The organism is Adhaeribacter terreus (assembly GCF_042657365.1).
Classification (GTDB): domain Bacteria; phylum Bacteroidota; class Bacteroidia; order Cytophagales; family Hymenobacteraceae; genus Adhaeribacter_A; species Adhaeribacter_A terreus.
Window position 1 is genome coordinate 1 of sequence record NZ_JBHSKT010000002.1, and the last position, 57,671, is coordinate 57,671.

A 57,671-nucleotide genomic window follows, 5' to 3' on the forward strand; every position below is an offset into this window, starting at 1 on the left:
TTCACCTCTTCCCATTCCGAACAGAGAAGTTAAGCCCCGTAGCGCCAATGGTACTGCTGTCAAAGGCGGGAGAGTAGGTAGCCGCCAACCCCATTTAACTAAACCCCAGCTTAGTAATAAGTTGGGGCTTTTGCGTTGTATTGGCCTGAAGGAAATCGGAATTGAAATTGCTTGTTTCAAACCTATAGCTTCGCTTTGTGAATAGGAAAAGTGTTTTAGATTGGGATTCAAACCCGATTTAGCAAACTTTAAAAATTAGGCCTTTTCAACTTGCATCCATATCCATCTTTTATCTGCTCCCATCTTTAATTATTCAAGCCTATTCAGCAATACAAGTTTGTGGAGCTTAAATACTGAATGGCTATTTTAAGAAAACTTGAATGCTTTTAGTTTAATTGTAATATAATTTGCAGCACTTTTTACGTCATTTTACATACCGTTTTACCAGCAGATAATTTATTGCTTAATAATTTTATCAGCTAAATACCAGAATATTAGATTCGGAGTTTATTATTTAACTTCCTTTGCCTAATTTCACCGAAAGTTTTCTTGAATGGTATTACAAGCTCCTTATTTTCTTTTTGGCCTGTTTGCAATTGCTATTCCGGTTATAATTCATTTAGTGCAGCTGCGGAAACCGCAACGAGTGCTATTCACAAATGTCGCTTTCATTCGCCAGGTTGAAAATATTACTTCCAATCAACGCAAGCTGAAACATTGGCTCATCTTACTCAGCCGCATTTTATTCCTCATTTTTATGGTACTGGTATTTTGCCAGCCATTCATTCCTGCAGCTGATAGTGCAGTTAGTAAATCGCAAAAAATAAATGCTTACCTCGATAATTCGGGGAGTATGCAGAATGAAGCAGAGGCTGGGGGAATAAGCCTTATGGATAAGGCTATTGATGAAATGAGCAAAATCAGTGAGAATTTTCCTGATCAGACCGGTATTTCTTTACTCGATAATGCTTTTAAGACCGGTAGCTGGCGGAATCTGAATAAAAAAAATGTAACGAATGCGCTTCACGAAATATCTTTTTCACCTGCTCAGAGAAAAGCAGATGTAATTTTCTCACGTTTAGTAGGGAATAGTTTACAGAATAATAGCATTACTTTCTGGTTCTCTGATTTTCAAAGATCTACTTTCGATCAGACTTTTTTTAGTAAAATTGATACCGTTTCGGAAATAAATCTGGTTAAGTTGACGCCTGCTGCGGTTAATAATATTTTTATTGACAGTGTAGCGCTGGAAGATGAACTTGTACGAGTTAATGAAAATAATCGTTTACTGGTAAAAGTTGCTAACAGAGGAACAGATCAGAAAAGTAATATCAGTTTAAAGCTTTTTATTGGTAACCTGCAAGCGGCAACTACTTCGGTAACGGTGGAAGCGAATAGTTCTGCGAATGCGCAGCTTGACTTTCGTTTAACGCAGGGTGGAATGCAGCAAGCCCGGCTTGAAGTGGAAGATCAGCCTGTTACTTTCGATAATAAATACTATTTCACACTGAATCCAACGGAGGCTATCCGGATCCTGGACATTAGTAATGCAGCACTCACAAATACCAGCCGGCTCTTTTCTAATGAACCTATCTTCAAATATCAACAGGTAAGTTCAGGATTGGTTAATAGCCGCAATATTGCGCAGGCCGATATTGTGTTGCTGAATGAGATTGATAATTTGGATGCTGCACTTCTCGATAATCTGAATAAGTACGTGAAAGAGGGGGGGAATCTAATGATTATTCCTAATGGTGAGAAGAAGGGAATTTCTTTTTCAAAGCTTTTCAGCAGTTTGGGTTTACCGGTAATCGTTTCCAACGATACTGCTATTGCTCAGTTAGCGCTTCCTGATATTAAGAATCCATTTTTCCGGAATATCTTTTCATCCCTTGATAAGCGTTTGCAAATGCCACGGGCTCCAAAAATGCTAACCTGGCCGCGTTCGGATGATGATCTGCTCGTATTTAAAAACGGGAGCAATTTTCTTTCGCAGTTCAGTTCCGGAAAAGGAAAAGTATATGTTTTTGCGGCGCCATTAACTTCAGAAACGAATGAATTCAGCCGGAATGCTTTGTTTGTGCCTGTAATGTATAAAATGGCGCTTTCGAGTCATGATTCTGAACAGCAATTGGCTTATAATTTCAGCCAGCGTATTTTTTCGTTGCCGGTTAAAGCCTTGGATGTGCGCAAGAATGTTTTCAGTCTGGAAAAAGACAGTCTCAAATTTATTCCGGAGCAGCAGTTACGCAATGGTAAAATGTATTTTACCGTTCCTGCCGAAATGCAGGAAGCCGGTTTTTATGACTTAAAGCATAGCGATTCTACAGTTGCAATGCTGGCCTTTAATTACCCGAAAAGCGAATCTTATTTAGATACTTATTCCGCCGAAGAATTACGGCAACTTATACCGAATAAAAATGTGAAGATTTTTGAAGCCGGCAGCAATGCAAGTTTCAGTGACCAATTTATTCGTGATACGCAGGGCACTTCGCTTTGGCAATATTGCCTTTTGCTGAGCTTATTTTTTCTTTTAGTTGAAATTCTATTAATCAGGTTCCTATAAATGGATATTCTTTTTAAAAACGTAAAAGTTTACGCTCCCAATTCTCCTTTTCATTTACAAACGCTGTCGCTGCATATTCAGCAGGGCAAAATTTCGACTATTGGAACCGAAAACGAGCAAGCAGAAAGCGTGATCGAAGCAGATGGGCTTTGGGTTTCGGCGGGTTGGTTCGATATGCACGCAGAAATTACGGACCCGGGTTTTGAGCACAAAGAAGATACCGTTTCGGCAGCGAATGCGGCTGCAGCGGGCGGTTTCACAGAAATGCTTTGTTTTGCCAATACCGAACCTTTGCTGCAAACTAAAAATGCATTGCAATCTTTAAAACAGCAAACCAAAAACTTGCCGGTAACTTTCCATGCGGTAGGTGGCGCCACCATGAATGGAGAAGGAAAAGACCTGACGGAAATTCTGGATATGCAAATGCATGGCGCGGTTGCTTTTTCGGATGGTAATATAGGCATTCAGCAGGCCGAAGTAGTTTTAAAGGCGCTGCAATATTTACAGATCTCAGATGGTTTGTTGATTAACCGCGCGGAACACGTGAAGCTTAACGACCGGGGGCAGATGCACGAAGGCATTGTGAGTACGCGTTTAGGTTTGAAAGGCATGCCGGCTTTGGCCGAAGAGTTACAACTGACACGCGATCTGGAATTACTGGCTTTTAATGGCGGCAAACTGCATATACCGTTTATTTCTTCAGCAAGATCGGTTGAAAAGATACGCGAAGCGAAAGCAAAAGGCCTGAATGTAACGTGTGGCGTGGCTACGTATCAGCTGGCTTTTACCGACGAAGACATTGTTCCTTTCGATACGAATTACAAAGTGAACCCGCCGTTGCGCAGCGCTGCCGATAGAAAAGCATTGGTGGAAGGTTTGCTCGATGGTACGATCGATGTATTGGTTTCGGGGCATAAGCCGGAAGATGTGGAGAACAAGAAACTGGAATTTGACCATGCTGCTTTTGGCATGATAAACCTGGAAACGGCTTTTGCGGTAGTACGAACTTATGCCAAAGAATTGCCCCTGGAAGTTATTCTGGAAAAAATGATCGTGAACCCGAGACGCATTCTGAACCTGCCACAACCGGAAATAAAAGAAAATGTTGATGCGAACCTGACCTTTTTCCAGCCGGATGTTTCTTGGGTTTATGCCGAAAATACTGTGCGATCAAAATCGAAGAACAGTCCGTTTATTGGCATGGAGCTTACCGGAAAAGTTTTCGGAACGGTACATAATGGCCAATTTGTGCGAAACGAAGCCTACCATGGTTGAATTTCTCGGAAACTGTTTTATCTTGCTTATCCATTAGTATATAAATTTTAAGATGCTCGACCAGGCTATTGTCCGGACTGGAATTAAATTTGGTGTTTCCTGCGCTTTGGCCGGCTTTCTGGTGGTATTGGCGCTCTATTTTGCGGGACTTAATCCATATGGCCAACTCATTATCTGGGGCTGGATCTTTATTCCGGTGGCCATTTTCTGGGGGCTGAATTATTTTAAAAAATTCAACGATCAGCAATTAAGCTTTGTAAAAGCCCTGAAAGTGGGTTGGTCTATTGCTTTTTATACTGCGCTTTGCTCAGCCATGCTGCTTTATGTGTTTTCTATTGTAGCCGGTTTCGAACCTATTCAGCGCCATATTACCGAAATGAAAATGCTGATGGATGCTTCACGCGAAGCAGCGATGCAAACGAAGGTGATGACCAAAGATGCGTTTGACCAGACGTATGCGCAACTCGATAAAACCACGCCTTATATGCTGGCTGTTGACGATTTTATTAAAAAATTCTTCGTTGGCTTTTTATCGGCAATTGTAGGCGCGGTATTTTTCCGGAAATAAAAACAGTATCTTAAACAACCCTAAAACTATGAACGAACAGAAAACAGTTACTACCTCGGGCACGGCCGTACGCTATGGCCTTATTGTTGGTCTTGTATGCGTGATTTACAGCCTTATTCTTTCTCTTGCTGATTTAAGCATGAACCGTTGGCTTAGCTCCATTTCTTACCTGTTTATTATTGTGGGTATGGTTATGGCGTTCAAATATTTTAAACAGCATAATGGCGGTTTTATGAGCTATGGCCAGGGGTTGGGAATTGGTACACTCATGTCGCTGATAGCCGGGATCATTACCAGCGTTTTCATGTACATCTACGTGAAATTCATTGATAATACCATTATGGAAAAAGCCATGGAAATGCAGCGCGTTGAAATGGAGAAGCGTGGTATGAGCGACGCCGATATTGATCAGGCAATGGAAATGGCCTCTAAATTTTCCGGTCCGGAAATGGTGCTGATCGGTGGAACATTCGGCTTTTTGTTCATCGGTTTTATTATTGCGTTAATTGTTTCGGCCATTATGAAACATACGCGCCCCGAATTTGAATAATTTTAATGAATAAGCCTCAATTTGATATTTCGGTTGTGATTCCGCTTTTAAACGAAGCGGAATCGTTACCGGAACTTACCGCCTGGATTGCACGCGTGATGCAGGCAAACAATTTTACGTATGAAGTGCTCCTGATAGATGATGGCAGCACCGATAACTCCTGGAAGATCATTCAGGAATTAAGCGCGCAGAATGCAGCCATAAAAGGATTGCGGTTCAACCGGAATTACGGCAAATCTGCGGCACTAAACGTTGGTTTTAAAGAAACCCAGGGTGAAGTGGTTATTACCATGGATGCTGACCTGCAGGACAGCCCCGACGAAATTCCGGAATTGTATCGCCTGATAAAAGAGGAACAATACGACCTGGTTTCGGGCTGGAAAAAGAAACGGTTCGATCCGCTCAGCAAAACCATTCCAACCAAATTATTCAATGGTGCCACCCGCAAACTTTCCGGCATACAGCTGCACGATTTTAACTGCGGCCTGAAAGCTTACGACCAGCGCGTGGTAAAAAGCATAGATGTTTACGGCGAAATGCACCGTTATATTCCGGTAATTGCCAAATGGAACGGCTTTGGCAAGATCGGGGAGAAAGTTGTGCAGCACCAGGAACGCAAATATGGCACTACCAAATTCGGTCTGGAGCGTTTTATTTATGGCTTCCTCGATCTGATGTCGATCACGTTCGTATCGCGGTTCAAGAAGCGGCCTATGCACTTTTTCGGAACTATGGGCACTGTGTCTTTTATGATCGGTTTCCTGATAACGGTAGGGTTGATAACGGAAAAAGTGATCCGGGCATTTAATAACCAACGCGGCCGTGATGTAGTAGATCAGCCATTATTTTTCCTGGCTTTGGTGGCGGTAATTATTGGCGTGCAGTTATTTTTAGCCGGCTTTTTAGCCGAGATGATCTCCCTTTCCGGTTCCCGCAAAAACGAATACCTGATCCGCGACCGCATTGGCATAAACGGTATCTGAAATGAGTAAAAAAGTCGTGATGATCGGACCGGCGTACCCTTTGCGTGGTGGCCTGGCAACGTTTAACGAGCGTCTGGCGCGCGCCTTTATTACAGCCGGCGACGAAGCTGAAATTGTAACGTTCAGTCTGCAATATCCCGATTTTTTATTTCCCGGCCAGACCCAATTCTCATCAGATCCCGCGCCGAAAGATCTTAAAATTGAAGCTCTGGTTAATTCGGTAAATCCCTTGAACTGGCTAAAAACCGGGCTTCATATAAAAAAGCAGAAACCCGATATTGTCATTTTCCGGTTCTGGCTGCCTTTTATGGGGCCGGCTTTAGGAACCATTGCCCGCATCATTTCCGGCAACAAACACACCAAGATCCTGGCTATTACCGATAACGTAATTCCGCACGAAAAGCGCCCCGGCGACTGGATCTTTACAAAGTATTTCCTGAGTGCCTGCCATGGTTTTATTACGTTGAGCCGTTCGGTGCTGGAAGATCTGAAAGAATTTGTGCCCCAGAAACCGGCGGTTTACCACCCGCATCCGCTCTACGATAATTTCGGTGAAAGCCAGCCCAAAACGGTAGCTAAAACGGCCCTAAAACTCGATCCCGAAACCAATTATCTGTTATTCTTCGGTTTTATCCGGGCATATAAAGGCTTGGATCTGCTGCTGGAAGCGTTTGCCGACGAACGGTTGGTGAAACTAAAAAATGTAAAGCTGATTATTGCCGGCGAATATTATGAAGATGCGGAACCGTATGAAAAACTGATCAAAAAGTACGATCTGGAAAACCGCATCGTTCGTGCTACAGATTTTATTCCGAACAGCCAGGTTGCTACTTATTTCAATGCCGCCGATCTGATTGTGCAGCCTTACAAAAATGCCACGCAAAGCGGCGTTTCGCAGATCGCCTATCACTTCGACAAACCGATGCTGGTTACGGATGTGGGCGGCTTAGCCGAATTGATTCCGGACGGAAAAGTAGGGTACGTAACGCAACCAAACCCAAAAGCGATTGCGGATGCTATTTTCGATTTCTACACTTCAGGGAAAGAAGCTTATTTTATTGAGCAGGTGAAATTCTATAAACAGCAGTTTTCGTGGCAGGCTATGATTGAAGCTATTGAAGAAGTAGCGGAAAAGATACCACGCTAGCTTCAATTTCCTGGCAATAGATTCCACAAAACGCTATGCTTTCAGGCCAAAAAACTCCGGAAAAGGAATTAATTGCAGGATTTACGGGCGGCTTGTAGTACCTTTGTAGCGCCATGAAAAACAACACTTTACCGCGCAGCGCCAAACCGGTAGCCATCTGGCTGTTAGTAGGCGTCGCCATGATAATCGTACAAATTATTCTGGGTGGTATTACCCGCCTTACCGGTTCCGGACTTTCTATTACCGAGTGGAAACCGATTTTAGGAGCCATTCCACCCATCGGCGACCAGGCCTGGCAAATTGCTTTTGAAAAGTACCAGGAAATTGCCCAATTCAAGAAACTCAATTCGCATTTTACCCTTCCCGATTTTAAATTCATATATTTCTGGGAGTGGTTTCACCGTCTTTGGGGACGTTTACTGGGTGTAGTTTTCTTCATTCCATTCCTTATTTTCTGGAAACAGGGCCGCTTTAAAAAAGACATGGTAACTCCGCTCATTGTGTTGTTTGTGCTTGGCGGCTTACAGGGTCTTATCGGCTGGGTCATGGTAATGAGCGGCCTCAACGACGAAAACCTGTATGTGAGTCATTTCCGGCTGGCCATCCATTTTATTGCGGCCATGATTCTGCTGGTTTATACGTTCTGGTTTGCCCTGAAATTACTGGTGCCGGAAAAAGCATTGGTTATAGATGCTTCGCTGAAAAAGTTTGCCTGGGTAATTATTGCTTTGCTTACCGTGCAGTTGGTTTACGGGGCGTTCATGGCAGGTTTAAAAGCCGGCGCCTTCGCCCCAACCTGGCCAAGCATTAACGGGCAAATGATTCCGGAAAACATGACTACTTTAGGCGAACGCCAATGGTCTTTCTTTGCCGCTTTAGGAAATCACCCCATTGCCATTCATTTTGTGCACCGGAATATGGCTTATTTGCTCACAGTTTTAATAATTCTCTGGAGCCTGAAAGCTATTCAGAATACGGGAAGCACCTTATTCAATAAGATCAGATTACTGCCGCTGGCGCTCGTACTGGTGCAGGTTTTTCTGGGCATTTTCTCGGTATTAACAAGCCTGAAAGCGGTAAAACAAGGTTTCGGTATTTTTGAATGGAACGCGCAATTGCACCAGATTGTGGCCATGCTATTGCTGCTTTCGCTGGTGGCAGTAGTTTATGTGTTGCGCAACAAAAAAACGGTATCTGTTCCGGACGAAAAACTCAAAAAAGAAGCGGTTCTTACTGCGTGACAGTTAGCTGAAATTCCTTGTAGCGTAGGGTTTAAAACGTACGCTATTTTTTAAGTCCCGACTTTTTTACCCGAAAACGCTACCGTTTCTGCCCTGAAAACCCATGAAAATTAAACTGATAGCCATTGGCAAAACCGACGAAAAATTTCTGGAAGAAGGCATAGATAAATATCTGAAACGCCTGAAACATTACCATAGCTTTGAGTTCAGCATTATTCCGGATATTAAACAAGGCGGGAAATTTACGGCCGAAAACCTGAAAGATGCCGAAGGAAAACTCATTCTGCAGAAAATTCAGGAAGGCGATTTTGTAATTCTGCTCGATGAAAAAGGGAAAGAATTTACTTCCGGGGAGTATGCTAATTTCCTGCAGAAAAAGCTGAACAGCGTAACTACCAACCTGGTTTTTGTTATTGGCGGAGCGTTCGGTTTTTCGCCGGCAGTTTATGAACGGGCCAACGATAAAATGGCGCTTTCTAAAATGACCTTTTCGCACCAAATGGTCCGATTGTTTTTCATCGAGCAGCTTTACCGCGGTTTTACCATTTTGCGCGGCGAAAAATATCACCACGATTAAGTACGTATTTTTGCATCAATTAGTGCTTTTCATGCGCCTTTTTAGCATCCTGGTGCGTTTTATGAATGGTGCCCGCCGGGTGGTTGGCCGGGGCGTAAATGCTGTATAATTTCAGGTCGGTTTTTCCGGTGTTTTTAACGTTGTGGTAGTAGCCCGCCGGAATTAAAATGGCCCAATCGTCGGAAACAGTTTTATTGAAGCTCAGATCCTGCTTGGTTTTTCCCATCAGTATCTGCGCCTGGCCCTGTTCAATTCTTAAAAACTGATCTACCGCAGGGTGCATTTCCAGGTCAATTTCTTCGCCGGGTTTTACATTCATGAGCACCATTTGTAAATGCGCCCCGGTCCATTTTACGTGACGGAAACTGGTGTTTTCCATGGTGGCTTTTTCAATATCCAGCACGAAGGGTTTTTTGCCCATGTCATCGTTCTTGGGTTTATCTTTTAACTTACTTCCGTTTTTGGCTTGCAGATTTTTGTTGTTTAAGTTTGGCAGCATGAAAATGAAAATTGTAGTAATAAGAATTGCTATTTGGAAAACGGATATTTTTTTCATGATTTAGCAGGTTTAAGTTAAAGCTCTGACGATAAATTTTTGCATAAACCATTTATAGCTATGCTGTTATATAACCCGGCAAGCCGGGTTTTGTTTGGTAAATAAAAAAGGCCGGAAGATCACTTCCGGCCTTTTCAGGTATTTTTTTTATAGTAAAAACGCTATCGTTTTAAGAGTAAAAACTCAAGCTATACCGCTCGCTGAATTTAGCGCCACGAAATATTGCCACGGCCGCCGCTAATGCGATAACCTTGCTGATCGCGGGGCCAGATAGCAGCTTCGTTGGTGAGTACAATCGGCTGGGCAGCTTCGGAAGGAACAATGGCAATGGCGGTATAATAGGTTATTTCGAAAGTTTTGTAACTCCACACGGCAATGTATTTCCCATCCGGCGACCAGGTTGGGTAACTTTCTTCGTTATCGTTATCGGAGGCGGTTAGTTGTTTTAAGTTGGTACCGTCGATATTCATTGTCCAGACGTGCTTGTTGATGATGAACGCTATGCGCTTGCCATCGGGGCTGGCAGCCGGGTGAATGGGGACAGGGTTTGCGAGCGTTGGATCAATATTAGTTAAGGTTCCGGTATTGCCGGTAATGGTAGCAATATACAAACCGGATTTAGGGTTTGGCGTACTGGAAACGTATCCATCTGAAGAGAAAACGCCGGCGCCAACCAAACGACCGTCCGGCAACCAAGTGGCATTATAAAAATCCGGAATGCCGGCCACATAATTTCCCTGCAGATCGATAATTACAGTACCATCTTTTACCGGATAATCCGAGGGGTCGAACACTTTGCGGTGCGTAAAGGCAATTTTAGTACCATCCGGAGAGAGCTGCGGCGCATAAATGGCTGTTGTTTCTTTCGCATCGTAAATTACGGTTTTTTGTACGCCGCTGGCCGTGGTCATTTCCAGCCGCTCAAATACGCCGCCAACGTGTAGGATATTCCCATTAGGCATCCGATATGGCATCCGGCCTTCAAATAACTCAGGATCGGCTTTGGTGGAAAAATTATATTCGCGGATAGAAGAAGACCAATCGTGAGTCAATTTGCCGGTCCAGGTATTGGTGAGTACGGGTTCCGGCTGAACAACGGTGTCATCGTCATCACTGCCGCAGCCCGAAAAAAGCAAGGAGCTACCAGCCACCAGTAAAGGTAAAAGAAAGCGGTTTTTAAATGTCAGTTTCATAGTCAATGATTGGCTTAAAGCGTTAGACCTTAATGTTTTGTAAGCAATTTAAAAGGTTTTAGCAATAATTGTTATAAAAGATGAGGAATTGAAAAACAAAAGTGATGTCTGGTTCTGCACTCTTGTTTTTTTGCACCAGAAATTAAGGGTTTTATACACCTGAAATTCTCAAAAACTTTAAAGGCATATAATAATATTGGTGAATGGAAATTGTGTTTAAAGCATGTGGTTGATTGTCAGTGTTTTGAATGATTGTTATTGGGCGGGAATTTAAGTTAAGAATTACCTGATACTTAATAAGTTGGTTACTTTTACACTAGAACAAAATATAAAAGCCTATGTATAAAAGAATTCTACCCGCTGCATTTTCCTTTTTGCTATTGTCAGGAATGGCAAAAGCACAGGATATTAATTTTGAAAAAGTGAATTTCGAATATGTGCGTTTGCCCTTGCAGCCACTGCCGAAAGAACTGAAAACGTATTCTGGTAATGTTGTGCTGGTTTATAAAGATGAAGTAGAAGCCAATAAAGCTGCCCGCCAACAGGAAGTAGCCGATATTAAAGCCAAAGCCGCCGCCGACCAGGATGAGTACAAAAAGAAATCATTCGGCGAAAAAGCTTTTAACAAAATTGTGCTGGAAGAAGGTAAACCAAAAGGGCCGTATATTGGCAAAGATCCTTACCTTCCTAAAATGCACGATGCAGGGATTTTAGCTAACTCTTACATTCAGATTCCGGGTTTTACAAAACAAGATGCCAACGCCGATATCCAAGCTTCTGTGTTGCTGAACGGTTTTGCTATGTCAGATATGTCTGAAAAGACCAAGCAATCTTCCGTTAAAATTAATGGCGTAGAAACTTCTTCAACCAAATATTTTTACGAAGTTTCCTATAAACACCCGATCACGTTGCGTGTGCAGGATAAAACCGGCCGTATTCTGCATGAATCGCCAATCGAATCGCTGAACGAAACGATCACCGCTAATACCGGCGAGTTTAAATCGAAAGAAGCACTGGAAAAATACTGGAGCGAAAACCAGAATACTTTCCTGCGTGGCCTCGACGAATCTTTAATTACCCGCAATATGAATATTGTGAAGGATGAGCTGGCCAGCCGCTATGGTTTTGCCAAAATGCCAAGAGCAACTTCCGTGATCAACATTAAAGACAAAAAAGTTTCTTACGACGACTTCAACCAGGCTTTCGAAAAAGCTACCACTGCTTACAGCAAACTTGCCCTTCTGGATAAACAAGCTGAAGCCGCTACCGAGCTGGAAAAAGCCGTAGAATTATGGAACAATGCGCTGAAAGAATCTGACCTGAAAAATAAGAAAGCCCGGGTAGATGCTAAAGTTACGGCCGCAACGCACCTTAACTGCGCCGAAGCGTATATGTGGCTGAACAATTATGAAGAAGCTGAAAAACACATTAACAAAATTAAAGTGCTTGATATCAGCAAATACGAATCGCTGGCCAAAGAACTGAACACGGTAATTGTAGAGCAGAAAAGCCGCTACAATAATAACAAAATGTAAGTATTTACATTGTTGGAATAAAAAAGGGAAAGACTTCAGTCTTTCCCTTTTTTATTTATCTGACTTTTTCAGCCCCAAACCCTAGCGTTTTTCGAATAGGATTCCGGTGTAGTTATAAGGTGAAATAGCGCGCAGTTCGGTTTTTACTTCCTCACTTACGTTTAGCGTTTCAATAAATTCCTGAATGGTTTTTTCGGATATCTTTTCGTTTTTGCGGGTTAGGGCTTTCAGCGCTTCGTAAGGCTGCGGGTAACCTTCGCGGCGCAATACGGTCTGAATGCCTTCGGCTACAACGGCCCAGTTATCTTCCAGGTGCGCTTTCAACGCATTTTCGTTCAGCTGCAATTTGCCAATTCCTTTTTCCAGCGATTTCAGAGCAATTAAAGTGTGCGCCAAAGGCAAGCCTAAATTCCGAAGTACGGTAGAATCGGTAAGATCGCGTTGCAAACGGGAAATTGGGAGTTTAGCAGCGAAAAATTCTAATAAAGCATTGGCAACGCCTAAATTTCCTTCCGCATTTTCAAAATCGATCGGGTTTACTTTGTGCGGCATGGCCGAAGAACCAATTTCGCCAGCTTTAATTTTCTGCCCGAAATAACCCATGGAAATGTATTGCCAAACGTCGCGCGAAAAATCTACCAGAATGGTATTGAGGCGTTTTAAATTATCGCAGTAAGCAGCCAGGTCGTCGTAAGGTTCAATCTGGGTGGTTACGCGCGTGCGGTTCAGACCCAACGTTTCGTTCACAAATTTCGTAGCAAAATCCAGCCAGTCTGTTTTTGGGTAGGCAATAAAATGTGCATTAAAATTACCGGTGGCGCCGCCGAATTTAGCCGAAAACGGTATGTTTTTAAGCGTAGAAAGTTGACGTTGCAAACGGTCGGCAAAAACCATGATCTCTTTGCCCAGGCGGGTAGGAGAGGCCGGTTGGCCGTGCGTGTGCGCCAGCATCGGGATATTGGCCCAGGTTTGCGACAGCTCCGAAAGTGTATTGGCAATGCTTTCGAAAGCCGGAAATAAAACTTTTTCGGTAGCTTCTTTAAGTGAAAGCGGAATTGCGGTGTTATTAATATCCTGCGAAGTAAGGCCGAAGTGGATAAATTCTGCGAACTGGCTCCAGTTATTTTCGTCGAAACGCTTTTTCAGGAAATATTCTACGGCTTTTACGTCGTGGTTAGTAGTGGCTTCCAGCGTTTTAATTTCCTCTGCGTCGGCTTCCGAGAAATTGGTATAGATATCGCGTAAAAAACTGAATTTATCTTTCGGGAAATCAGCGAGTTGCGGTAACGGTATTTCGCATAAGCAAATAAAATATTCTACCTCTACCAGTACGCGGTAGCGGATCAAACCAAATTCGGAAAAGTACGCGGCTAAGTCGGCGGTTTGTTTGCGGTAGCGGCCATCGGCCGGCGAAATGGCAGTGAGGGAATTAAGATTCATAAATATGCGTTAAAGGCCAAAGATACTGCGAAACTGCGTAACTTTTAAAAGAGAATTATTACTAACTTTACAGGCTTTTTTGTACCTATTTTTAAGTAGTTTATGAACAAATTTTACGGCGGTCTGCTGGCTGCTTTTTTCGGCTTTTCTGGTTTACAGGCCCAGACTTTGCAAACCAATAAAACGCAGCTGGCTTTTGGTAACGCTACCGAAATTGCTCCGGCAACACAGCAAATTACCATTTCAAATCCGCTTAATTATGCGGTAAACGTAAAAAATATCCGTTTTTTCAATATTTATGGCGAACCGGCTTTTGCGGTAAGCAATACTTTTCCGATCAATATTCCGGCCGGCAGTTCACAAACGTTAACGGTTACTTTTTCGCCGCTGCACAACATTGCGCACAACACCGAAATGGTGATCGAAACCGATTCGCACGGCGGCGACCTTTCCGTTGACTTAATCGGCCAGGGCAAATATTCGAAGATCTACTACAATAATTCCGAAAACAAGAGCGAAGAACAACTGAAAGTAGCTTTAAAAGGCATTACTTCCAGTCCATATACGTCGTTCAGTTATAATGCCGCCCGCGATAAAATGTTCATGGAATACGATAACTGGAAAGTGAACGGACGCGGAGCAACTGTAAATACGCTGGAATGCATTTACACAGGCCGTAAAATTACCGGTTATACCAGCCGTTCGCAGGCGCAAAACGCACCTATGAATTTTAATACCGAGCATACGTTTCCGCAAGGTTATTTCAATGAAGCTTCGCCGATGGTTTCGGATATGCACCACTTATTCCCTTCCGATAACCCGGCTAATGGCAGCAGAAGCAACTACCGTTTTGGTGTAGCCACGCAGCCTTACCGCAACGATAATATCAATACTCCTTCGCATTTAGGCGCTAATAATTATTACGAACCCCGCGATGCGCAAAAAGGCGCTACCGCCCGGGCCATGCTTTACTTTGTAATTCGCTACCAGGATTACCAGAGCTTTTTTGCGCCGCAGGAAGCCATCTTAAAAACCTGGAACCACGATTTTGCGCCTACAGCCGTAGATGTGAAACGCAACGACGATATTCAGGTGTTGCAAAAGAACAGAAACCCGTTCGTAGATTATCCGCAACTGGCAGCCCGTATTACTAATTTCGTTACCAATTCGGTAGCACCGGATTCTTATGAAATGTACCATACGCCGATCATTAACTATGGTACCATTCCGGCCAATACTACTTTTACCTACAATTTTGTATTGGTAAATAACGGTAACCAAACTATGAATTTCAGCAATGCTATGCTTTCCAAGCCAGCCATTCTGAGTTTTGCGACCGGAACCAATACCACTTTCAGCATTGCACCCGGCGAAGCCCAGATCATGAAAGTGAACCTGAAACTGGCAACTACCGATTCCATTTCCGAGATCCTAACCTTTCAAACCAATATCCCGAACAACACTACGCTGAATGTTCCGATCTACGCGAATAAAAAAGTAACGCCAATGCCTTTGGGCGCGGGTGAAGAAATTGCCAAAGCGCAATTTAACCTGTATCCGAACCCGGTAAACGAGAAGCTGATCGTAGCGCGCGGCAACCAGTTCGGTAAAAATATATATGCTATGGAAATTGTAGATGCGCTGGGTAAAACCGTGAAGCACATTACGGCCACCGGCGATATTACTACCGTGAACGTAGCCGATCTGAAACGCGGCGTTTATTTTCTGCGCATAAATTCCGGTGCAGAAACGCAGGTTAAGAAGTTTATCAAGCTTTAAGACTTTTAGGGCGGTTTTTCCTACCGTTTTAAACGATTTAAACCTTCGGCGCGTCTTTTAGTAAAAGAGAAGCGTTGAAGGTTTCGTTTTTTCTATATTTGTACGATAAACCCTGAAGAGTGCCAGATTACAATAAACAACTGCTTATCCGGCGAAGCCTGCAAGTGCTGGCCGGCCTTTTTATTTTAATTGCCATTGCGTTTGCCGTGCTTTTTATGTACCGCCAACGCCTGCTTAGATATGCCGTAGAAACCGTGCAGGATAAAGTGGAAGCTAAATATCCGGCAAAACTCTTTATCGGCAAAGCGGCTTTCGAAGACCTGAATACGGTGCGGATGGAAAAGATCGCGTTTGTGCCCAACCAGGGAGATACGTTGCTGCGTACGCAGGAAGTTTTTGCCGAGATCAGTTTGCGGACGCTTTTTAAAGGCCGGGTTATTTTTAACGAGCTCAGCATTGAAAATGCCTATTTAACGGCCGTGAAAAACCCGGATGGCAGCAATAATTATTCGTTCTTGCTGGGGAAGAAGAAAGAAGAACCGGTAGATACCACTAAAAGCCGCAACTACGGCATCTTGCTTAACAACCTGATCGAAAAAGCCTTTGAAAGCGTGCCGGACCAGGTAAGCTTTAAGAATCTGAACGTAAGTTATGCTTCGGAGCATCGGAATATAAACATGAAAATGCCTTCGCTGCAGATAAAAGACGGCGAAATTAAGACGGCGCTTAGTGTAAAAACCGATTCGCTGGTGAATAATCTGCAGGTGCACGGCACCATAAATCCGGGTAAATATTTCATTTCGGCACGGCTTTATGCCTTAGATACAGGTGGAATAAAACTGCCTTATGTAAAACAGAAATTTGGCGGCACCGTGGCTTTCGATACGCTGGCGGTGAGTTTAACGAGCAAGGATTTCTCGAAGAATATGCTTACCGTGCGCGGCGATGCCAGCATTACCAGTCTGAAAGTGAACCACCCGCGCATTTCCGATTCGGATGTGAAAGTGAAAAGCGGTTCGGTGCATTACGTGGTTTCTTTAGGGCCCGATTATTATGCCGTTGATAGTTTAACCGAAGTGCGCGTAAATAAAATAAAAGCGTATCCGGTAATTCAGCTGCGCACCAAACCTACCCGCGATCTGATCGTGCGGTTGCGCACCGACGTTACCCCGGCTACCGATTTCTTTTCGAGTCTGCCAACCGGCGTGTTCGAAAGTGTGGAAGACATGGAAGGGACCGGCGGGCTTTCCTACAAATTAAAATCGCACATCAACTTTGCTGACCTGAAACATTTAACTTTCGATTCTGACCTGGAAGGCCACGATTTCAAGATCACCAAATACGGCAGCGAAGATCTTTCCCGCATCAACAAACCATTTGTTTATACGGCTTATGAATACGGCAAACCGGTCCGGAATATTCTGGTTGGCCCAGGTAATCCGTATTTTGCGCCTTACAATACCATTTCCCGCTACATCAAATATGCCATCATGACTTCGGAAGACGCGGCTTTTTTCAAGCATAAAGGGTTTCATGAAGAGGCGTTCCGGCAGAGTATTGCAACCAATATTAAAGCGAAGAAATTTGTCCGCGGCGGCAGTACCATTTCTATGCAGCTGGTAAAAAACGTGTTCCTGACGCGGAAGAAAACCATTGCCCGGAAAGCTGAAGAAGCATTAATTGTGTGGCTGATCGAGAACAATAACCTGGTTTCCAAAACCCGGATGTACGAGGTTTACCTGAACATTATTGAATGGGGACCGAATGTGTACGGTATTAAAGATGCGTCGCGGTTCTTCTACGGCAAACAGCCTTCGGAACTTACATTGGGCGAAAGTATCTTCCTGGCCAGCATTATTCCGAAACCCAAAGCGTATAAAAATTCCTTCGATGCGCACGGTAATTTAAAGCCTCGCGTTGCCTGGTATTTCAAGCTGATCTCGGGTATAATGCTGCGTCGCGGCCAGATAAGCCAGGAAGAATATGATGCGTTGCAGCCGCGTGTAGAGCTTTACGGTCGCGCCCGCGATTTGATCGTTACCGCGCCGGATACTGCTGCCACCGATTCGCTGCAATTATCGCCGATCGATATTTTGGATTAAATAACGGAACTGTCCAAAAACCGCCTTTGATATTTTATCAAAGGCGGTTTTTTGTTTAAAAGTGTAGCGTTTTTCGTCATCTCGACGATAGGAGAGATCTCTTCGGGTTAGTAGTTTGGTTTACTATTGAGTTTTTGTGCCTGGAAGGATACCGTTTTTCTGTCATCCTGAGCACAATTGAGCGCGGGAGCGCGAAGATTGCGAGCGTAGCTCTGAAGGACCTCATCGGCGGGTAGTAGTTTTTCAACTAAAAAGGATACCGTTTTTGAAATACCTTTTCTGTTAAACATCTGACTTTTAACTTTCATCGGCAATTTATTCCCTCAAGCCGGGTGGCTTCGTTTCTGCATTCGCGGCTGCACCCTTTCCTTTGCTTGCGCAATTTTGCTAAAGCAAAAGTCGGAAAGTGCGGAGGCCGCTCTCACAGAAACTGGTATAATTTCCCTTCGTAATCAGCTTCTTTTTAGTTTAGTTTTCTTGATAGCGTGATTTTCGCGCGACGTTGCGCTGGCGAAATGCGTGAAATAGTAGTAAAGTAAAGCTCCCTCCTTGATAAGGAGGGGTTGGGGGTGGTTGATCTTCATTGCCATCTACTTTAACTGACGGTTTAAATCAATAAATACCACTTCAAACAGTTGTCCTTAAAATCCTGATCCAAAACACTATGGTTTCAGGCTGAAAAAGTGATGTTAATCCTGCTTTATCGGTAATTCTTCATCATCTTTTTTCGGGAACAGCAGGGAAGCAACAACCGAAAGTAGTAAAATGCCGCCTACAATGCCAAGTGCCACGCGCATATCAAAATGATAAATATCTGAAAGAACCAGTTTGGTACCGATGAAAACCAGGATCAGCGCAAGGCCATAGTGCAGGTAGTGGAAAAGCTGCATGACGCCGGATAAAGCAAAATACAGGGCCCGTAAACCAAGTAATGCAAAAACGTTGGAGGTATAAACTATAAATGTATCGCGGGAAATGGCTAAAATTGCCGGTATGGAATCCATTGCGAATACCAGGTCAGTCGTTTCTACCATGATCAGCACAATGAAAAGCGGCGTGGCAAAGATCATGCGTTCGCGTTTTACGAAGAATTTTCCGCCTACCAGTTCGTTGGTAACCGGCATAAAACGGCTGATAAATTTTACTACCGGGTTGGCTTTCGGGTTTACTTCGGGCTCGTTGGAAGTAGTAGCCATTTTTATACCGGTGAAGATCAGGAAGGCACCTAACAGGTAAATTATGAAATGGAATTTAGCCAGTAAAGCCACACCTACCACAATAAAGAAGGCACGTAAAACCAAAGCCCCGATAATGCCCCAGAACAGGATCTTATGCTGGTAGATCTGAGGGATTTTAAAGTAGTTGAACAGCACGATGAACACAAACAGGTTATCGACACTCAGCGATTTTTCAATGAGGTAGGCCGTCAGGAATTCCAGGGCCGGATCGGTGCCCATGTAGTAGTAAATCAGGCCGTTAAAGATCAGCGCCAGCGCGATCCAGAAAGCACTGAAACCGAGCGCCTCCTTGATCTTTACCACATGCGCATCGCGGTGAAATACGAACAGGTCCAGGGCCAGCATACCCAGAACGAACAAGTTAAAATAGATCCAGAAGGATATGTCTATTGCCATGATTTTTGAATAAACGCGGTAGCACTTTCAAAGCAGTTTGCTTTTAAATGCCCGAAAATTAGCTCTTACGAACCAGAAGCATCAGCGGTTAAAATGCCGGAAGAAACTATCTACCTTCATTCGGATCACGCCGTAAAATGCTTCCTGAATAATTCCCTTGCTCATTTTCGATTCGCCTTTCGTACGATCAGTAAAAATAATGGGTACTTCTTTTATCTTGAAGCCGTATTTATAAGCCAGGAATTTCATTTCGATCTGGAACGCATACCCAATAAATTTGATTTCGTCGAGCGGAATGGTTTCCAGAACTTTGCGGGTGTAGCATTTAAAACCGGCGGTAGCATCCTGAATGGGCATGCCGGTAATAAAGCGTACATAATAGCTCGCAAAATAACTCATCAGCACGCGGTTCATGGGCCAGTTTACCACATTCACGCCTTTTATGTAACGGCTGCCAATGGCCACATCGTAACCTTCTTCGGAGCAGGCTTTATACAGCTTTATCAGGTCTTCGGGGTTATGCGAGAAATCGGCGTCCATTTCGAAAATATATTCGTAGCCGCGGGCCAGCGCATATTTGAAACCATGAATATAGGCCGTGCCCAAACCAAGTTTGCCTTTGCGTTCTTCCAGAAAAAGCCGGTCCGGAAATTCCTGCTGCAGATTTTTAACAATGGCACCTGTCCCGTCAGGCGAATTATCATCAATGATCAAAACATCGAAAGGTACTTCCAGCGAAAAGACTTTACGGATTATAGCGGCCGCATTTTCTTTTTCGTTGTACGTCGGAATTACCACAATTGCGTTATTCATAGCTTCAAAGATAAGCAATCAGGCGCTTTGGGTTGCTGCCAGCGCCTGAATTTTTTTTGCCACTTCTGCCGCCTGTTTTACGCACTCCGGCACCGAAATGCCCGAATACCAGTTGCTTGCCACAAAAACGTGTTCCGCTTCCAGGGTTTTAGCCAGTTGCTGTGCATCTTCAATAAAAAGATCGAACTGCGGAATGGCGTGGTTCCACATATAAAAATGCTGAAAAACCGGTCTTTCGGCGGAAATATGGTAATTGCGTTGCAGCTCTTCGTGTACGGTTTTCAGAATTTCGGCGCGTGGTTTCTGGGCATTTTCTTTCAGCTGCGCACCGCCGATCATGGTTGTGAACATTACTTCGTCTTCGTGGCAACGCCCTTCAAAAACCGAACTGTTCCACACGGAACCCGCAGAAAACTGGTTTTCAGATTTCGGGTGGAGTGCGCCAAAACCTTTTAGCGGAAATTTTACGTTGGACCGGCGGTAAACCGAATGCACCACGCAAACCGGCGGATAATTTACGTTCCGCAAGGCTGCCGCCACTCCGGGAAAAGTAAATTCGAGCAGCGTAGTAGCTTTATGGGCCGGCAAAGCCAAAACCAGAATATCGTATTCAGAATTTGTAAACTCGGGCGAAGAGGTGCTGATAATGAATTTTCCGTGCGATTTCGTTACCATTTCTACCTGGGCGCTGGTATGCAGCTCGATCAGTTTGGAAGCAATAGCCAGCGGCAGGATTTGCAATCCATTTTTAAACGAAAACATACGCCGCCGTGCAGCTTTTGCTTTCATCAGGCCTTTGAGCACCGAACCGTATTCCGTTTCAAATTTTACCAGTTGCGGAAAAGTTTTCTGAATGAGTAACTGCTCCGGATCACCGCCAAAAATGCCCATTACCAGCGGCGCCACAGCTTTTTCAACTACTTCCCGGTTAAAACGACGTTCAAAAAACTGGCTTACGGTTTCGAGCGGATCGGGTGGTTGCGGCGCTAAAAAACGTTCCTGCATAATTTTATAGCGGGTTTTCCAGCTGAAAAAATTACTGCTTATCAGTTGCAGAATCGTTTCGGGAAGTTTTTGATAATGGCCGTGCTGAAAAATATACCGGCTGCCGGCAACTTCTTTGGTTTCAATTACTTCGTGCTCCAGTTTCAGTTCGCGGATCAGCGTTTCCAGTTCGTCGGTCATGTGCAGGGCATTGGGTCCCATTTCGAGCACGTAATTTTTGGTGATCACCGATTTTATGTTGCCGCCCGGTAATTCTGCCTGCTCAAAAATATGGTAAGAAATGCCCATTTTCTGCAAATAATAGGCTACTGTGAGCCCCGAAATACCGCCGCCAATTATACCTGCCTTCATGCTTTAAAACCTGATAAATTAGAAACAGCGGAAATTCTAAAAAAAGTATTGGTCATGCTTTTATGCTTTTCTTCAATCAATATTTCCGGCTTAAAAACGCTATGGTTTCAGCCCGAAAAACTGCCGGGAGTATGCAGCTTCTTTACGAAAAAAAGCGCAGAAGTTTCCGGAGAAAAATGGTATGCTTTTGAGCCGAAAAACTCTTTGCCCGGAAACCGTGAAACCTGATAAATGCTTTGTAGCTTTGAAACGCTATGGAAAACGAAGGAAAAAGTAAGGCTGTATTTCTGGACCGCGACGGCGTGTTAAACGTGGAACGCGGCGATTATACGTACCTGGTAAATGAATTTGAGGTGATTGCCGGCGTGCCCGAAGCGCTGAAACTGCTGAAAGATGCCGGTTATTTACTGATCGTGGTTACGAACCAAGGCGGCATTGCTAAAGGAATTTACACCAAAGACGCCGTTTTTGCCTGCCACGAAAAACTGCAGCAAGCCTGCGGAAACTGCATCGATGCACTTTATTATGCACCTTCCCATCCGTCAGTTTCTGAGTCATTGAGCCGCAAACCTGATTCATTAATGCTGGAAAAAGCCATAGCCAGATTTAACATTGCACCCGAAAATTCCTGGCTCATCGGCGACCGCAAACGTGACCTGGAAGCGGCATCCAAAGTAAACGTGAAAAGCATTCTGGCCGGCCACGAAGAAACATTTCCGCATCCATTTCGGGAAAACGATCTACTGGCCGCTGCGAAATACATTCTGAGCCAGGAGAAATAGTTATTCCATTCCAAGTCTCTTCTTTACGAACCTCACTGTTTTTAAATCGGTGAGGTTTTTTTGTAGCCGGTCCGGTTTACTTTTTTGCTGCTTTTTCCTAACGTTTTCCGACTTTTCGGGTAAAGGAAACAGGCGCGCTTAATATTTCAAATTAGTCGTCTTTTCGGAATACTGAAGCGCCTTTCGTGGCATTTTAGCGTAAACGAATGAAGAAACTGTTACTATTTATACTGTTTTTATTTTTCAGCCTAGGCATATTTGCCCAACACAAAGGCCATAATATGCCGGTGAAGCAAACTCAGCAACCTGCTATTTACGCCTGCCCCATGCACCCCGAAGTGCAAAGTAACAAACCCGGCACCTGCCCGAAATGTGGCATGGCGCTGGTAAAACAGAAAACTAAAGCTACTCCCAAATCCAAACCACAGCCCGAAACACAACCAAAACCTGCGCCTAAACCACCAGTAAAATCCGCTGAAAAAGCCACGCAAAAGCCGGCCGTTAAAACTACAGTTCCTGCTAAAAAAACGGTACCGGTAAGCAAAGAAAAACCCAAACCGCCGGTTACCAACGAAGCTGTAAAATCCGAGCCCGTAGAAAAAGCCGGTCATAAAATTGAAAGTCCGGGCCTGACCAGTAAACCTAAAACTGTGCGCTACGATCTTTACGTGGAAGATACGCTGGTGAATTTCACGGGGAAAAATAAAAAAGCCATTGCCATTAACGGCAGTATTCCGGCGCCAACTTTAACGTTTACCGAAGGCGATACCGCCGAAATTTACGTGCACAACAAAATGGACGTGGAAACTTCGGTGCATTGGCATGGCGTTTTTCTGCCCAACAGAATGGATGGCGTACCCTGGCTTACCCAGAAACCTATAAAACCGCACAGCACTTATTTATACAAATTTCCGGTAATTCAGAACGGCACGTATTGGTACCACAGCCACACCAAACTACAGGAGCAAAGCGGCATGTACGGCGCCCTCGTCTTCCTGAAACGCAACGAACCCGAAATTCCGGCCATTCCCATTGTTTTAAGCGACTGGACCGATATGAAACCCAAAGAAGTGGACCGTTCGCTGCACAGCGCCACCGATTGGTTTGCCATAAAAAAAGGCGCTACCCAAAGCTATGCCGAAGCGATCAGGAAAGGCCATTTCACCACCAAACTGAAGAACGAATGGAAACGCATGATGGCCATGGATGTGAGCGATGTGTATTACGAAAAATTGCTCACGAACGGCAAGCCGGTGGCGGAAGCTACCCAGTTTAAAGCCGGCGACGAAGTGAAACTGCGGGTTGTGAACGGCGGCGCTTCCACGTATTTCTGGCTTACGTATGCAGGCGGAAAGTTTACCGTGGTAGCCAACGACGGCAACGACGTAGAACCCGTAGAAGCAGATCGGCTGATCATTGCACCTTCCGAAACCTACGACGTGATGATTACCATTCCGGAAGACATGCAGTACGAATTTCTGGCTACCGCCGAAGACCGCACGAAATCTACTTCTTTGTGGCTGGGCAGCGGTCATAAAATGCCTGCCAAGCCGCTCGGCCGCCTCAAATATTTCGAGGGTATGAAAATGATGAACGGCATGATGAAAATGAACGGCGACATGGAACCGATGGGCATGAAAATGAGCAACCAGCAAATGGACATGAACATGGTAATGTACCCCGAAATTACCGGCGAAGAAAGCAACTCGAAACCAGCAAAACCTGCAAATTCTGCCCCGAAAAACGGTATACCGGTAGAGCAAAAAACTGATACAGCCAGGAAAGGAAATTCTCATGCCGGCCATGAAATGCAAAACCAGCAAATGCAGGATCACAGCATGCATAATATGGAAATGAACGCCGACAAGGAATTTGAAACCCTGAACTATGGCATGCTGCGGGCGCCGGAACAAACCACCCTGAAACCCGGCCCGGAAAGAATTTTACGCTTTGAGCTTACCGGAAATATGAACCGCTACGTCTGGACGCTGGATAATAAGACGGTATCGGAATCGGATAAAATTCTCATTAAGAAGGGCGAGAACGTGAAGATCATCATGTTCAACAATTCTATGATGCGCCACCCCATGCATTTGCATGGCCACGATTTCCGGGTTTTGAACGGGCACGGAGAATATGCGCCGCTTAAAAACGTGATCGATATTATGCCCATGGAAACCGACACCATTGAATTTGCGGCCACCGAAAGCGGCGACTGGTTTTTTCACTGCCACATTCTTTATCACATGATGAGCGGTATGGGCCGGGTTTTCAGTTACCAGAATTCGGCGCCAAACCCGGAATTACCCGATCCGAAAATGGCACAACGCATGCTGAACCGCGACGATAAAATGTTTCACCTGATGGGCATGGTGGGGCTGGAAACAAATGGCTCCGACGGCGAAATAATGCTGGCCAATACGCGCTACCGGCTTTCTACCGAATGGAGAGTTGGTTTGCAAGCCTCGCATGGCTTGGAAAGTGAAACGTATTTTGGGCGGTATTTCGGTAAAATGCAGTGGCTGTTTCCTTTCATCGGTTTCGATTATCATCATAACAGCGTGAAGAATGAACCGGAAGAAACGCTTTTGGGCCAGGTAAGCAATCAGAATAACCGCAAAGCTTTTGTGGCCGGGGTGCAATATACCTTACCTATGCTGGTGGTTTCAGAATTTCGGGTAGATAGTAAAGGGAAATTCCGGATTCAGCTGATGCGGGAAGATATTCCGCTTACGAGCCGTTTACGATTGAATTTAATGGGAAATTCGGATAAAGAATACATGGTGGGCCTGCGTTACATTCTTACCAAATACATTTCCCTTTCCACGCATTACGACAGCGATATGAGTAACGGCGTAGGCATAACTTTTACCTACTGATATTCGGTGGTTTTTTGCCGGTATAATTCAGAAAACCAAATTTTTGCAAAACTAACTAAACGGAAAAAATGGAAGATCAGAAAACGGGAGCAGGGAATTATAGAAAATTCGCCCTGATGTTAACTGCTTCATTTATAATTATGTATGCAGTAATGTTCCTGAATGTTTATGAATTTAGTCACGTTTATTTAAGTCTTACCAGATTTTACATGACCCTGCTGATGGTTGCACCCATGGCGGTACTTATGCTTTTAATGATGCCGATGATGTATAAGAATAAAAAACTGAACATGGTGCTTATTTTTTCCAGCATTGTTGTGTTTGCATTGGCTTTAACGTTTTTGCGAAAGCAAATCCCGGTGCAGGATGAACAATTCATGAAAGCTATGATCCCGCATCATTCCTCCGCGATTCTGGTAAGTGAAAATGCCGATCTGCAGGACCCGGAAGTAAAAAAACTGGCCGAACAGATCATCAGCTCCCAAAAAGAAGAAATCAGCCAAATGAAAGCAATTCTGGAAAGGATGAAAAAGTAAGCGGGAAACTTTTTCTAAGTGATACAAACCGTGGGGTAAAACCAGCCAGAAGTAAAGGTATTATTCTGTGAATTGCTGTTTCCTATAACAAAAATGCAAAAAGCCAATCCGAAGATCGGCTTTTTAGGAAGGATATAAACCTTTGAGTTTTTAAGCCGAAAGTTATAGCGTTTCAGCTTTATAACCAGCTTCCTGCACTAATTTTATTACATCTTCCCAGGTTAGATCTGTGGTGGAAACCGTTAAGATTTTTTGTGCATTTCCGGTATCTACTTTCCATTCGCTGATGCCTGCTGCCTTGTCTAAAAAAGGCGTGATATTGGCTACGCAGCCACCGCAATTGATATTGGTTTTAAATTTCAGATCTTTCATAATCCATGCATTTAAGTTCTTTACAAAGATAATTCCGGGCGCAGGCGTTTGCGTTACAGGATTTGCGGCGTTCGTTATAAATTTTTGATCCGGTTTTGCGGATGCAGGCACTTTTTAGTGCTGAAAGCATAGCGTTTTTTTAGCTCAGAAAGGCAGTTTTTTACTGGAATAGCGTATAATTTGTCCGTTGAAATTGCTGAAGCAGCTAATGCTGAAATAGCAGTTTCCGGGTTTCAGGCTTTTTTAGGAATTTCGTTGCCGGGGCCTTCGTAGTGCACAAATATGCTGATCCACATGGCCCGGGAAATGCGGAAAATAATGGGTAAAAAGCCGACAATGACAAATAGCAGTACGCCCAGCATCATCGTGGTGCTCACATCTTCCAGAAACTGGTAAAGTACCACCATCGCCACCAGAAAAACACCTACGTTAATACCGAAACTCACGTACATCGCCCCGAAATAATAGCCCGGTTCCGGTTCAAGCGATTGGCCGCAGCTCGAACAGTTACTGTGCATGTCAGCAAATTTTGTGGTGTATAAAGTGCCTTTCGGAAACATGTTTCCTTCGCGGCATCTTGGGCATTTTGTATTAAGAATGCTGTATATTAAAGAATTTGGCTGGCTCATGATGTTGTCCTCCGTATTAGGTTCTACACAAAGTTACGGCAGCTTTTTTGTGGTTTCATGTAACAAAAATTCCCTAATACTGGACATTTAAGCCTATAAATTGCCCGCGAAACAGGTATTGCGGTAGACAGATTACTATGCTTGCAAACCAAAAAGGGAAACTTCTGATGGATTCCATAAATTTGTTTTCCTGCAAACGTTTCAGTGCTAACCATTCTCTATGCCGAAGCAACCATTACCCATTTACCAGATCCAGGACTTCAACGCCCAGGCCCAGAAGGAACGTTACTTTTATGTGAACTCGTTTGCGAACCATTTGCAGGAACATTTATTTACCCGCGAGCCTCATAAACACGATTTTTACATCGTTATTCTCATTACTAAAGGCTCCGGTACGCATACAATCGATTTTAAGAAGTATGAAGTGCGGCCAAATACGATTTTCTTTATGAAGCCCGGGCAGGTGCATAGCTGGGAGATCTCTGAAGATGCCGATGGAATGGTGGTTTTCTTTACTTCTGAATTTTATTTAAAGGAGTTTCCGTACCGCAAACTATACGATTTCCCCTTCTTCAATGCCTTGCTTTACCAGCCCAAACTCACGGTTTCGGAAGCGGGAAAAATGTTGATCTTACAGGTTTACGAAGCTTTGCAAAAGGAATATGCGGTTCCGGTTTTTATGCGCAACGAAATGCTGCGTTCTTACCTGAATATTATGTTCATAAACCTGGCCCGGATGTATCATGCGCAAGGTTTTAAGGGCGAAATGGCGGGAAAAGAACTGGTACTTTTGCAGCATTTAGAAGACCTGATCGAGCAGCATTTTAAGGAACATGCGCCGGTAACTTTTTATGCCGGGCATTTAAACGTAACCACCAAGCACCTGAACGAAGTGTGCAAGCGTTCTGTAGGCAAAACTACCAACGAGCTCTTGCAGGAACGTTTGTTACTGGAAGCGCAGCGATTATTAGTGCATTCAGAACTGACCAGCTCACAAATTGCCACCGAGCTTGGTTATTTCGATACAACGTATTTTTTCCGGTTCTTTAAAAAGCACGTGGGCCAAACGCCGGAGCAGTTTAGAAGTGCTGGGAAATAAAATCTGAATTTAAAACGAAAAAGCCTGACAATCTTTTGATTATCAGGCTTTCAGTACCCAGAGCCGGGGTCGAACCGGCACATCCGTGAAGATATTGGTGTTTGAGACCAACGCGTCTACCGATTCCGCCATCTGGGCATTTGGTAGCCATTCCTGTTTCAGAAACGGTTTGCAAATGTAGCCAAGGTTTCTTTAATGCGCAAGAGGTATTTCCGTTTTAAATAATAAATTTTTATCTGTTCCAGCGCGCTTGCTTTATCAGTTTCCGGCAGGTTTTCGTATTGCTCCAGCACCGGTTTGGTTTTCCTTTCCAGCGCATTCCAGATCTCGGTAAAACCAGCCTGCAACGTCGCCACCGATTCCGGATCGAACTCGAATTCCAGCTCCATCAGTTTTTCGTTCAGCTCCATTACTTCCATCAGGAAAATGGGCGGCAGGTCGTTTTTTGTGCTTTCGCCGGTTAAGTTGTGCTGTTCCAGCATATAAGCCAGGCGGCTCTCAAAATTGCTCAGCGTTTTATAAGCGTTCGTGTTCAGGGTAGAAAGCTCCAGAATTTCACGTTGCTTTTCGGGCGTGGCTGTTGCGTGAAAATCGGGGTGATATTTACGGCTGTTCTCATAGAATTTCGCTTTCACCAGTTTATCATCCGGAAAAAAGCTTTCGGGTATGCCGTAAAATTCAAAGTAATTCATAAGCTTGTTTTTAAAAATTTACGCTGCTTTCCATGACTTTTTCAGGTTAAAAGCATAGCGTTTTTTAACGGTTTTGCAGCGTTTCAGCTACCAAAGCATCCGGAAACTGGTGCGCCGAAAAGGCTACCGGCGGCGCCGCAAAAAGTCGTTTCGTAGCCGGCCAGACCTGTCCGAACAGTTCTGATTTGCGGTAATTATTCAAATGCGTTTCCGATTCCCAGTGGCTGTAGGTCATGAAAATATGCGGGTCGTTGTGGTCCTGCAATAATTCCATGTGCCGGCAACCCGCAAAACCCCGGATCTTATCTTTCGATTCGTTAAAAACCTCCAGAAATTCGGTAACCTTTTCCGCCTGAAAAACCATGCGCACTACGCGGATCAACATCTTTTTAATGATTAATTGTTAATGAATAATGAAAAATCAATCGGAAAACGGTAGGGTTTTAGTACTAAAAACTAATTACAAAACATTATTGATTAGAAGCTATCTTATTTAATACACCTGTCATCCTGAACGCGAGTGAAGGACCTTGTCGGCTCTCAGTAGAAACGTTGCTACAAAGAGCCGACAAGTTGTTTTGCTATCGCTCAACATGACAAACCTATTTATGAGACAGCTTCTAATCACTAATAACCGGAAAATGAACGTCTACCTGCGAGTCGAAATCTAAGCCTAGAAGTTCAGCTGCGTTGCCTTTGTTTATGCCAATGCAGAGGAAATTCTGGCTGTTGTAAACGCAAACACATTCGCCTTCGGGTTGTTGCGTAAAACGGTCGGAAATGCGGGTTACTTTTTCGCGGGCAAAATGAATGGTAAAGCTGCGTTCGTGCCCAATCGTTTCGATGCTGTCGCGGGTAATGTTGGTTACCAGGTTGCCGTAATGATCTACGTGAATTACGTGGCCGGTAATGGCGTGGTCGTTCAGGCGCAATTGCCGGTTAATGAGTTGGCGCATGTGCGTGGTTTTCGGACCCAGATCTTCCAGGTTTCCGCCGCCAGCCAAATGCAAAGCCGCCGGGGCCAGCCAGTCGCGGGCCGGGGCAGGGGTTGGTTTTTCGGTAGCAATTTCTACCAGTTCTTCCGGCTCCGAATCGGTTAAAAGCGAAATAATACCGTTGTCGGCGGCCAGAAAATAATGGCCTTTGTATTTTGCCGCGTGGTATTTCCCTGACTTAGAATTTTGCGTATCTACGGCAATTAAATGCACGGTTCCTTCGGGAAAATCGCGGAAAACGGCCGAAAGTACGAACACCGCATGAGCAATATCGAAAGGCTCTACGGCGTGCGAAATATCTACAATGTTCAGGTCGGGCTGGCTGCTGAGCAGGCGCGCTTTTACCGAAGCCACGTAATGATCGCGGTAACCAAAATCGGATAAAAAAGAAATGATAGGCATAGCGGCGAAACTATATTATTCTTACTATTGTAATGTATACAAAAGTAGTTTATATTATTAGATACTGGGTGAAACAGTAACTTAAATTAACGAGCATAAATTTGGTAGAGAAGGTAATAACACTCGAAAATATTTCCCTTATAGATTTTTTAGGACTTGAAAATCAGAATATTAAGCAGCTGGCTGCCGCTTTTCCGAGCAGCAAGATCATTTCGCGGGGGAACGAAATAAAAATTCAGGGCAAAACGCCCGAGATAACTAAGATAGACGAAATCCTTTCATCGCTTATAGAGCATTACCACAAGTACGGCAAAATTACGCACACCAGTGTAAATAAATACCTGGCGCCGGATTTGGAAGGGGAAGAAGAAATAATTCCGACTTCGCCGGACGTAATTCTGTATGGCAGCCGCGGCAACGTGATTAAAGCTAAAACGCCGAACCAGAAAAAGCTGGCCGAGGCCATTGAAAAGAACGATCTGGTTTTTGTGCTTGGTCCGGCGGGTACGGGTAAAACCTACGTGGCTGTTGCCATGGCGGTGCGTGCGCTGAAGAACAAGGAAGTGAAAAAGATCATCATATCGCGTCCGGTGGTGGAGGCAGGCGAAAGTTTAGGCTTTTTGCCCGGCGATATGAAGGAAAAAGTAGACCCGTATTTGCGGCCAATTTACGATGCTTTGGAAGACATGATCCCGCTGGAAAAACTGAAGTTCTACCAGGAAAACAAGATCATTGAAATTGCCCCGCTGGCGTATATGCGCGGCCGAACGCTCAGCAGCGCTTTTGTTTTGCTCGATGAAGCCCAGAATACCACCCCAATGCAGATGAAAATGTTCCTGACCCGGATGGGACAAGGCGCAAAAGTAGTAGTAAACGGCGACCGTTCGCAGGTCGATCTTCCGAAAAAACAGAAATCGGGCTTAAGCGAAACGCTGAATATTCTGCGCGACGTGCAAGGTATTGGTTTTGTGGAAATGAAAGCGGAGGATGTGGTACGGCATAAACTGGTGAAAGACATTGTGGACGCTTATAATAAATTTGAAGAGAACGCCGTGCCAGATTACGGACCAGACCGCCCGGTGCGGCCGGCAAACCCAAACTTCAACGCTTAATATCTAACGCTCCGGAAGATGAATTTTCGGAGAATAATAAAGCGATATAATCAAATTTATAAATAATTTTAAGCCGTTCCGGTTTTGCATTTGCAGCGCCGGAACGGTTTCTTTTTGCTAAAAAAACGCTATGGTTTCCGTACAAAAAACTGCTAATAAACAAGACCTGGAAACGGTATTCAACATCCGCCAGAAAGTATTTGTGGAAGAACAAAATGTGTCTCCCGAAGAAGAATATGATGAATTTGAAGAAACTGCCGCGCATTATTTAGCCTCTTACAACGGCGAACCGGCTGGCGTAGCGCGGTGGCGCGAAACGGAAAATGGGGTGAAACTGGAACGCTTTGCCGTTTTAGAAAATTTCCGGAACAAGGAAGTTGGCGGCCACATTTTAAAACGGGTTTTGCAGGATGTAAAAGCGGCTCATCCAGATAAAACAGTTTACTTACACGCCCAACTCAAAGCCATTCCGTTTTACGAGCGTCACGGGTTTCAGAAAGTAGGCGAGCAGTTCAGCGAATGCGATATCGAGCATTTTAAAATGGTGCTGCAAGCGTAAAACAAACAGGCCGGAAAACGCTATGTTTTCCGGCCTGAAAACTGCTTTTTAAAATCAGGGTCATTTCATTCTGAAGGAAAGGTACCTCTTCCGGATTTATAAATCCGGAAGCGATCTGTATCGGGTCTATTGACCCGAATGCACTATTTTAAAAATCAAAGCGCGCGGGTCAATAGACCCGCCACAGGTCGTTTTCGGATAAAAAATATCCGAAAAAGCAATTTTATTTAAGAATGAATTGGCCTTGCTTTACATATTTTATCTTTTATTACGGAAATGCGTATCAGAGGCAGTTGTTGTTAAAATCTGCTGCTTCCGATGATTAAATGGGCGCCTTATCCGTTTCTGCGCATTTTGCTGGCTTTTATTGCGGGCATTCTGCTGGCGGTAAAATTCGAAAATGCCGGTTACCCGGTTTTGTGGTTCTTCCTTCCGGCGTTTGTCTTTTTTCTCGCAATTTATTTCCTGGCTAAAAAACGCCGTTCCGCCTTTCTTTTTTCGGTTTCCGGCATTGCTGCACTGTTTTGTTTCATGCTTTCCGGCTGGCTTTTAACCGAAATTCGAACGGAGAAAAACGATAAAAACCACCTGCTTCGCCAAGCCGGTGCGGTAACGCATTACGTTGGTTTTATCAACGACTTTTTGCTCGAAAAGCCTACCGTTTTTCAAAGCACTTTGCATTTGCAGCAGGTTAAAATTAACGGTAAATGGCAGGCGGTAACCGGTAAAATTCAGGTAAGTTTCCGGAAAGATCCAGCCCTGCAAAAACCGAAATACGGCGATGTTCTGCTGATAAAAGGAACTCCGAAACTAGTAGATCCGCCGCTTAATCCCGGGCAGTTCGATTATCGCAAATACCTCGCGATCCGCAATATTCATCACCAGCAGTATTTATATGCCGGGCAGTTCGAAGTGCTGGGGCAGGAAGTAAGCAATCCGGTAATGGCGTTGAGCATTCAGTTGCGGCGCAACCTCGATCTGATATTTAGGAAATTTGTGCCTTCGCACCGCGAATATGGCATTGCTTCGGCACTGGTTTTAGGCGTGAAAGATGAACTTGAGAACGACATAAAAGCCACCTATTCCAACACCGGCACCATGCACGTGCTGGCGGTTTCGGGTTTGCACGTGGGGCTGGTATTTTCCATTTTAAGCCTGGGCCTGAAACGATTAAGAAACACAACTTCGCACCGGTTATTTTCCGCGGCAATTGTTTTAACGGTGGTGTGGAGTTACGCTTTTATCACGGCTTTGTCGCCATCGGTTTTGCGGGCTGCCGTTATGTTTACGTTTGTGGTTGGCGCGCAGGTGTTGCAGAAACGCAGCAATATGTACAATACGCTCGCTACGGCCGCTTTTGCATTGCTTTGCTACGATCCGTTTTTTCTTTTCGATGTCGGGTTTCAGTTGTCATTTGTAGCCGTATTGGCCATCGTTTACCTGGCGCCGCGCATCTATAAATTTTTCGATTTTGAGAATAAAGCAGCCGATACTTTTTGGGAAATGACGAGCGTTTCTATTGCTGCGCAGATCGGTACTTTCCCGCTGAGTTTATATTATTTTCACCAGTTTCCGGTTTACTTTTTAATATCGAATTTAATTGCCGTTCCACTTTCTACCATCGTGCTTTATAACGGTCTGGCGCTGCTTACTTTTTTCTGGATCCCGGGTTTAAACCTGGTTTTGGGTAAACTCATGCAAGGCCTGCTCTGGCTGATGAACGAAAGCATGATGTGGCTCGAAAAATGGCCTTTAGCGTTAGTAAATCGTATTCCTTTCTCAGGATTCGAAGCCATTTTGGTTTACAGTTTAATCCTGGTTTTATTCGTGTTTTTCGCCCGCCGGAAACTCAAATTTCTAGTGATTGCAAGTGCTATTTTGCTTGTGTTTTCCGGAAGCCGGCTGAAGGAAAATTTAGCCGGAAATACCAAGCCAAAACTGATCATTTTTGCGGTGCCGAAACAATCGGTCTGGAGCTTTTCGGGTGAAAATGCTACCGTTTTTGCCGACTCTTCTTTTGTGCAAAACAAACAAGCCATTGCCTTTACCCTGGAGCCAGCTTTTTTGCAGGCAAGAACCCAAAACGTTTTTTACCAGAACTGGAACAGCAGCAATACCGGTAATATTCCACAAATAAAAACTGATGAAATGCGTTTGTTTAGCTGGCGTGGTTTGAAAATAATGGCGCTCGAAAAACCGTTGAGAAAGCATTTTAAGCAACCGCTGAAAGTTGATTACCTCGTTGTCCGGAATAATGCCTGGATCTCGGCCAAAAAACTGCAGCAGAATTTCCGTTTTAAAAAGCTGGTCTTCGATTCTTCAAACGAAACCTGGTACGTAAAATGGCTTTCAGGTCAATTAGAAACCGCCGCAATTCCATACCACAATGTAACCACGCAGGGTGCATTTACAGTACAACCCTGAAATTTGCTGTTTTATGAAGCGCTTTGTTTAATTTGGCGTCCCGCTTCTGACTTTTTACGCCGTTTTCCCTACCGTTTTCTATGCGTTTTCCTGAAATATTAATCCTGTTCAGAGAGTTTCATTTTGTAGATATCGTGCTTTACATCGGTATTTTTGTGTTTGCTATTACCGGAGCATTAAAAGCGCGCGCGCACCAGATGGATATTTTCGGGGCCGGCGTGCTGGCTTTTGCCACGGCTTACGGCGGCGGCACGCTGCGCGACTTACTGATCGGGATAAAAATTAACTGGATGAATGACCAGCTGGCGCTTGGCCTGGTAATTTCGGCGGTAATCATTGTTTTTCTACTGCGGCGCAATAAAGCTGAATTTAACCGCTCGCTGTTTTTTACCGATGCCATTGGCTTGGGAATGTTTACCATTGCCGGTATAGAAAGGAGTCTGGCCAACGGCGTAAACGAAATTTATGCGGTTCTAATGGGTGTAATGTCGGCGACGTTTGGCGGTTTGTTGGCCGATATTATCAGTAACCATGTGCCGGCGCTGCTCAAAAAAGGTGAATTGTACGCTACCGTTTGTCTGATAGGAGGGACAGTTTATATTTTGCTGGCGCGCCTGCAACTGAACGATGACCTGAACATGCTGATCTGCGTGATATTGGTCGTTTTGCTGCGTATTATTTCCAAGTGGAAGCGCATTTTCCTGCCCGAAATCTAAAATACCGGAATTTATTGCTGAAAACCCATCATTTTTGCCAGCTTCCTGCTGTAATTCGGGCAAGGTTTCTACTTTTGCAGAACTAAACAGGAAATGCACCATGAACTATATCCAGTACGAAACGCAAAACCGCATTGCATACATTACTTTAAACCGCCCCGAAAAACGCAATGCCCTGAATTACGATGTGGTAGCGGAATTGAAAGCCGCTTTTACCCGCGCCGAAGCCGATGAAGAATGCAAAGTAGTGGTTCTGCGGGCCAACGGTGCGGTTTTCTGCGCCGGTGCCGACCTGGAATACATGCAGCAATTACAGGCCAATACTTACGACGAAAACCTCGAAGATTCCACGCATTTAATGCAGCTTTTCCTGCAGATCTATAAACTGAAAAAAGTGGTGATCGGGCAGATCCATGGGCATGCTATTGCCGGTGGTTGTGGTTTAGCCACCATTTGCGATTTTTCGTTTACCGTGCCGGAAGCCAAATTTGGTTACACCGAAGTGAAGATCGGTTTTATTCCGGCCATTGTAAAAGTGTTTCTGCTCCGCAAACTCGGCGAAGCCAAAGCTAAAGAATTACTGCTTACCGGCGACCTGATCAACGCGCCGGAAGCACAGAAGCTGGGCTTGATAAATTACGTGGTTTCTGGCGAAGACCTGGAAAAAACGGTAGCTAAATTCGCCCAAAAACTCATAACCGAAAATTCGGAGCAAAGCATGGCACTTACCAAAGAAATGATCGCCAACGTGCAGAGCATGACCCTGGAAAACGGATTAAATTACGCCGCCGAAATGAACGCCCACGCCCGCGCCACCGCCGATTGTAAAAAAGGCATTGCCTCGTTTCTGACCAAAGAAAAGCTGAGCTGGTAAATTTTGCTGAAACAAAAAAACGGGTTGGCGGTTAGGAAAGGTATGCTGATAGGAATTGGAATAACCCTGCTTGTTTTTTTACTGATGGAAGTAAAGGCCTGGCTCATGCATAAATACGTGCTGCACGGCTTTCTCTGGAATCTGCACCAAAGCCACCACACGCCGCGCAAAACTTTCTGGGAATGGAACGACCTGTTTTTTGCTTACTACGGACTGCTGGCCATGCTGTGCTTTATTTTCGGAACTGAGAACCTGGACTGGCGTTTCTGGACCGGCATTGGCATAAGTTTGTATGGGCTGGTTTATTTTGTAGTGCATGATCTGTACATTCACCGGCGGCTGAAAATATTCGGCAAGACCGGCAATAGTTATTTAAGAGCGCTGGATATTGCGCACAAAGTGCATCATAAAACCCGTGGCCGCAATGGTTCCGAATCTTTCGGAATGTTGTGGGTGCATCCAAAATTCTTCCGTTTGGCAAAACAAAAAAATAGCATTTAAAACAGCAACGTGGCACACTATTCCATTAAAGAACTGGAACACCTTTCGGGCATTAAAGCGCATACCATCCGTATCTGGGAGCAGCGCTATGCCATACTAACGCCGAAACGTACCGATACCAATATCCGGTTTTATAATGATGCCGACCTGAAAAATATTCTGAACGTTTCTTTGCTGAACGAACGCGGTTTTAAAATTTCGAAGATCGCGAAAATGAAACCCGAGCAGATAGCGGCCGAAATAATGGCGCTTTCTGAAATGCCCGGCGATAACCAAAGCCAGGTAAATGCGCTGATCGCGGCCATGCTCGATATGAACGAAGAGCATTTTGAAAAAGCGTTGAACAAACCGATTCTGCAGCTCGGTTTTGAACATGCCATTTTACAGGTGGTTTACCCGTTCCTGAATAAGATCGGTATTTTGTGGCAAACCAATAACATTTGTCCGGCCCACGAGCATTTTGTATCCAACCTTATCCGTCAGAAACTGATCGTAGCCATCGATGGCCAGAACCTAGCTTCCGCAGCTACTTCCGAAAAATTCCTGCTTTTTCTGCCGGAAGGCGAACTTCATGAACTGGCGCTGCTTTTTATGAATTACCTGCTGCGCGCCCGTAAATACCACGTTTTGTACCTGAGCCAAAATCTGCCTTTCCCTGATTTGGTGCGCGCTTTTGATTATTATCAGCCGCAAAATATTGTAACGGCCCTTACTTCTTTTCCGGAGAGAGATCAGGTGCAGCATTTTCTGGATAAGCTTTCCCGTCAATTTCCGCAGACCCGCATTTTGGTTTATGGTCACCAGGCGCAATATGATTTTCTGAAATTTCCGGAAAACACGAAGAAGCTAAACCTCATTTCCGACTTTATAGAAATCATTACCCCGGCCTGATTTCCAGGCCAAGCCCTTCTACTTTTTACTTCTAAAATCATAGCGTTTTCCTGTTTTGTTTTACTTTTCCGGGAAAAACTTCGAATATTTTACTTTTTTTTTCAGGCAGTTGGCTAGCAGTTTTCCGCTTATCCCATAATAATTGCCAATAGCCGCAATCCACGACAGGTTTTATTCCGTTACCTCCTAACCAAAGCAGCGCTGTGGGTTTGTGTGGGAGAAAGAGCATGCGCGCATATTTCTGAATTTCCCAGGTTTTAAGTATTTAATATTGTTTATTATTTATATTTGAAAGTTAAACAAAATTTTGCCTTTAATTTAAATAGTTCGTACACTTGTTTCAGAATTAAACTTAATCCGTAAACGTCATGACTGCCGTAGAATTCACCAATCAGGTTCAGGAAATATCTGTTGCGTTACGGCCTGCCGCCATGACGCTTACCCGCGATGCCGACGATGCCCGCGATCTGGTGCAGGAAACCCTGCTAAAAGCACTGCTAAACCGCGATAAATTTAAAGCCGGAACGAATATGAAAGCCTGGCTTTACACGATAATGCGCAATACGTTCATTAATAATTACAATAAAATAACGAAGCGCAGCACCAAAATAGACACCACCGAGTATTTCCAGTATTTTACTGCCGACGATAGCTTTATTACTTATAATCAGGCTACTGCAACGTTTATGATGGCAGATATAAACCGCGCTATTGCCGGTTTAAACGAAGATTTCCGGAAGCCTTTTGTGATGTATTACATTGGTTATAAGTACCTGGAAATTGCCGACCAACTTCAGATCCCGATCGGAACGGTGAAAAACCGCATTCACATTGCCCGCAAAGAGCTGAAAAAATACCTGAAAATATACAGCACAAATTAGAAAATCAGCAACGTTCGTTTTTGTTTTCCGTTTAATATTTATTGTGAAATCTTTCACATTATTACCTGATTCAGCTTTCGATTTTGCAGCATAAAAAAGTAATAGTAATTGGTGCCGGTTTTTCCGGAATTTCCGCCGCCACCTGTCTGGCCCGCAAAGGCTATGAAGTAACCGTGCTGGAAAAGAATGAAGGTCCGGGAGGGCGGGCCCGCGTATTTCGGGAACAGGGATTTACCTTTGATATGGGCCCGAGCTGGTATTGGATGCCCGATATCTTTGAAGCCTACTTTCAGAAATTCGGAAAAAAGCCCTCCGATTATTACGAATTGGTACGGCTCGATCCATCATACACCGTTATTTTCGGCGAGCATGATTTTATGCCGGTTCCTGCCGGCTTGCCCGCTTTAAAAACGCTATTCGAAAGCCTGGAAAAAGGCAGCGGTGCGAAGCTCGAAAAATTTATGCAGCAGGCCGCTTACAAATATAAAGTAGGCATGCAGAAACTGGTTTATAAACCTGGCCGCTCTTTCTCCGAATTTCTGGATCCCAAACTACTCGCCGATATTATCCGGATGGATATTTTTAGTTCGATCCGCAAACATATCGGTAAGTTTTTCCGCCACCCGAAAATTGTGCAGCTCATGGAGTTTCCGGTGCTTTTTCTGGGTGCTGTTCCCGAAAATACCCCTGCGCTTTACAGCCTTATGAATTATGCTGATATGGCGCTTGGAACCTGGTACCCACTGGGTGGCATGCACAAAATTGTGGAAGGCATGGTGAAGCTGGCCGAAGAAGAAGGCGTAACGTTTAAATATAATGAAACGGTACAGGAAATTGTGCTGGAAAACGGTAGGGTTTCCGGCCTGAAAACTGCCAATGGCTTTCTGAACGCAGATATTCTGGTAGCTGGCGCCGATTACCAACACGTAGAAAGTAAACTGCTTCCGGAAAATGCTCGTAGCTATTCGCCTGAATACTGGAACAACCGAGTTTTAGCACCTTCTTCGCTTATTTTTTATTTAGGCGTGAATAAAAGGCTGCAGAACCTGACCCACCATAACTTGTTTTTCGACGAAGATTTCGGGCCGCACGCGCAGGAAATTTATGAGAACCCGGCTTGGCCTAAAAAACCGCTTTTCTACGTTTCAGTGCCATCAAAAACCGACGATTCGGTAGCGCCGGAAAATTGCGAGAACCTGTTCATTTTAATTCCGGTAGCGCCCGGTTTAACCGATACCGAAACTACCCGTGAAAAATATTACAATCTGGTAATGGACCGGTTGGAGAAACTTACCAAGCAAAGTATTCGGGAGCATGTGGTTTATAAACGCAGCTACGCACACAATAATTTTATTCAGGATTACAACGCTTTTAAAGGCAATGCTTACGGCCTGGCCAACACGCTTATGCAAACCGCCATTTTAAAGCCCAGCCTGAAAAGTAAAAAGATCGCAAACTTATACTATACCGGGCAGTTAACAGTGCCGGGACCGGGTGTGCCGCCAAGCCTTATTTCCGGGCAGGTTGTGGCAGAAGAAATTGCGAAAGAATTTAAATAGTAAGAAGTGCTTAAGGAATAAGATTTAGTGTTCGCAATGGTCGTGCTTTAAGTTAACTGTGTAAAAATGGTATGCTTTTGCAGCAAAAAAGTCATGAAACCCTGAACAAAATAATCTGCTATTCTTTATTGCCTACACTGATCACTATTCATTAATCACTATTCAAAAAATAAGATGGAGCTTTTTAACCAGACCAGTTTAGAATGCAGCCGCCTGATCACGCAGCGCTATAGTACATCGTTTACGCTGGGCATTAAAACGCTGGATAAGAAGTTTCATTTTCCGATCTACGGCATTTATGGTTTTGTGCGCTTTGCCGACGAAATAGTAGATACTTTTCATGCTTTCGACCGCGAAAAATTGTTCAATGAATTCCGCGAAAATACCTGGCTGGCCATAGAAAATAAAATAAGCCTGAACCCGGTTTTGCACGCTTTTCAGCTGGTGGTACACCAGTATAATATCGACCGCGTTTACATAGAAGCCTTTCTGAAAAGCATGGAAATGGACCTGGACGAAAAGCAATACTGCCGCGAACTTTACGACGAATACATTTATGGCTCGGCCGAAGTGGTAGGCTTAATGTGCCTGCAGGTTTTTTGCGAAGGCGATAAAACGAAATTTGAAGAACTGAAAGAAGCGGCCAGAAGTTTAGGCGCCGCGTTTCAGAAAGTGAATTTCCTGCGCGATATTAAAAGCGATTTCCAGGAACGCGGCCGCGTTTATTTCCCCAAAGTGAATTTTCATGGGTTCGATAATCTGGCTAAAAACGAGATTGAAGCCGATATCGAAAATGATTTTGAAAAAGCTTATGTCGGAATGCTGGCTTTGCCAAAGTCGGCGCGAATGGGGGTTTACCTGGCGTATATTTATTACCGCAAGCTTTTCCGTAAAATTAAAGCTTTGCCAGCCGCGCGAATTCTGAACGAACGCGTGCGCGTGCCCGATAATGCCAAGATCGCTTTGCTGCTGGGCTCGTATGTTAGATATAGACTGAATACCATCTAAATGTTTTTGTTACTTACTTTTTTGAGCTTTTTCTATACCGTTTTTGCGGTGCAGGAAACCAATATTCCTGCGCTTCGGCAGCTTTTCTATGAAGCACGTGACAACGACGATAAAGCGGAATTACTGTTTAAGCAGATCGGGAATTATGAGGGCCGGGAAGGAATTTTGGTCGCATATAAAGCCGGTGCTTATGCGCTTAAAGCCAAGCATGGCGCCAATCCGCTAAATAAACTGAAAAATATAAAAAAAGCGACACGTTATTTTTCTGAAGCAGTGCAACTGGATCCGGATAATCTGGAAATAAGGTTTATGCGCTACGCCGTGGAAGACCAGACGCCCGGATCTTTGGGTTATAGTGAACACGTTGCGGAAGATAAAAAGCTTTTGCTGGATGGTTTGGCATTGTACCCAAAGTCAGGATTTACGCCGGAAACGGCCCGGATCGCGCGCGATTATTTGCAGCAGTATTGCAAATGCTCGGAACAGGAAAAGCAGATTTTGCAACAAGTTAAACTGTAAGTCCGGCAAAACAATAGAACCTCCAAAGATGTTTCGTTAGCAACGCAAAAACCTATGTAAAAGATTCGACCAACTAGGCAACCAATCCGTAAAAATAAAGGTTAACCGGTAAGAGGAGATCTGATTTTACCCGGATTTTGTGGTTTTTTAATTGTTGGTGTTATGGGAATGATTTTACTATATATCTTTTTAACCTTCGGAATTGGTCTTGGCACCACCGAAGCGTATAAAGTTTCGGAGTTGCGGACATATTACCAGAAAGCGAGTAAATGTCCTGAAACGGGTCAGTCGTTTCATAAATATATGGCCCGCTACGAAGGCAAGGAACCCGTTATTCTGGGTTTCAAAGCTGTTTCAGAAGCCGTAATGGCAAAGCATGTCTGGGGTCCGTACAGTAAACTGAAGCATCTGAAAAGTTCTGCAGCTTTGTTTGATCAGGCTGTAACGCTGGATGCCGACAACCCCGAGATCCGCTTCCTGCGCTACACAGTAGAATATTATATTCCGCGCTACCTCAATATGAGCAGTCACGTGGAACAGGATAAAAAAATAGTGATGGAAAGTTTGCTGAAATACCCGAAATCGGGCCTCGATGCGGAATCTTATAAGCTGATGCGCGATTTCCTGCTTTCCTCCGAACACCTGAACGAAGCTGAAAAACAACAACTCCGAACGATAAAGACCTGATGTATATTTATCTGTACCTGAATATATTTACGTTATTTTTTCCGCTGTTGCTTTCTTTCGATAAGCGCGTGGCATTTTATAAAACCTGGCCGGCACTGTTTCCGGCCATTTTTGTAAACGCCGCCGTTTTTATTCCCTGGGATATTTATTTCACGCAGCATGGCATCTGGGGTTTTAACCCGGAATACTTGCTGGGAATAAACTTTTTCGGGTTGCCGCTGGAAGAAGTGCTTTTCTTTTTTACTGTGCCTTACGCCTGCATTTTTATTTACCAATGCCTGAATGTGTATTTCGGCGAAAGTATTTTTCAGAAGCACGCCCGGGTTTTTACCTTCATTCTGATAGCGTTTTTAGCGGTTCTGGCAGCTTTTAATTGGTCCAGACTTTATACTTCAGCCACAGCTGTTTTCCTGATTGTCATGTTTGCCGTGCATTTTAAATTGTTCGGTGCTGCTTTGCTGGGGAAGTTTTACCGGGCGTATCTGGTGCATTTAATTCCTTTTTTGCTTGTAAACGGCGTGCTCACGGCAATTCCCATTGTGTGGTACAACAACGATTTTAACCTCGGCCTGCGGCTTTATTCTATTCCCGTAGAAGATTCTTATTATTCCATGCTTTTGCTGTTGCTGCCGGTTACAGTTTTCGAATTGATCCGGGCGAAACAAAAACATTTAGCGGTTAATACTGTTTAAGTAATTAAATTTAAGTTTAGACAAATATGTATAACCTGCGTGTTCAGATCGATTCCGGTTCCGGCTTTTGCTTCGGGGTGATCTATGCTATTCAGATGGCAGAAGATATGTTGGATGAGCAGGGTTATTTGTACTGTCTCGGCGATATTGTGCACAACGATGAGGAAGTGCAACGCCTGGAAAAACGCGGTTTACGCATCATCAGCCACGAAGAATTTAAAGAACTCAGCAATGAAACCGTATTAATAAGAGCGCACGGCGAACCGCCTCGCACCTACCAGATTGCGCTGGAAAATAACCTGCGGCTGATTGATGCTTCCTGTCCGGTAGTTTTAAAATTGCAGAACCGAATTAAGGCTTCGCACGATAAAAAAGAACCGATCTATATTTACGGTAAACACGGCCACGCAGAAGTTTTAGGTTTGCTTGGCCAGACCAGTAACGAAGCAGTGGTTTTCGAAAGTATGGATGAACTTCTGCAGCATGACCTTCCGGAAAACATTACGCTTTATAGCCAGACAACCAAAAGCACGCACAATTTCTACCATGTAAAAAACGCCCTGGAAGCTGCCGGCCACACCGTAGAAGCTAATGATACCATTTGCCGGCAGGTAAGCAACCGCGACAAAGAACTCCGGAAATTCGCGCAGCAGTTCGATAAAGTGGTTTTCGTTTCGGGTACCAAATCATCTAATGGCAGAGTTTTATACAATGTCTGCAAAGAAACCAACCCGAATACCATTTTCGTTTCGGCGGTAGAAGAACTGGATAAGAGTCGGTTTGTGGCCGGCGAAAGCGTGGGGATTTGCGGTGCAACTTCTACACCCATGTGGCTGATGGAAAATGTGCGGCAAGTGTTGCTTTCATTTTGAAATATAAACGGAAACGTACCTAATTCGCTCTTTGGGATTTGCAACATTAGCTCTTTCGGATTTGCAATCCGAAAGTACGGAGCCGCGGATTTGTAATTCGTTTTTTGCAGCAGCATGACCTTGAATGAATGCAGGTGGATTGCAAATCCGCAGCTCAAAAATTCCCGATTACAAATCCGGAAAAGCGTGATAAAGCGTGAAAGATTAGAAAGAGGATTTCTTAGATATTGAAGCTTAACGTTTGCGAAAAACTTTGTTCACGGCTTCAGAAAACCTTCCGGAAAACGCTATCTTAAATGCTGCAAAAACCGTAGGCAAATTAGCTTCAAAACTCCGAACCGAATTTATGGCTGAAAATTATACCATTCCTGCTGGCACCCATATTGGGCACGTGCATTTAAAAGTGGCGGATCTGCAGCGGGCGCTGGATTTTTACTGCGGTTTACTGGGCTTCGAACTCATAACCATGTATGGCGAACAGGCGGCATTTATTTCTGCGGGTGGCTACCATCATCATATTGGTTTAAATACCTGGTACAGCAAAGATGCGCCGCCAGCCCCCGTTCGTAGTGCCGGTCTTTTTCATACAGCTATTCTGTACCCAACGCGTAAAGATCTGGCAACTATTTATAAGCGGTTAACAGATGCTCAATATCCGCTTACCGGTGCTTCAGATCACGGCGTTTCCGAAGCTTTGTACCTGAATGATCCTGATCAGAATGGGGTGGAATTGTATTGGGACCGACCGCGGGAAGAATGGCCGAAAAATGCGGATGGCAGCATTGAGATGTACACCCACCATTTAGATCTGGATGGTTTATTGAAGGAATTGGCGTGAATTGGTTGAGGAGAAATACCGGGGTGTTTATTGCGTTTGCCATCGTGTTTTGCTGGTTTGCCTTGCTGACTTTTTTGCTGCAATTCCCTACCGTTTTTACCGAGCCTTGGCCGTACATTTTGCTGCTTTTGCAAACCCATTTATATACCGGCCTTTTCATAACCGCCCACGATGCCATGCATGGCGTAGCAGCTCCCGGAAATATAAAACTGAATACCGTTATCGGGTTTGTTTGTGCGCTGCTGTTTGCTTTTAACTGGTACCCACGTTTATTGCCGAAGCACCATCAGCACCATCATTTTGTAGCTACCGAAAAAGATCCGGATTATCACGGTGGTAATTTCTGGGCATGGTATTTAAGTTTCCTGAAGCAGTATATTACCTGGCCGCAAATGCTGGCAATGGCACTCACCTTTAATATTCTGACGTATTTCTTTCCGCTGGAAAATGTGGTTTTGTACTGGATGCTGCCGGCTGTTTTAGCTACATTCCAGTTATTTTATTTCGGCACGTACCAGCCACATAAAGGCGAGCATAACGCAGAAAACAAACACCGGTCTACTACCCTCAAACGGAATCATGTTTGGGCTTTTATAAGCTGCTATTTTTTCGGTTATCATTACGAACACCACGATAAACCTTTCCTGCCCTGGTGGAAATTGTATCAGGAGAAAGACCGGAGTTTTAAATGAGAGAATGAGTGAATTGGAGAATGAGTGAATGAGAGATTGTTTGAGTGAAGGAATTAGAGAATAAGAGAATGAAAGAATGGTTTTAAGAGTTTTTTTCAAAATTCCAGTTCATTAATTCCCTTCATTCTGAAATTATCAAATTCATTGATTTCTCAATTCCAAAATTCACTCATTCACTCTCTTATTCTCCAATTCCCACCCTCACCATTCCATTTTCGCGCGCATGTTTACAACCTGGGTGAGATGATGTTTTCCGTGCCAGGCGTATAAGTGGGCAGCCATATCCAGCGGGGTGGTACCAGATTCCGGATGATTAAAGGTGCGTTTCCACTGCTCCAGGGTAAGATTATCCATTAAAAGTACCCAACGTTGGTGCAGCGCATCCAGCAGATCCAAAGAAATTTCTACGTCTCCTTGAGCATCCGGCAGTTCAGCCCAGCGGGCTTCTTCGTAAGGTTTGATGGTTGGGTTTTCTTCGGTCAGAGCCAGTTTCATTCGGATATAGGCATTCATGTGGCTGTCGGCAAGGTGGTGGATGGTCTGACGCAAACTCCAGCCGCCGGGGCGGTAAGGCATGTCAAGTTGTTCGTCGGAAAGTGTAACCACGGCAGCCCGCAACTCACCCGGCATTTCAGCAATAGAATCGATGGCTTGGCGCAAGCTGTTTTCAGTTAAAGGCTGGCTGCGATCATATTTGCCGATCGGGTAGCGTAATTTTTCCAGTTCTTCCGACGAGATATTTTCGGTGGTATTCATAGTTTCAGGAGTTAGGATTAGCAGTTTGGAACAGGAGGGAAGTTAGGGTTTTTGCGCCTGAAATGATACCGTTTTCAGGAAAAATAAAGGAAGTATTACTCACTGCTCAATGCAAACAATATTCCTTATAAACTTGTTCTGACGAATCAGCTTTTAAGTTCTTACTGATCTTTGACAGCCATTAATTATAGGAACATCTGTTTGCTTCCGAAACCAGTTCATCGGCGGTATTTTTAGCGTCACGGGCATAAGCCTGGGCGTGCTGGATGTTTCCGGAACGATAGGCTTGTTTGGCGTAATTAACACCGTCATTTGCAACGCGATAAGCCTTTTTGCAGCCGCATTTGTCCGCATATTTCCGGGCGTCTTCAAATTCCGAAATGGCTTCCCGTGCATTATCGCGGATATCTTCGAAGTTCTCAGCATGCTGAGAGCGTTTGGCATATTTATGCGCTTTTTCCGCAGATTTGGCACTTTTCGAACAATTATCCAGGCGAATGGCATCGGCAGAATTATCGCTTAAAACACGTTTAGACAGCAGTTTTGCTTTATCGGCTTCATTGGTTTCTTCCTCAGAACCAGCAGTGCAGGAAAACAAGAACAGGCTGCATAAAATTAGAAGTAAATTTTTCATATGTATTGACGGTTAAAGCTGCTGCTTATTCTTTTACGTAGAATTGGGTACTATTAGCAACATCTGAATAAAAAAGCCTCCGGAAGAAATTCCGGAGGCTTTTTTATAAAACGGTTCAAAGAGATTAATGCACACCTTTATCTTTTTTGCAGCAATCATCCAGCTTGTTATAAGCTTTTGCATCGGCGGTAAGCAGGTCGGCATCGTAACCCAGTTTGGTAACCGCTTCGCGCAGGGCATCTACATTATTTTTATCGGCGCGGTATTCTATGGTCAGCATTTGCGTAGCCACATCAAGGTTCACATTTTTCACGCCTTTCTCATAAGCCATGCCGCTTTCGATGGTTTTTTTGCACATGTTGCAAACCGAAGAAGTTTTGATCTTCACAGTTTCAGTCTTCTTGCCCTGAGCCTGAGCGCTCATACCAAAAAACAGTAGGGTAAAAGCGGTAAAAAGTACTTTAATGGTTTTCATTTTTATAATTATTAATGATGAATGACTGATTAATTTTTAATGATTAATGACTAATGATTAATTCTTTTAATCGTAAATCTAAGATCGTAAATCGTAAATAAATAAACGCATTATTTCAGTTTGTAGCGCAAACCGGCGTAAACTACGCGGCCAACTACTGGGGCCCAAACCATGCTGGCATCGAAGCCGTGGCCGAAAGGTGTTTCAGGATTCATGATCGGGTCTTTTTGCTTGAAATTCAACAGGTTTTCGCCGCCTACATAAATATCCCAATGCTTGAAGCTGCGCGTTACTTGGCTGTTCAACACCGAAAACGGTTCGGCAGTTCGGTTTTGCTCGTTTATCCCTGAATGATCTGCAACGGTTGGTAAAGAACGTTGTCCAAACCATTGGACCGTTGCATCAAAACGCCATTTATCGAACGCAGTGGCGTAGCCGGCATTCACAAAAAAGCGGTTTTTAGGGTTCATCGGGCGGTCCAGCAACTTACCTTCGTAACTGCTTTTTACATCAAAATATTTGTAAGCGGCTTTCACGTCCAGACCCTTGGCTAATTCATATTGGATCTCCGCCTGGAAACTGCTGGAAAATGAACGGCCATCTAAATTGCTGAAAATTACGGTTCCCGGCACGCTATACATATCGGCCACTACCTGGTTTTGGAAAGTTGTATAATAGTAATCGGTAATGAAAGTGCCGTGTTTGCTACCTAAATGAAAGTAGCGGGTGAAGCTGCCGCCCATGTTCCACGCCTTTTCCGGCTGCAATGCTTCCGTAAAAATAAATTTCCGTGAACTTACCAATGCACCACTGTTTTCCGCGATCGGATTGGCCACTCTGAAACCTTTGCCGCCGGAAACCCGGAAAATGGTATTCGGATCCAGATCGTATTTTACGTGCAGGCGCGGGGTGAAAACGGTACCGTACAGGTTATGAAAATCGGTGCGGGCGCCGGCAACTACCGTTAAGTTATGCGCATTATTATAGGTGTATTCTGCAAACAAACCCGGAATATTTTCCTGCCGCTTCATCAGTGTATCTTCAAAGTTTTCGCGCAGGTTTTCGTGTCCGAAACTGGCGCCTAATTTATAGGTGTGGGCCGTGGTGCCAATGGCAGACTGGAAAATTAAACGCGCCAGCGCCGACTGTTGCTCACCGTCATAATTCCGGAAACCGTACTCAGAATCGAATTGGTGGTGGCTGCCTGAAAGAATTAAACCCAGGCTTTCGTATGGTTTGTTTTTGGCGGTAAGCGAAAGTTTGGTGTAGCCGGAAACGCGGTCTGTCAGGCTCTCGGTGCCGTAATTACCGGATGCCGCGCCGCTGCCTTCTTCGTAAGAAGTTTGTCCACCAATGCGGTTTTCGCGCAAAACATTTAAGCCAACTTCGCTTACAAAACGGCCGGATTTGTATTTCCATTTGTTGTAAACGTTGTATTGTGTGCCGAGCGGCTGATCCATGAAACCATCGTCGTTTCTATCTACGCGGTTGTGGAGCTGTGCGGTGTGCAACATTAAAACGGTACTTAATTTTTCCGAAAAACTGTGGCCTACGTTCAGGTTCGCATCAAATTTTCCAAGGTCGTTGCCGTAGAGATTTACAAACACACGGTCTGTTTTTTCAGGATCTTTCAGCTTCACGTTCACCTGCCCGGAAATCGATTCGTAGCCGTTCAGAATGGAGCCGGTGCCTTTAATAATATCAATGCTCTCAATGTAGGTTCCGGACAAATAATTGAGGCGGAAAGGCGTAGCCAAACCTCGTAAAGCAGGCACGTTATCGGTTGTCAAAAGCGTGTAAGCGCCGTCTAAACCCAGCATTTGAATTTGTTTTGCTCCAGAAACGGCATCAGTGGTGGAAACTTCTACACTGGCATTGGTTTCAAAACTTTCGGCCAGGTTGCAGCACGCCGATTTTTCGAGGTCACGGTTGGTAATGAGCTCGGTATGAATAGGCGTTTTCGCATCGAAGCGATCTTGTTTGGCGGTAATTTCCACTTCCTGCAAACTGCCGCTCGGTGCCAGATGAACCCGCAGAAAAAGCTCATCCGGTTTTACCAGAATAGTATCTGGTTTAAAGCCGATGAAGCTGACGATCAGTTTGTTAGTTTGAGTAGAAAAAGGTAACGTAAAACTTCCCTGTGCGTTTGTCAAGGTGCCGGAAGTGGTGCCGGCCCAAACCACGCTGGCGCCCGGTAAAGTTGCATTGTTCGTTTTATCGAAAACCTGTCCGTTTAAATTTTGGGCAAAAGCAGCGACGGGAAAAAACAGGGTTAAAAGCAAGCCGAAAAGGGTTTTCCGACTTTTTAAGGTAAAAATCATAGCGTTTTCAAGTTTAAAATTCAGAAATAAACATGCAGCCGATCCGGTTTTTCCGGAAAAGCATTTTCATTCAGAATTTTAAACTAAACGCGCAGAATATGAAGGGAATACAGCAGGTTTTTGCCGTAAAGCGGCGGACTGGAATTGGCGTAGGTAAAAACTTCCTGCTGGGTAGCCAAAACGATAGGGAAAACCGGTGAAAAAGTCGTTGCCGGCGCGATCCAGACAAAAGCGAATTGCGTTAATTTCTGCTGCGCGGCCTGTTCCAGTTTGTGCTGGTCTAATTTAAATTCGCAGCATTTCTTTTTGGCAACCGGTTCGATTCCGGGTTTTTCGCAGTCAGTTTCGCCGTGTGCTTTGCAAGGGTCTTCCTTGTGTTCGTAGCTGAGCATCACCTTGCCGCTTATCAGGCAGATATGTTCGCTCACGGTCAGGCCTACGGAACCCAGAAGCACCGCGAGGCTAAGCCACAAACTAACCGATCTTTTTAGCAAGGTTTTCATTTCTACAAATATACGAATTTTCCGTTGATTTATTTTACTGCTGGCTTTGCTATTGGTTTACGTTACAAAAGTAGTTCCGGGCGATAGGATTGCGTTACAGATTTCGGAGATTGTTTTACAGAATTTCTTTGGTCTTTATTCTCTGGAAAGTAATCCAAAATTTAATGCTAAAGTAAGACCACTATGCGTTGCTTTCGGAATAAAATGAAAAAATGTTCCTAAGGAAATGCCGCCGGAACGTAAGTCTTTTCCACCTATTATTTCGGCCTGAACGATAATGCCAGGTTTATTTTGAACTATGGTGTCATATGTAAGAAGCGCATTGTTACTAAAAAATGCGTTGCCGTATTCAAGGTGTACATTATCAGGTTGAAGGTGTCTGTTATATGAAATTCCTGCTGTAGCCTGTAAAATTAGAAAGCTGTTAAGTTTTTTTTCTTTTACCTACACTTAAATAATAACAGTGTAATTCATGCAGTGGTTTTTGATTATCGAACCTGCCAAGATTCTTATACCTACTAAGATTATCAAAATAAGGAGTATAATTTAAGCCGCACCGGAAAAACGTGGTTTCGTTGAAAGACAAATTCAGATGACTGAAAAGCATTAATCCATGCTTTTCTAAATCAGGCGCAAAAGTTAAGGCCGGGCCGGCGCCAAAACCTAAGTACAACTGCTGAAGTTTTTTTTTCCTGTTTGCTACCGTTTCGATTTGAGATTGCACTGTAAAACTCAGCAGCAAAAGTGAAAGCAGGATAACCGAACGCAGTATTTTCATAGCCTGGCATTTTTGATTATAGAAGCATTTGATTTAAAATTTGTTACTGAAATATCAAATATTTTTTCCTCTGCTTTCAGCTTGCCCGCTTTCGCCACTTTCCCCACATCCGGATTTTTCCTCCACTTTGCCCCACTTTTTAAGCCGTTTTGCCTACCGTTTTCATTGTATTGTATTTAAGTAATTGTAATTCAGTTTAATACATTAAAAACGCTAGGCATTTTAGCATAAAAACTAAAAGCATTTGCCAGCAGATTTTACTAACTCGACCGGAAAAAATGTGGATAACGTGGATAAGTGGGGTGGATAACCGTAATTTATCCACAAAGTGGGAAAAAGTGGGAAAAAGTGATGCGTGGTTTTTAGCGATTGTGTACTTTTGTTTTGCCTCTTAAACTAAGGGGTGAAGTGTGTAGTAATGGTATGAATTTTTTATCCGGCGAATACGAGTGCAAGCTTGACCCTAAGGGCCGGTTGGTTTTACCTGCGAAGATAAAAGCCAACCTGCCGGAGGCGTCGGGTAACCAGGTGGTTCTTACCCGCGGGTTTGAGCCATGCCTTGTATTGTACCCAAAACAGGAATGGAAAACCATTTACGACCGGGTAGCCGCTTTAAATGAATTCAACGAAGAATACCGCCAGTTTCAGCGTAATTTCTTCCGCGGCAATACCGAAATAGAGCTCGATAATACCGGCCGTTTTGTATTGCCTAAAACCATGCAGCGCTACGCCGATATAGAAAAAGAAGTAATTATTGTGGGTTTGGGAAACCGCGTGGAGATCTGGAATCCGGAGAAATACGAGGAATTTTTAATTAAAGACCAGCAGCAATTCTCCAACCTGGCCCAGAAATTCCTCGGCGACCAGCCGGCGGAACAACCTATTATATAAGTATGGCTTACCACAATCCTGTTATGCTCAGCGAGTCGGTGGAAGCCCTCGCTATTCACCCCGCCGGCGTTTATGTAGACGTAACGTTTGGCGGTGGCGGCCATTCCTCCGAGATCCTGAAACACCTGGAAACCGGTAAACTTTACAGTTTCGACCAGGATTCTGATGCCGAAGAACAAAGCGAAAAACTGGAAGGTCCGAATTTTCAGTTTGTTAAAGCCAATTTCCGGCACTTAAAGAAGTTTCTGCGGCTTTACGGCGTGAAGCATGTAGATGGCATTCTGGCAGATCTGGGCGTTTCATCACACCAGTTCAATACCGCCGAACGTGGTTTTTCCACCCGTTTCGAAGGTCCGCTGGATATGCGCATGGATACCAACGCCCCGCTTTCGGCTAAGGAAATAATCAATACATACCCGGAAGAACAGCTGCACAAGATTTTCGGCATGTACGGCGAAGTTAAAAATGCGAAAACTTTAGCCCAGCATATTGTAGCCGCGCGCAGCGGTCAGGAAATAAATACCATTGCCGAATTCAAGAAAGCCATAGCCGGCGTTACGCCCAAAGGCAAAGAAAATAAATACCTGGCCCAGGTTTTTCAGGCTTTAAGAATTGAAGCCAACGACGAACTGAAAGCCCTGGAAGAAATGCTGCTGCAGGCGGCCGAAGTACTGAAACCGGGTGGAAGATTAGTAGTAATTTCTTACCACTCGTTGGAAGACCGCATGGTAAAGAACTTCTTTCAGAAAGGCAAATTTCACGGTGAAGTAGAAAAAGATTTTTTCGGAAACGAAATTAAACCGCTGGAACCCGTGGTGCGCAAAGCCTTAACCCCTAGCGCCGAAGAACTGCTGGAAAACAACCGTTCACGCAGCGCCAAACTCAGAATTGCTACCAAAATTGGCGAGCTGAAGTTTGAAGAAAGCTCTAAAAAACGGTAGGGTTTCCGGGTAAAAAACTAAGAAAAAGCAAGCGGGAAACCCCCGCTTTTTTAGGCGATTTAAATTTAAAAAGAAGAAAATAAATGACTTTTTAAGCTGAAAACACTACCATTTTTCCTGTAAATAAAGGCGGAGAATTGCTGGTTTCCGGTGAGGGTAGGAGCTCCCGGAAAAGAAACGCTCCGGCTTTTGTTCCTGAAATATTCGTTCAGGATGCTGCGCGGAAATAAAACGCCCTTCCCGGTTTTCCGGGGAGGGCTCAGGTAGCAAAAGCAAGTATAAAACGCTATGGTTTTTGCCCTAAAAAGTAACGCATTGAAATAGATTTTAACCTGAAATGGCTGTAAATACCTTAAAACCGAAACAAAAAGCTGCACCGCGCGGCAATACCATGCGGCCTCAGCCCAAGCCGATGGTAGAGGAAACCCCACGGCCGAAGGGTATCAGTATTTTCCAGTTACTGGAGCGTTACACCAAGATGGACGCCATTTTCCGCGACGGACTGCCGGTAAAATATCTGCCGCAGGTGTTGTTCGGAATGGGCGTGGCGCTTTTTTATATCGGCAATACGCATTATGCCGAAAAATCCATCCGGAAAATAGACAAGTTAAAAGTAGAAGCTGAAGATCTGCGCGCCGATTACACCACTCTGAAATCGGATTATATGGAGGCCAGTAAACAAAGCGAAGTGGCCCGCAACGTGCTGCCTTTAGGGCTTGAAGAAAGTAAAACCCCGCCTTACCAGGTAATTGTAAAAGAAGATGAATATTAAGAAATCCATACTCACACGGGTGCGGGTGGCTTTTTTGCTCATCGCCCTTTTCGCCTTTGCCATTATTGTAAAGGTTGGCCGCATCCAGTTTGCCGACGGTAATAAATGGAAAGCCATTGAGCGCGAGCGCCGTTTTGTATACCAGCCGGTTTACGCCACGCGCGGCAATATTTTTTCCGATAACGAAAGTATTCTCGCTACGTCTTTGCCTTTCTACCGCGTAGCCTTCGATCCCAGCATTGCCGATAAAAAGATCTTCGACGAAAAAATAGATTCGCTGGCCATGCTGCTTTCGCGTTTCTACCAGGATAAATCGGCCGAAGAATATAAGCGTAAAATTAAAAATGCCCGCCTGAAAGACCGCCGTTATGTGCGTTTGAATAACCGTCAGATCAATTACCAGGAAAAGAAAATGATGGCGAAATGGCCCATTTTCCGGATCGGTAAAAATAAAGGCGGCGTGATTTTCGAAAAAGTAGATAAGCGTTTCCGGCCATTCGGTATGTTGGCGCAGCGTACCATTGGTTTCATTAACGAAGATAAGAACGGTGCTGGTTTAGAATATTCTTACAACAATCAGCTGGCCGGTAAAGACGGTGAAGCGCTGTTCGAACGCATGGCCGGCGGTAGCAAGCAGGTTTACGATGGCACCGAAGTAAAACCGCTTCCGGGCTATGATGTGAAAACTACCATCGATATCAATTTACAGGACGTTGCGGAAAATGCCCTGGAAAAAGCACTTGTTGCGCACGATGCCGAATACGGTTGCGTGGTGCTGATGGAAGTAAAAACCGGCGAAATTAAAGCCATTGCTAACTTAGGCAGGATTGCCGAAGATGTGTATATGGAAAATTATAACTACGCCGTTGCCAGCCAGGGACTCACCGATCCGGGTTCAACGTTCAAGCTGGCTTCTATGATGGCCTTGCTCGAAGATTCAGATATTCAATTAAACGACTCGGTAGAAACCGGCAACGGAAAGCAGAAATTCGGTGGGGTAACCATGAGCGATTCGAAAGAAGGTGGCTACGGAACTATTACGGTGGAAGATGTTTTTGCGAAATCTTCGAACGTAGGGATTGCCAAGCTCATTGAACAGCAATTTGGCAGTCAGCCTCAGAAGTACGTGGAATATCTGCAGAAATTCGGTCTGAATTCTACATTGGGTTTCCAGATGGCCGGCGAAGCAAAACCATACATTAAAAAACCATCGGACCGCAGCTGGAGCCGTACCACGCTTTCGCGGATGAGCATTGGTTACGAACTGAAAATTTCGCCTTTACAAACGCTTACGCTATATAACGCAGTAGCCAATAACGGGGTAAAAGTGCAGCCGATAATTGTAAAGGAAACGCGCAAAGCCGATAAAACGATAGAGCGCTACCAGGCAAAAGTGCTGAACGAAAAGATCTGTTCCGATGAAACCCTGAAAATGCTGCGTCAGATGATGGAATCGGTAGTAGATCATGGAACCGGCAAGCACGTGAAAAGTCCTGATTACAAAGTAGCTGGTAAAACCGGTACGTCGCGTAAGATCAAAAACGGGCAATATATTAAAACCTATTCAACCTCGTTTGTTGGTTATTTTCCAGCCGATAATCCGAAATACAGCTGCATTGTGCTCATAGATAGTCCGCAACGCGCTGCGCAATACGGCGGCGATGTGGCCGCACCGGTTTTCCGGGAACTGGCCGATAAAGCTTACGCCCGCGATCTGGCCAGCCATAAACCAATGCATGCCCGCATTACTCCGGATACCAAATCGTTGCCAACGGTGAAAGCCGGTAGCCAGGATGAATTGATCATGATCTGTAACCGACTGGGAATCAGTAATCATCCGGTGGCCGGTGCGCTGGAAGATGAATGGGTGAAAGCCGATTCGCAGAACCGCTCTTATAATTTTAAACCGAATAAAGTGCTGACGAACCGTGTGCCGGACGTAACCGGCATGACCATTCGCGATGCGCTTTATTTATTAGGGAACCAGGGCCTGAAGATCCGTAAACTCGGAAATTCGGGCCGTGTGCAGAGCCAGTCGTTGCCGGCAGGTTCTCCTATTCAGAAAGGAAGTATCATTACCATAACCGTAAGCTAATGCCAAACCTGTCGATTCTCCTAAAAGGAAATCCGGAAATAATTCAGGTACTCGGCAATGCCGAAACCGATATTCAAAGCCTCACCATGGATTCGCGTAAAGCGGCCCCGGGTGTGGCTTTCTTCGCTCTACGCGGCGTACAAGCCGATGGCCATCAATTTATTCCGCAGGCAATAGCTGCCGGCGCCTCCGCAATTATCTGCGAAACGCTACCCGAAAACGCCGAGAAACTCGCGGTAAACGCTATCCTTATCCAGGTAAAAAGTGCTGCCGCGGCCATGGGTTTTATGGCTTCCGCTTTCTACGGCGAACCTTCTAAAAAACTGAAACTGGTTGGTGTAACCGGTACCAACGGAAAAACCACCTGCGTAACGTTGCTGCATAAACTTTTCCGGGAACTGGGTTATTCGGTGGGTTTGCTTTCTACGGTGCAGAACCAGATAAACGAAGCAATTATTCCGGCTACGCATACTACGCCCGATGCCATTACGCTGAACAAACTGTTGGCCGATATGGTGAAAGTTGGTTGCACGCACTGCTTCATGGAAGTGAGTTCGCACGCACTGGTGCAGCACCGTGTTACTGGTTTAGAATTCAAAGGTGCCATTTTTACCAACATTACGCACGACCATTTAGATTATCACGGCACGTTCGACGAATACATCAAAGCCAAAAAATTATTCTTCGATAACCTGAATAAAAAAGCTTTCGCGCTGGTAAACGCCGACGATAAACGTGGCGCGGTAATGCTGCAGAATACCAAAGCCGAAACGCACGAATATTCCTTAAGAAAAGCCACCGAATTCAAAGCGCGCCTGCTCGATAATTCCATTCAGGGTTTGCACCTGGAAATTGACGGCCACGAAATTCTGTTCCGTTTGATCGGCACGTTCAACGCTTACAACATTCTGGCAGTTTATGGCGCGGCGGTACTTTTAGGCGAAGATAAAACCGAAGTGCTGACTGTGCTTTCGAACCTGACTTCTGCCGCCGGTCGCTTCGATTATTTAATTTCTGATTCGCACATTACCGGCATTGTAGATTACGCGCACACGCCCGATGCTTTGGAAAACGTGTTGAGTACCATTCAGCAAATAAGAAAACCGGAGCAGAAAATAATTACCGTAGTAGGTTGCGGCGGAAACCGCGATGCAGCCAAACGCCCGGTTATGGCCGAAATTGCCTGCAAATTCAGTGATCGTATTTTGCTTACTTCCGATAATCCGCGCGATGAAGAACCGCAGGAAATTCTGAACCAGATGCAGGCCGGCGTAAAACCAACGGAGCTGAAAAAAACGCTATCGATTGTAGACCGAAAAGAGGCCATTAAAACGGCGATTGCGCTGGCAGATGCAAATGATATTATTCTGGTTGCCGGCAAAGGCCACGAAACCTACCAGGAAGTAAAAGGCCAGCGGTCGCCCTTCGACGATAAGCAGGTGCTACGTGAAATGTTCAGCTTGCTGGGAAAATAAATTGTTAAATGGTTTAATTGTTAAATGGTTGTTTTTCAAGTTTTAACTGAAAACAATTTAGCCATTCAGCAATGCAACAACTAAAATAAAAATGCTCTACTACCTATTCGACTATTTAGATAAAGCTTACAACATTCCCGGGGTAGGCGTTTTTCAATACATTTCCTTCCGGGCTGGCGCAGCTACGTTGGTTTCGTTGCTCATTGCCATGATCTTTGGTGGCAAGCTGATCGAAGTTTTGCGCAAAATGCAGGTTGGCGAAAGCATTCGTGATCTGGGTTTGCAGGGGCAGATGGAGAAAAAAGGTACCCCAACCATGGGTGGTTTTATCATTCTGGCGGCCATCTTAATTCCAACGTTATTATTCGCAAAGCTTCACAATACCTACATTATTCTGATGCTGGTTTCAACGATCTGGCTTGGTGTTATTGGTTTCCTGGACGATTATATCAAGGTTTTTAAGAAAAATAAAGAAGGGCTTGCCGGTCGGTTTAAAATTATCGGGCAGGTTGGTTTGGGTTTAATTGTTGGTTGCACGCTCTTTTTCTCCGAAGATGTTACCGTTCGCCAGTATATTACAGCCAAAGGTGCGGCAGCGGCCGACGCTGTTTCTTCCGTTTCCTATCACGATGTGCGCAAAATGGTAACTACTATTCCGTTTGCGAAAAATAATGAGCTTGACTACCATAAATTATTCAGCTTTGCCAGTCCGGTTATGGGTTCGTATGCACGTTTCCTTTACATCCCGTTGGTGATCATCATTATTACGGCTGTTTCAAATGGGGCGAATATTACGGACGGTATTGATGGTTTAGCGGCCGGAACTTCCGCTATTATTGGGATAACCCTGGCAATTTTTGCCTGGATCTCGGGCAACACCATTTTTGCCGATTACCTGAACGTAATGTTCATACCGAATACCGGCGAGCTGGTAATTTTTTGTACGGCTTTTGTGGGAGCGTGTGTCGGGTTTTTGTGGTATAATTCGTATCCGGCACAGGTTTTTATGGGCGATACCGGTAGTTTATCCATTGGTGGCATTATTGCGGTACTGGCCCTGATTCTGCGCAAAGAGCTTTTAATTCCTGTACTCTGCGGCATTTTCCTGATCGAAAATTTATCGGTGATGCTACAGGTAAGCTACTTTAAATACACTAAAAAGAAATACGGCGAAGGCAGAAGGATTTTCAAAATGAGCCCGCTGCACCACCATTACCAGAAAAGCGGTTACCACGAAGCCAAGATCGTTTCCCGTTTCTGGATCGTGGGTATTATGCTGGCCACCATTACGCTGGTAACGCTGAAATTACGGTAGTTTCGTTCACTGAAAATTACCCTAAATGAAATTACGGCCTGCAAGCAAATGCTGCAGGGTTTTATAAAATACTATCGGGGTTTAAGAAATTCGAACAACGAATAACGAACAATTGCAAAAAAATGAAAATAGCAGTTTTAGGTTCCGGAGAAAGTGGCGTAGGTGCGGCGCTGTTAGCGAAAGCAAAAG

At 44.5% G+C, this 57,671-nt stretch carries 55 protein-coding genes, 1 tRNA gene and 1 rRNA gene (1 of these 57 running past the window's edge); 39 read left to right on the plus strand and 18 right to left on the minus strand.

What is annotated here, in order from left to right; all coding sequences use genetic code 11:
• From rrf to rlmH, 9 genes are all read left to right on the plus strand, one after another.
• Positions 1-90 (plus strand): 5S ribosomal RNA (gene rrf / locus ACFPIB_RS02930); the annotation flags it as partial.
• A gap of 463 nt (positions 91-553) precedes the next feature.
• Positions 554-2,566, plus strand: coding sequence for a BatA domain-containing protein (locus ACFPIB_RS02935; RefSeq protein ID WP_378015930.1), 2,013 nt, complete (start codon positions 554-556; stop codon positions 2,564-2,566).
• On the plus strand, positions 2,567-3,841 hold the full coding sequence (locus tag ACFPIB_RS02940) for a dihydroorotase (RefSeq protein WP_378015931.1): 1,275 nt from the start codon (positions 2,567-2,569) through the stop codon (positions 3,839-3,841). It begins immediately after the preceding gene.
• A gap of 52 nt (positions 3,842-3,893) precedes the next feature.
• A complete protein-coding gene (locus ACFPIB_RS02945; protein ID WP_378015932.1) occupies positions 3,894-4,409 on the plus strand; it encodes a DUF4199 domain-containing protein in 516 nt (171 codons plus the stop codon).
• Positions 4,410-4,437: 28 nt separating this feature from the next.
• Positions 4,438-4,959 (plus strand): DUF4199 domain-containing protein, encoded by a 522-nt coding sequence (locus ACFPIB_RS02950; protein WP_378015933.1) that lies wholly within the window; start codon positions 4,438-4,440, stop codon positions 4,957-4,959.
• Between the two features lie 5 nt (positions 4,960-4,964).
• Positions 4,965-5,942 carry a glycosyltransferase family 2 protein gene (locus tag ACFPIB_RS02955; protein ID WP_378015934.1) on the plus strand — a complete coding sequence of 326 codons (978 nt, stop codon included), beginning with the start codon at positions 4,965-4,967 and terminating at the stop codon, positions 5,940-5,942.
• Between the two features lies 1 nt (position 5,943).
• Positions 5,944-7,089, plus strand: coding sequence for a glycosyltransferase (locus ACFPIB_RS02960; protein ID WP_378015935.1), 1,146 nt, complete (start codon positions 5,944-5,946; stop codon positions 7,087-7,089).
• 113 nt (positions 7,090-7,202) lie between these two features.
• On the plus strand, positions 7,203-8,330 hold the full coding sequence (locus ACFPIB_RS02965; RefSeq protein ID WP_378015936.1) for a COX15/CtaA family protein: 1,128 nt from the start codon (positions 7,203-7,205) through the stop codon (positions 8,328-8,330).
• Between the two features lie 103 nt (positions 8,331-8,433).
• Positions 8,434-8,907, plus strand: coding sequence for a 23S rRNA (pseudouridine(1915)-N(3))-methyltransferase RlmH (gene rlmH, locus ACFPIB_RS02970; RefSeq protein WP_378015937.1), 474 nt, complete (start codon positions 8,434-8,436; stop codon positions 8,905-8,907).
• Positions 8,908-8,926: 19 nt separating this feature from the next.
• Here the strand turns inward: rlmH and ACFPIB_RS02975 are convergent, their stop codons facing one another.
• Together ACFPIB_RS02975 and ACFPIB_RS02980 are read right to left on the minus strand one after the other, a co-directional pair.
• Positions 8,927-9,463 (minus strand): cupin domain-containing protein, encoded by a 537-nt coding sequence (locus tag ACFPIB_RS02975; RefSeq protein ID WP_378015938.1) that lies wholly within the window; start codon positions 9,461-9,463, stop codon positions 8,927-8,929.
• Between the two features lie 206 nt (positions 9,464-9,669).
• Complete coding sequence (locus ACFPIB_RS02980; protein ID WP_378015939.1) at positions 9,670-10,656, minus strand: hypothetical protein; 987 nt, start codon at positions 10,654-10,656, stop codon at positions 9,670-9,672.
• Between the two features lie 389 nt (positions 10,657-11,045).
• Between ACFPIB_RS02980 and ACFPIB_RS02985 the strand changes: the two genes are divergently transcribed.
• Complete coding sequence (locus tag ACFPIB_RS02985) at positions 11,046-12,191, plus strand: hypothetical protein (RefSeq protein WP_378015940.1); 1,146 nt, start codon at positions 11,046-11,048, stop codon at positions 12,189-12,191.
• An 81-nt stretch (positions 12,192-12,272) separates the two neighbouring features.
• Here the strand turns inward: ACFPIB_RS02985 and purB are convergent, their stop codons facing one another.
• Entirely contained in the window at positions 12,273-13,631 is a 1,359-nt protein-coding gene (purB, locus tag ACFPIB_RS02990) for an adenylosuccinate lyase (RefSeq protein WP_378015941.1), read from the minus strand.
• A gap of 102 nt (positions 13,632-13,733) precedes the next feature.
• On the opposite strand from purB, the gene ACFPIB_RS02995 reads away from it, so the two are divergent.
• Complete coding sequence (locus ACFPIB_RS02995) at positions 13,734-15,410, plus strand: endonuclease (protein WP_378015942.1); 1,677 nt, start codon at positions 13,734-13,736, stop codon at positions 15,408-15,410.
• Between the two features lie 119 nt (positions 15,411-15,529).
• The gene (locus tag ACFPIB_RS03000) at positions 15,530-17,512 is read left to right on the plus strand and encodes a transglycosylase domain-containing protein (protein ID WP_378015943.1); all 1,983 of its coding nucleotides are present in this window, start codon (positions 15,530-15,532) and stop codon (positions 17,510-17,512) included.
• Positions 17,513-18,201: 689 nt separating this feature from the next.
• On the opposite strand, the gene ACFPIB_RS03005 is transcribed toward ACFPIB_RS03000, so the two are convergent.
• The 3 genes from ACFPIB_RS03005 to hemG form a co-directional block, all read right to left on the minus strand.
• Positions 18,202-19,146 carry a TerC family protein gene (locus tag ACFPIB_RS03005; RefSeq protein WP_378015944.1) on the minus strand — a complete coding sequence of 315 codons (945 nt, stop codon included), beginning with the start codon at positions 19,144-19,146 and terminating at the stop codon, positions 18,202-18,204.
• Positions 19,147-19,227: 81 nt separating this feature from the next.
• The gene (locus tag ACFPIB_RS03010; RefSeq protein WP_378015945.1) at positions 19,228-19,959 is read right to left on the minus strand and encodes a polyprenol monophosphomannose synthase; all 732 of its coding nucleotides are present in this window, start codon (positions 19,957-19,959) and stop codon (positions 19,228-19,230) included.
• Between the two features lie 18 nt (positions 19,960-19,977).
• Positions 19,978-21,315 carry a protoporphyrinogen oxidase gene (gene hemG / locus ACFPIB_RS03015; protein ID WP_378015946.1) on the minus strand — a complete coding sequence of 446 codons (1,338 nt, stop codon included), beginning with the start codon at positions 21,313-21,315 and terminating at the stop codon, positions 19,978-19,980.
• 254 nt (positions 21,316-21,569) lie between these two features.
• Between hemG and ACFPIB_RS03020 the strand changes: the two genes are divergently transcribed.
• From ACFPIB_RS03020 to ACFPIB_RS03030, 3 genes are all read left to right on the plus strand, one after another.
• Positions 21,570-22,097 (plus strand): D-glycero-alpha-D-manno-heptose-1,7-bisphosphate 7-phosphatase, encoded by a 528-nt coding sequence (locus tag ACFPIB_RS03020; RefSeq protein ID WP_378015947.1) that lies wholly within the window; start codon positions 21,570-21,572, stop codon positions 22,095-22,097.
• A 206-nt stretch (positions 22,098-22,303) separates the two neighbouring features.
• A complete protein-coding gene (locus ACFPIB_RS03025) occupies positions 22,304-24,976 on the plus strand; it encodes a multicopper oxidase domain-containing protein (RefSeq protein ID WP_378015948.1) in 2,673 nt (890 codons plus the stop codon).
• Positions 24,977-25,044: 68 nt separating this feature from the next.
• Positions 25,045-25,512: a DUF305 domain-containing protein gene (locus ACFPIB_RS03030; RefSeq protein WP_378015949.1), complete on the plus strand. Its 468-nt coding sequence runs from the start codon at positions 25,045-25,047 to the stop codon at positions 25,510-25,512.
• A gap of 162 nt (positions 25,513-25,674) precedes the next feature.
• On the opposite strand, the gene ACFPIB_RS03035 is transcribed toward ACFPIB_RS03030, so the two are convergent.
• Positions 25,675-25,884, minus strand: a complete 210-nt coding sequence (locus ACFPIB_RS03035; protein WP_378015950.1) for a heavy-metal-associated domain-containing protein — start codon at positions 25,882-25,884, stop codon at positions 25,675-25,677.
• Positions 25,885-26,117: 233 nt separating this feature from the next.
• Positions 26,118-26,513, minus strand: a complete 396-nt coding sequence (locus ACFPIB_RS03040) for a DUF983 domain-containing protein (protein ID WP_378015951.1) — start codon at positions 26,511-26,513, stop codon at positions 26,118-26,120.
• A gap of 220 nt (positions 26,514-26,733) precedes the next feature.
• Here ACFPIB_RS03040 and ACFPIB_RS03045 point away from each other — a divergent pair, with 220 nt between their 5' ends.
• Entirely contained in the window at positions 26,734-27,612 is an 879-nt protein-coding gene (locus tag ACFPIB_RS03045) for a helix-turn-helix domain-containing protein (protein WP_378015952.1), read from the plus strand.
• A 54-nt stretch (positions 27,613-27,666) separates the two neighbouring features.
• Here ACFPIB_RS03045 and ACFPIB_RS03050 read toward each other — a convergent pair.
• The 4 genes from ACFPIB_RS03050 to ACFPIB_RS03065 form a co-directional block, all read right to left on the minus strand.
• A tRNA-Leu gene (locus ACFPIB_RS03050) sits at positions 27,667-27,750 on the minus strand.
• A 20-nt stretch (positions 27,751-27,770) separates the two neighbouring features.
• Positions 27,771-28,304, minus strand: a complete 534-nt coding sequence (locus tag ACFPIB_RS03055) for an iron-sulfur cluster co-chaperone HscB C-terminal domain-containing protein (RefSeq protein WP_378015953.1) — start codon at positions 28,302-28,304, stop codon at positions 27,771-27,773.
• A 64-nt stretch (positions 28,305-28,368) separates the two neighbouring features.
• Complete coding sequence (locus tag ACFPIB_RS03060; RefSeq protein WP_378015954.1) at positions 28,369-28,689, minus strand: putative quinol monooxygenase; 321 nt, start codon at positions 28,687-28,689, stop codon at positions 28,369-28,371.
• A 235-nt stretch (positions 28,690-28,924) separates the two neighbouring features.
• On the minus strand, positions 28,925-29,701 hold the full coding sequence (locus tag ACFPIB_RS03065; protein WP_378015955.1) for an SAM hydrolase/SAM-dependent halogenase family protein: 777 nt from the start codon (positions 29,699-29,701) through the stop codon (positions 28,925-28,927).
• 101 nt (positions 29,702-29,802) lie between these two features.
• Between ACFPIB_RS03065 and ACFPIB_RS03070 the strand changes: the two genes are divergently transcribed.
• The 16 genes from ACFPIB_RS03070 to ACFPIB_RS03145 all read left to right on the plus strand — a co-directional run bounded on the left by ACFPIB_RS03070 (position 29,803) and on the right by ACFPIB_RS03145 (position 44,526).
• The gene (locus tag ACFPIB_RS03070; RefSeq protein WP_378015956.1) at positions 29,803-30,813 is read left to right on the plus strand and encodes a PhoH family protein; all 1,011 of its coding nucleotides are present in this window, start codon (positions 29,803-29,805) and stop codon (positions 30,811-30,813) included.
• Positions 30,814-30,943: 130 nt separating this feature from the next.
• Positions 30,944-31,372 carry a GNAT family N-acetyltransferase gene (locus ACFPIB_RS03075; protein WP_378015957.1) on the plus strand — a complete coding sequence of 143 codons (429 nt, stop codon included), beginning with the start codon at positions 30,944-30,946 and terminating at the stop codon, positions 31,370-31,372.
• A 318-nt stretch (positions 31,373-31,690) separates the two neighbouring features.
• Complete coding sequence (locus ACFPIB_RS03080; RefSeq protein ID WP_378015958.1) at positions 31,691-33,796, plus strand: ComEC/Rec2 family competence protein; 2,106 nt, start codon at positions 31,691-31,693, stop codon at positions 33,794-33,796.
• Positions 33,797-33,876: 80 nt separating this feature from the next.
• Positions 33,877-34,512 (plus strand): trimeric intracellular cation channel family protein, encoded by a 636-nt coding sequence (locus ACFPIB_RS03085; RefSeq protein ID WP_378015959.1) that lies wholly within the window; start codon positions 33,877-33,879, stop codon positions 34,510-34,512.
• Positions 34,513-34,612: 100 nt separating this feature from the next.
• The gene (locus ACFPIB_RS03090) at positions 34,613-35,386 is read left to right on the plus strand and encodes an enoyl-CoA hydratase/isomerase family protein (RefSeq protein WP_378015960.1); all 774 of its coding nucleotides are present in this window, start codon (positions 34,613-34,615) and stop codon (positions 35,384-35,386) included.
• A 42-nt stretch (positions 35,387-35,428) separates the two neighbouring features.
• Positions 35,429-35,887: a sterol desaturase family protein gene (locus ACFPIB_RS03095; protein WP_378015961.1), complete on the plus strand. Its 459-nt coding sequence runs from the start codon at positions 35,429-35,431 to the stop codon at positions 35,885-35,887.
• A gap of 9 nt (positions 35,888-35,896) precedes the next feature.
• On the plus strand, positions 35,897-36,778 hold the full coding sequence (locus tag ACFPIB_RS03100; protein ID WP_378015962.1) for a MerR family transcriptional regulator: 882 nt from the start codon (positions 35,897-35,899) through the stop codon (positions 36,776-36,778).
• 368 nt (positions 36,779-37,146) lie between these two features.
• Positions 37,147-37,659 (plus strand): RNA polymerase sigma factor, encoded by a 513-nt coding sequence (locus ACFPIB_RS03105; protein WP_378015963.1) that lies wholly within the window; start codon positions 37,147-37,149, stop codon positions 37,657-37,659.
• A gap of 83 nt (positions 37,660-37,742) precedes the next feature.
• The gene (locus ACFPIB_RS03110; protein ID WP_378015964.1) at positions 37,743-39,218 is read left to right on the plus strand and encodes a phytoene desaturase family protein; all 1,476 of its coding nucleotides are present in this window, start codon (positions 37,743-37,745) and stop codon (positions 39,216-39,218) included.
• Between the two features lie 174 nt (positions 39,219-39,392).
• Complete coding sequence (locus ACFPIB_RS03115; RefSeq protein WP_378015965.1) at positions 39,393-40,226, plus strand: phytoene/squalene synthase family protein; 834 nt, start codon at positions 39,393-39,395, stop codon at positions 40,224-40,226.
• Between the two features lie 6 nt (positions 40,227-40,232).
• Positions 40,233-40,745 carry a hypothetical protein gene (locus ACFPIB_RS03120; protein ID WP_378015966.1) on the plus strand — a complete coding sequence of 171 codons (513 nt, stop codon included), beginning with the start codon at positions 40,233-40,235 and terminating at the stop codon, positions 40,743-40,745.
• 162 nt (positions 40,746-40,907) lie between these two features.
• Positions 40,908-41,432 carry a hypothetical protein gene (locus tag ACFPIB_RS03125; RefSeq protein ID WP_378015967.1) on the plus strand — a complete coding sequence of 175 codons (525 nt, stop codon included), beginning with the start codon at positions 40,908-40,910 and terminating at the stop codon, positions 41,430-41,432.
• On the plus strand, positions 41,432-42,124 hold the full coding sequence (locus ACFPIB_RS03130; RefSeq protein WP_378015968.1) for a lycopene cyclase domain-containing protein: 693 nt from the start codon (positions 41,432-41,434) through the stop codon (positions 42,122-42,124). Before ACFPIB_RS03125 ends, ACFPIB_RS03130 begins: the two co-directional genes overlap by 1 nt.
• Before the next feature lie 26 nt (positions 42,125-42,150).
• Positions 42,151-42,996, plus strand: coding sequence for a 4-hydroxy-3-methylbut-2-enyl diphosphate reductase (locus ACFPIB_RS03135; protein ID WP_378015969.1), 846 nt, complete (start codon positions 42,151-42,153; stop codon positions 42,994-42,996).
• A gap of 346 nt (positions 42,997-43,342) precedes the next feature.
• Positions 43,343-43,834 (plus strand): VOC family protein, encoded by a 492-nt coding sequence (locus ACFPIB_RS03140; RefSeq protein ID WP_378015970.1) that lies wholly within the window; start codon positions 43,343-43,345, stop codon positions 43,832-43,834.
• Positions 43,831-44,526 (plus strand): fatty acid desaturase, encoded by a 696-nt coding sequence (locus ACFPIB_RS03145; protein ID WP_378015971.1) that lies wholly within the window; start codon positions 43,831-43,833, stop codon positions 44,524-44,526. Before ACFPIB_RS03140 ends, ACFPIB_RS03145 begins: the two co-directional genes overlap by 4 nt.
• A 201-nt stretch (positions 44,527-44,727) precedes the next feature.
• Here ACFPIB_RS03145 and ACFPIB_RS03150 read toward each other — a convergent pair whose 3' ends face one another.
• The 6 genes from ACFPIB_RS03150 to ACFPIB_RS03175 form a co-directional block, all read right to left on the minus strand.
• Positions 44,728-45,282 (minus strand): YfiT family bacillithiol transferase, encoded by a 555-nt coding sequence (locus ACFPIB_RS03150; RefSeq protein ID WP_378015972.1) that lies wholly within the window; start codon positions 45,280-45,282, stop codon positions 44,728-44,730.
• A gap of 181 nt (positions 45,283-45,463) precedes the next feature.
• On the minus strand, positions 45,464-45,916 hold the full coding sequence (locus tag ACFPIB_RS03155; protein WP_378015973.1) for a hypothetical protein: 453 nt from the start codon (positions 45,914-45,916) through the stop codon (positions 45,464-45,466).
• 124 nt (positions 45,917-46,040) lie between these two features.
• Positions 46,041-46,391: a heavy-metal-associated domain-containing protein gene (locus tag ACFPIB_RS03160; protein WP_378015974.1), complete on the minus strand. Its 351-nt coding sequence runs from the start codon at positions 46,389-46,391 to the stop codon at positions 46,041-46,043.
• Positions 46,392-46,501: 110 nt separating this feature from the next.
• Entirely contained in the window at positions 46,502-48,712 is a 2,211-nt protein-coding gene (locus ACFPIB_RS03165; protein ID WP_378015975.1) for a TonB-dependent receptor, read from the minus strand.
• A gap of 83 nt (positions 48,713-48,795) precedes the next feature.
• On the minus strand, positions 48,796-49,215 hold the full coding sequence (locus tag ACFPIB_RS03170; protein WP_378015976.1) for an HYC_CC_PP family protein: 420 nt from the start codon (positions 49,213-49,215) through the stop codon (positions 48,796-48,798).
• A gap of 424 nt (positions 49,216-49,639) precedes the next feature.
• Complete coding sequence (locus ACFPIB_RS03175) at positions 49,640-49,993, minus strand: hypothetical protein (RefSeq protein WP_378015977.1); 354 nt, start codon at positions 49,991-49,993, stop codon at positions 49,640-49,642.
• A gap of 423 nt (positions 49,994-50,416) precedes the next feature.
• On the opposite strand from ACFPIB_RS03175, the gene mraZ reads away from it, so the two are divergent.
• From mraZ to murD, 7 genes are all read left to right on the plus strand, one after another.
• Positions 50,417-50,884: a division/cell wall cluster transcriptional repressor MraZ gene (mraZ, locus tag ACFPIB_RS03180; protein ID WP_378015978.1), complete on the plus strand. Its 468-nt coding sequence runs from the start codon at positions 50,417-50,419 to the stop codon at positions 50,882-50,884.
• Between the two features lie 2 nt (positions 50,885-50,886).
• Complete coding sequence (gene rsmH / locus ACFPIB_RS03185; RefSeq protein ID WP_378015979.1) at positions 50,887-51,825, plus strand: 16S rRNA (cytosine(1402)-N(4))-methyltransferase RsmH; 939 nt, start codon at positions 50,887-50,889, stop codon at positions 51,823-51,825.
• Positions 51,826-52,162: 337 nt separating this feature from the next.
• On the plus strand, positions 52,163-52,597 hold the full coding sequence (locus ACFPIB_RS03190) for an FtsL-like putative cell division protein (RefSeq protein ID WP_378015980.1): 435 nt from the start codon (positions 52,163-52,165) through the stop codon (positions 52,595-52,597).
• Positions 52,587-54,692, plus strand: coding sequence for a penicillin-binding protein (locus tag ACFPIB_RS03195; protein WP_378015981.1), 2,106 nt, complete (start codon positions 52,587-52,589; stop codon positions 54,690-54,692). Before ACFPIB_RS03190 ends, ACFPIB_RS03195 begins: the two co-directional genes overlap by 11 nt.
• Complete coding sequence (locus ACFPIB_RS03200; protein WP_378015982.1) at positions 54,692-56,167, plus strand: UDP-N-acetylmuramoyl-L-alanyl-D-glutamate--2,6-diaminopimelate ligase; 1,476 nt, start codon at positions 54,692-54,694, stop codon at positions 56,165-56,167. Before ACFPIB_RS03195 ends, ACFPIB_RS03200 begins: the two co-directional genes overlap by 1 nt.
• Positions 56,168-56,258: 91 nt before the next feature.
• Positions 56,259-57,482, plus strand: coding sequence for a phospho-N-acetylmuramoyl-pentapeptide-transferase (gene mraY / locus ACFPIB_RS03205; protein ID WP_378015983.1), 1,224 nt, complete (start codon positions 56,259-56,261; stop codon positions 57,480-57,482).
• Between the two features lie 122 nt (positions 57,483-57,604).
• Positions 57,605-57,671, plus strand: the 5' end (the start) of a protein-coding gene (gene murD, locus ACFPIB_RS03210) for a UDP-N-acetylmuramoyl-L-alanine--D-glutamate ligase (RefSeq protein WP_378015984.1). Its footprint extends 1,274 nt past the window's final position; only the first 67 of its 1,341 coding nucleotides appear in the window; it begins with the start codon at positions 57,605-57,607; its stop codon lies beyond the right edge, outside the window.

Bases quoted from the DNA above. Each gene is read 5' to 3' on its own strand.
- ACFPIB_RS02985 (WP_378015940.1), top strand. From the start codon at position 11,046: ATGGCAAAAGCACAGGATATTAATTTTGAAAAAGTGAATTTCGAATAT.
- rsmH (WP_378015979.1), top strand. From the start codon at position 50,887: ATGGCTTACCACAATCCTGTTATGCTCAGCGAGTCGGTGGAAGCCCTC.
- ACFPIB_RS02955 (WP_378015934.1), top strand. From the start codon at position 4,965: ATGAATAAGCCTCAATTTGATATTTCGGTTGTGATTCCGCTTTTAAAC.
- ACFPIB_RS03175 (WP_378015977.1), bottom strand. From the start codon at position 49,993: ATGAAAATACTGCGTTCGGTTATCCTGCTTTCACTTTTGCTGCTGAGT.
- purB (WP_378015941.1), bottom strand. From the start codon at position 13,631: ATGAATCTTAATTCCCTCACTGCCATTTCGCCGGCCGATGGCCGCTAC.
- ACFPIB_RS02945 (WP_378015932.1), top strand. From the start codon at position 3,894: ATGCTCGACCAGGCTATTGTCCGGACTGGAATTAAATTTGGTGTTTCC.
- ACFPIB_RS03020 (WP_378015947.1), top strand. From the start codon at position 21,570: ATGGAAAACGAAGGAAAAAGTAAGGCTGTATTTCTGGACCGCGACGGC.
- ACFPIB_RS03125 (WP_378015967.1), top strand. From the start codon at position 40,908: ATGGGAATGATTTTACTATATATCTTTTTAACCTTCGGAATTGGTCTT.
- ACFPIB_RS03115 (WP_378015965.1), top strand. From the start codon at position 39,393: ATGGAGCTTTTTAACCAGACCAGTTTAGAATGCAGCCGCCTGATCACG.
- ACFPIB_RS03105 (WP_378015963.1), top strand. From the start codon at position 37,147: ATGACTGCCGTAGAATTCACCAATCAGGTTCAGGAAATATCTGTTGCG.
- ACFPIB_RS03085 (WP_378015959.1), top strand. From the start codon at position 33,877: ATGCGTTTTCCTGAAATATTAATCCTGTTCAGAGAGTTTCATTTTGTA.
- ACFPIB_RS03200 (WP_378015982.1), top strand. From the start codon at position 54,692: ATGCCAAACCTGTCGATTCTCCTAAAAGGAAATCCGGAAATAATTCAG.
- ACFPIB_RS03195 (WP_378015981.1), top strand. From the start codon at position 52,587: ATGAATATTAAGAAATCCATACTCACACGGGTGCGGGTGGCTTTTTTG.
- mraY (WP_378015983.1), top strand. From the start codon at position 56,259: ATGCTCTACTACCTATTCGACTATTTAGATAAAGCTTACAACATTCCC.
- ACFPIB_RS02980 (WP_378015939.1), bottom strand. From the start codon at position 10,656: ATGAAACTGACATTTAAAAACCGCTTTCTTTTACCTTTACTGGTGGCT.
- ACFPIB_RS03055 (WP_378015953.1), bottom strand. From the start codon at position 28,304: ATGAATTACTTTGAATTTTACGGCATACCCGAAAGCTTTTTTCCGGAT.
- ACFPIB_RS03005 (WP_378015944.1), bottom strand. From the start codon at position 19,146: ATGGCAATAGACATATCCTTCTGGATCTATTTTAACTTGTTCGTTCTG.
- ACFPIB_RS03060 (WP_378015954.1), bottom strand. From the start codon at position 28,689: ATGTTGATCCGCGTAGTGCGCATGGTTTTTCAGGCGGAAAAGGTTACC.
- ACFPIB_RS03190 (WP_378015980.1), top strand. From the start codon at position 52,163: ATGGCTGTAAATACCTTAAAACCGAAACAAAAAGCTGCACCGCGCGGC.
- ACFPIB_RS03035 (WP_378015950.1), bottom strand. From the start codon at position 25,884: ATGAAAGATCTGAAATTTAAAACCAATATCAATTGCGGTGGCTGCGTA.
- ACFPIB_RS03065 (WP_378015955.1), bottom strand. From the start codon at position 29,701: ATGCCTATCATTTCTTTTTTATCCGATTTTGGTTACCGCGATCATTAC.
- ACFPIB_RS03135 (WP_378015969.1), top strand. From the start codon at position 42,151: ATGTATAACCTGCGTGTTCAGATCGATTCCGGTTCCGGCTTTTGCTTC.
- ACFPIB_RS03150 (WP_378015972.1), bottom strand. From the start codon at position 45,282: ATGAATACCACCGAAAATATCTCGTCGGAAGAACTGGAAAAATTACGC.
- ACFPIB_RS02935 (WP_378015930.1), top strand. From the start codon at position 554: ATGGTATTACAAGCTCCTTATTTTCTTTTTGGCCTGTTTGCAATTGCT.
- ACFPIB_RS03130 (WP_378015968.1), top strand. From the start codon at position 41,432: ATGTATATTTATCTGTACCTGAATATATTTACGTTATTTTTTCCGCTG.
- rlmH (WP_378015937.1), top strand. From the start codon at position 8,434: ATGAAAATTAAACTGATAGCCATTGGCAAAACCGACGAAAAATTTCTG.
- ACFPIB_RS03025 (WP_378015948.1), top strand. From the start codon at position 22,304: ATGAAGAAACTGTTACTATTTATACTGTTTTTATTTTTCAGCCTAGGC.
- hemG (WP_378015946.1), bottom strand. From the start codon at position 21,315: ATGAAGGCAGGTATAATTGGCGGCGGTATTTCGGGGCTCACAGTAGCC.
- ACFPIB_RS02960 (WP_378015935.1), top strand. From the start codon at position 5,944: ATGAGTAAAAAAGTCGTGATGATCGGACCGGCGTACCCTTTGCGTGGT.
- ACFPIB_RS02965 (WP_378015936.1), top strand. From the start codon at position 7,203: ATGAAAAACAACACTTTACCGCGCAGCGCCAAACCGGTAGCCATCTGG.
- ACFPIB_RS03010 (WP_378015945.1), bottom strand. From the start codon at position 19,959: ATGAATAACGCAATTGTGGTAATTCCGACGTACAACGAAAAAGAAAAT.
- ACFPIB_RS02950 (WP_378015933.1), top strand. From the start codon at position 4,438: ATGAACGAACAGAAAACAGTTACTACCTCGGGCACGGCCGTACGCTAT.
- ACFPIB_RS02940 (WP_378015931.1), top strand. From the start codon at position 2,567: ATGGATATTCTTTTTAAAAACGTAAAAGTTTACGCTCCCAATTCTCCT.
- ACFPIB_RS03080 (WP_378015958.1), top strand. From the start codon at position 31,691: ATGATTAAATGGGCGCCTTATCCGTTTCTGCGCATTTTGCTGGCTTTT.
- ACFPIB_RS03160 (WP_378015974.1), bottom strand. From the start codon at position 46,391: ATGAAAACCATTAAAGTACTTTTTACCGCTTTTACCCTACTGTTTTTT.
- ACFPIB_RS02995 (WP_378015942.1), top strand. From the start codon at position 13,734: ATGAACAAATTTTACGGCGGTCTGCTGGCTGCTTTTTTCGGCTTTTCT.
- ACFPIB_RS02975 (WP_378015938.1), bottom strand. From the start codon at position 9,463: ATGAAAAAAATATCCGTTTTCCAAATAGCAATTCTTATTACTACAATT.
- ACFPIB_RS03040 (WP_378015951.1), bottom strand. From the start codon at position 26,513: ATGAGCCAGCCAAATTCTTTAATATACAGCATTCTTAATACAAAATGC.
- ACFPIB_RS03155 (WP_378015973.1), bottom strand. From the start codon at position 45,916: ATGAAAAATTTACTTCTAATTTTATGCAGCCTGTTCTTGTTTTCCTGC.
- ACFPIB_RS03170 (WP_378015976.1), bottom strand. From the start codon at position 49,215: ATGAAAACCTTGCTAAAAAGATCGGTTAGTTTGTGGCTTAGCCTCGCG.
- ACFPIB_RS03165 (WP_378015975.1), bottom strand. From the start codon at position 48,712: ATGATTTTTACCTTAAAAAGTCGGAAAACCCTTTTCGGCTTGCTTTTA.
- ACFPIB_RS03075 (WP_378015957.1), top strand. From the start codon at position 30,944: ATGGTTTCCGTACAAAAAACTGCTAATAAACAAGACCTGGAAACGGTA.
- ACFPIB_RS03030 (WP_378015949.1), top strand. From the start codon at position 25,045: ATGGAAGATCAGAAAACGGGAGCAGGGAATTATAGAAAATTCGCCCTG.
- mraZ (WP_378015978.1), top strand. From the start codon at position 50,417: ATGAATTTTTTATCCGGCGAATACGAGTGCAAGCTTGACCCTAAGGGC.
- ACFPIB_RS03095 (WP_378015961.1), top strand. From the start codon at position 35,429: ATGCTGATAGGAATTGGAATAACCCTGCTTGTTTTTTTACTGATGGAA.
- ACFPIB_RS03140 (WP_378015970.1), top strand. From the start codon at position 43,343: ATGGCTGAAAATTATACCATTCCTGCTGGCACCCATATTGGGCACGTG.
- ACFPIB_RS03090 (WP_378015960.1), top strand. From the start codon at position 34,613: ATGAACTATATCCAGTACGAAACGCAAAACCGCATTGCATACATTACT.
- ACFPIB_RS03045 (WP_378015952.1), top strand. From the start codon at position 26,734: ATGCCGAAGCAACCATTACCCATTTACCAGATCCAGGACTTCAACGCC.